The 42862-nt window shown below is 70.6% G+C and carries 38 protein-coding genes; 22 read left to right on the forward strand and 16 right to left on the reverse strand.

The annotated features are described in order from the left end of the window. The first annotated feature begins 179 nt into the window (after positions 1–179). The 7 genes from ACWDR0_RS25350 to ACWDR0_RS25380 all read left to right on the forward strand — a co-directional run bounded on the left by ACWDR0_RS25350 (position 180) and on the right by ACWDR0_RS25380 (position 6292). Complete coding sequence (locus tag ACWDR0_RS25350) at positions 180–830, forward strand: HAD family hydrolase (RefSeq protein WP_456354062.1); 651 nt, start codon at positions 180–182, stop codon at positions 828–830. Between the two features lie 84 nt (positions 831–914). After that, positions 915–2090: an acetoin utilization protein AcuC gene (locus tag ACWDR0_RS25355; protein WP_456354063.1), complete on the forward strand. Its 1176-nt coding sequence runs from the start codon at positions 915–917 to the stop codon at positions 2088–2090. 265 nt (positions 2091–2355) lie between these two features. Beyond that, complete coding sequence (locus ACWDR0_RS25360; RefSeq protein WP_456354097.1) at positions 2356–3168, forward strand: phosphatase; 813 nt, start codon at positions 2356–2358, stop codon at positions 3166–3168. Between the two features lie 128 nt (positions 3169–3296). Further along, positions 3297–3509 (forward strand): helix-turn-helix domain-containing protein, encoded by a 213-nt coding sequence (locus ACWDR0_RS25365; protein WP_014046653.1) that lies wholly within the window; start codon positions 3297–3299, stop codon positions 3507–3509. A 164-nt stretch (positions 3510–3673) separates the two neighbouring features. After that, positions 3674–3772, forward strand: coding sequence for a 30S ribosomal protein bS22 (locus ACWDR0_RS25370; RefSeq protein ID WP_003948845.1), 99 nt, complete (start codon positions 3674–3676; stop codon positions 3770–3772). 244 nt (positions 3773–4016) lie between these two features. Next, positions 4017–5087: an NAD-dependent epimerase/dehydratase family protein gene (locus tag ACWDR0_RS25375; RefSeq protein WP_456354064.1), complete on the forward strand. Its 1071-nt coding sequence runs from the start codon at positions 4017–4019 to the stop codon at positions 5085–5087. A 32-nt stretch (positions 5088–5119) separates the two neighbouring features. Continuing rightward, positions 5120–6292: a lysophospholipid acyltransferase family protein gene (locus ACWDR0_RS25380; RefSeq protein ID WP_456354065.1), complete on the forward strand. Its 1173-nt coding sequence runs from the start codon at positions 5120–5122 to the stop codon at positions 6290–6292. 133 nt (positions 6293–6425) lie between these two features. On the opposite strand, the gene ACWDR0_RS25385 is transcribed toward ACWDR0_RS25380, so the two are convergent. From ACWDR0_RS25385 to ACWDR0_RS25395, 3 genes are all read right to left on the reverse strand, one after another. Further along, positions 6426–7712, reverse strand: coding sequence for a DUF5667 domain-containing protein (locus ACWDR0_RS25385; RefSeq protein WP_456354066.1), 1287 nt, complete (start codon positions 7710–7712; stop codon positions 6426–6428). 310 nt (positions 7713–8022) lie between these two features. Beyond that, positions 8023–8898 (reverse strand): ECF subfamily RNA polymerase sigma factor, BldN family, encoded by an 876-nt coding sequence (locus ACWDR0_RS25390; protein WP_456354067.1) that lies wholly within the window; start codon positions 8896–8898, stop codon positions 8023–8025. Between the two features lie 434 nt (positions 8899–9332). After that, positions 9333–10277 carry an HAD family hydrolase gene (locus ACWDR0_RS25395; RefSeq protein ID WP_456354068.1) on the reverse strand — a complete coding sequence of 315 codons (945 nt, stop codon included), beginning with the start codon at positions 10275–10277 and terminating at the stop codon, positions 9333–9335. Positions 10278–10401: 124 nt separating this feature from the next. Here ACWDR0_RS25395 and ACWDR0_RS25400 point away from each other — a divergent pair, with 124 nt between their 5' ends. From ACWDR0_RS25400 to ACWDR0_RS25420, 5 genes are all read left to right on the forward strand, one after another. Beyond that, positions 10402–10680, forward strand: a complete 279-nt coding sequence (locus tag ACWDR0_RS25400) for a glutaredoxin family protein (RefSeq protein WP_456354069.1) — start codon at positions 10402–10404, stop codon at positions 10678–10680. 470 nt (positions 10681–11150) lie between these two features. After that, positions 11151–11969, forward strand: coding sequence for a redox-sensing transcriptional repressor Rex (locus tag ACWDR0_RS25405; protein ID WP_456354070.1), 819 nt, complete (start codon positions 11151–11153; stop codon positions 11967–11969). Continuing rightward, on the forward strand, positions 11966–13630 hold the full coding sequence (locus ACWDR0_RS25410; RefSeq protein WP_456354071.1) for a glutamyl-tRNA reductase: 1665 nt from the start codon (positions 11966–11968) through the stop codon (positions 13628–13630). Before ACWDR0_RS25405 ends, ACWDR0_RS25410 begins: the two co-directional genes overlap by 4 nt. Further along, entirely contained in the window at positions 13627–14586 is a 960-nt protein-coding gene (hemC, locus tag ACWDR0_RS25415) for a hydroxymethylbilane synthase (protein ID WP_456354072.1), read from the forward strand. Before ACWDR0_RS25410 ends, hemC begins: the two co-directional genes overlap by 4 nt. Next, positions 14583–16247 (forward strand): uroporphyrinogen-III synthase, encoded by a 1665-nt coding sequence (locus tag ACWDR0_RS25420; RefSeq protein ID WP_456354073.1) that lies wholly within the window; start codon positions 14583–14585, stop codon positions 16245–16247. The genes hemC and ACWDR0_RS25420 overlap by 4 nt, the downstream gene beginning before the upstream one ends. Before the next feature lie 127 nt (positions 16248–16374). Here ACWDR0_RS25420 and ACWDR0_RS25425 read toward each other — a convergent pair whose 3' ends face one another. Together ACWDR0_RS25425 and ACWDR0_RS25430 are read right to left on the reverse strand one after the other, a co-directional pair. After that, positions 16375–16611: a hypothetical protein gene (locus ACWDR0_RS25425; RefSeq protein WP_456354074.1), complete on the reverse strand. Its 237-nt coding sequence runs from the start codon at positions 16609–16611 to the stop codon at positions 16375–16377. Positions 16612–16623: 12 nt separating this feature from the next. Then, entirely contained in the window at positions 16624–16857 is a 234-nt protein-coding gene (locus ACWDR0_RS25430) for a hypothetical protein (protein WP_456354075.1), read from the reverse strand. 162 nt (positions 16858–17019) lie between these two features. Between ACWDR0_RS25430 and ACWDR0_RS25435 the strand changes: the two genes are divergently transcribed. The 5 genes from ACWDR0_RS25435 to ACWDR0_RS25455 all read left to right on the forward strand — a co-directional run bounded on the left by ACWDR0_RS25435 (position 17020) and on the right by ACWDR0_RS25455 (position 22602). Then, positions 17020–17607 carry a DinB family protein gene (locus ACWDR0_RS25435; protein WP_456354076.1) on the forward strand — a complete coding sequence of 196 codons (588 nt, stop codon included), beginning with the start codon at positions 17020–17022 and terminating at the stop codon, positions 17605–17607. A 117-nt stretch (positions 17608–17724) separates the two neighbouring features. After that, complete coding sequence (hemB, locus tag ACWDR0_RS25440; protein WP_456354077.1) at positions 17725–18714, forward strand: porphobilinogen synthase; 990 nt, start codon at positions 17725–17727, stop codon at positions 18712–18714. Positions 18715–18954: 240 nt separating this feature from the next. After that, positions 18955–20160, forward strand: coding sequence for a cytochrome P450 (locus tag ACWDR0_RS25445; RefSeq protein WP_456354078.1), 1206 nt, complete (start codon positions 18955–18957; stop codon positions 20158–20160). A 46-nt stretch (positions 20161–20206) separates the two neighbouring features. Further along, a complete protein-coding gene (locus ACWDR0_RS25450; RefSeq protein ID WP_456354079.1) occupies positions 20207–21583 on the forward strand; it encodes a glutamine synthetase family protein in 1377 nt (458 codons plus the stop codon). 149 nt (positions 21584–21732) lie between these two features. Beyond that, positions 21733–22602, forward strand: a complete 870-nt coding sequence (locus tag ACWDR0_RS25455) for an NAD(P)H-binding protein (RefSeq protein ID WP_456354080.1) — start codon at positions 21733–21735, stop codon at positions 22600–22602. A gap of 97 nt (positions 22603–22699) precedes the next feature. On the opposite strand, the gene ACWDR0_RS25460 is transcribed toward ACWDR0_RS25455, so the two are convergent. The 7 genes from ACWDR0_RS25460 to ACWDR0_RS25490 form a co-directional block, all read right to left on the reverse strand. Further along, positions 22700–25102, reverse strand: a complete 2403-nt coding sequence (locus tag ACWDR0_RS25460) for an ATP-binding protein (RefSeq protein WP_456354081.1) — start codon at positions 25100–25102, stop codon at positions 22700–22702. A gap of 19 nt (positions 25103–25121) precedes the next feature. Then, positions 25122–25745 carry a DUF6879 family protein gene (locus ACWDR0_RS25465; protein WP_456354082.1) on the reverse strand — a complete coding sequence of 208 codons (624 nt, stop codon included), beginning with the start codon at positions 25743–25745 and terminating at the stop codon, positions 25122–25124. Beyond that, positions 25738–26007 carry a hypothetical protein gene (locus ACWDR0_RS25470; protein WP_456354083.1) on the reverse strand — a complete coding sequence of 90 codons (270 nt, stop codon included), beginning with the start codon at positions 26005–26007 and terminating at the stop codon, positions 25738–25740. Before ACWDR0_RS25470 ends, ACWDR0_RS25465 begins: the two co-directional genes overlap by 8 nt. Positions 26008–26158: 151 nt before the next feature. Next, positions 26159–26413 (reverse strand): hypothetical protein, encoded by a 255-nt coding sequence (locus ACWDR0_RS25475; RefSeq protein ID WP_456354084.1) that lies wholly within the window; start codon positions 26411–26413, stop codon positions 26159–26161. A gap of 305 nt (positions 26414–26718) precedes the next feature. Then, on the reverse strand, positions 26719–27663 hold the full coding sequence (locus ACWDR0_RS25480) for a chitinase (RefSeq protein ID WP_456354085.1): 945 nt from the start codon (positions 27661–27663) through the stop codon (positions 26719–26721). Positions 27664–27827: 164 nt separating this feature from the next. Then, on the reverse strand, positions 27828–28082 hold the full coding sequence (locus tag ACWDR0_RS25485) for a DUF397 domain-containing protein (RefSeq protein ID WP_456354086.1): 255 nt from the start codon (positions 28080–28082) through the stop codon (positions 27828–27830). After that, positions 28079–28903 carry a helix-turn-helix domain-containing protein gene (locus ACWDR0_RS25490; protein WP_456354087.1) on the reverse strand — a complete coding sequence of 275 codons (825 nt, stop codon included), beginning with the start codon at positions 28901–28903 and terminating at the stop codon, positions 28079–28081. Before ACWDR0_RS25490 ends, ACWDR0_RS25485 begins: the two co-directional genes overlap by 4 nt. Before the next feature lie 113 nt (positions 28904–29016). Here ACWDR0_RS25490 and ACWDR0_RS25495 point away from each other — a divergent pair, with 113 nt between their 5' ends. Further along, positions 29017–29457 (forward strand): ATP-binding protein, encoded by a 441-nt coding sequence (locus ACWDR0_RS25495; protein ID WP_456354088.1) that lies wholly within the window; start codon positions 29017–29019, stop codon positions 29455–29457. On the opposite strand, the gene ACWDR0_RS25500 is transcribed toward ACWDR0_RS25495, so the two are convergent. Next, entirely contained in the window at positions 29441–30316 is an 876-nt protein-coding gene (locus ACWDR0_RS25500) for an NAD(P)-dependent oxidoreductase (protein ID WP_456354089.1), read from the reverse strand. The two genes, ACWDR0_RS25495 and ACWDR0_RS25500, sit on opposite strands and share 17 nt — an antisense overlap. Positions 30317–30470: 154 nt before the next feature. Beyond that, positions 30471–31109: a hypothetical protein gene (locus tag ACWDR0_RS25505; RefSeq protein ID WP_456354090.1), complete on the reverse strand. Its 639-nt coding sequence runs from the start codon at positions 31107–31109 to the stop codon at positions 30471–30473. 88 nt (positions 31110–31197) lie between these two features. On the opposite strand from ACWDR0_RS25505, the gene ACWDR0_RS25510 reads away from it, so the two are divergent. Next, on the forward strand, positions 31198–34059 hold the full coding sequence (locus ACWDR0_RS25510) for a TIR domain-containing protein (RefSeq protein ID WP_456354091.1): 2862 nt from the start codon (positions 31198–31200) through the stop codon (positions 34057–34059). Positions 34060–34136: 77 nt separating this feature from the next. After that, positions 34137–34412, forward strand: coding sequence for a DUF1876 domain-containing protein (locus tag ACWDR0_RS25515; protein WP_456354092.1), 276 nt, complete (start codon positions 34137–34139; stop codon positions 34410–34412). A 147-nt stretch (positions 34413–34559) separates the two neighbouring features. On the opposite strand, the gene argS is transcribed toward ACWDR0_RS25515, so the two are convergent. After that, entirely contained in the window at positions 34560–36335 is a 1776-nt protein-coding gene (argS, locus tag ACWDR0_RS25520) for an arginine--tRNA ligase (protein ID WP_456354093.1), read from the reverse strand. 242 nt (positions 36336–36577) lie between these two features. On the opposite strand from argS, the gene lysS reads away from it, so the two are divergent. Next, positions 36578–38311 (forward strand): lysine--tRNA ligase, encoded by a 1734-nt coding sequence (gene lysS, locus ACWDR0_RS25525; RefSeq protein WP_456354094.1) that lies wholly within the window; start codon positions 36578–36580, stop codon positions 38309–38311. Positions 38312–38407: 96 nt separating this feature from the next. Here the strand turns inward: lysS and ACWDR0_RS25530 are convergent, their stop codons facing one another. Further along, the gene (locus ACWDR0_RS25530) at positions 38408–41629 is read right to left on the reverse strand and encodes a VCBS repeat-containing protein (protein WP_456354095.1); all 3222 of its coding nucleotides are present in this window, start codon (positions 41627–41629) and stop codon (positions 38408–38410) included. Positions 41630–42341: 712 nt separating this feature from the next. Between ACWDR0_RS25530 and ACWDR0_RS25535 the strand changes: the two genes are divergently transcribed. Further along, positions 42342–42862 (forward strand): hypothetical protein (locus ACWDR0_RS25535; protein ID WP_456354096.1); only part of this gene is annotated, 521 nt, incomplete at its 3' end.

Below are 42862 nucleotides of genomic sequence, written 5' to 3' on the forward strand. Positions count from 1 at the left end.
ACTGCAGGGGGGACCCTGTGGGAGAGTAGGACGCCGCCGAACAACTTTTCCGGGAAGGCCCCGCACCTTGGTGCGGGGCCTTTCTGCATTTCCGGACGATTCCGGACAGTACCGGACAGGCGCCGGGGGTTTCCGGGGTGATACGAAGGCACCCGGCCGGCCCGGCCTAGGGTGATCGTATGAGCTACGACCTGGTGATTTTCGACAACGACGGGGTGCTCGTCGACAGCGAGCCCGTCGCCAACGCCATCCTCGCCGAGTACCTCACCGAGCTGGGGCATCCGACCTCGTACGAGGACTCGCTCCGCGACTACATGGGCGCCGCCGTGCACCGGGTGCACGATCTGGTCATGGAGCGCACCGGACAGCGGCTGCCCGAGGACTTCGACGAGACGCTCCACGAGCGGACCTTCGCCGCGTTCGAGCGCGAGCTGGAGACCGTCGAAGGCGTGGTCGACGTCCTGGGCCTGCTGGCGGGCGAGAAGGTTCCGTACTGCGTGGCCTCCTCGGGGACTCACCGGCGGATCCGGGTGGGACACCGGAAGACCGGGCTCGACCGCTGGTTCCCCGACGAGATCGTGTTCAGCGCCCAGGACGTCGGGCGCGGCAAGCCGGCCCCCGATCTCTTCCTCCACGCGGCCGCGCGGATGGGTGTGCCGCCGGAGCGCTGCGTCGTCGTGGAGGACAGCGTCCTCGGCGTACGGGCGGCGGTGGCGGCCGGGATGGACGTCTACGCGTTCACCGCGATGACCCCGGCCGCCGTACTCGAAGGCGCCACCGGGTACTTCGGGTCGATGAAGGAGCTCCCCGGCCTGCTCGGCCGCGGCTGATCCCCCGGCCCGGGGCGCCGGGGCACCGGCCGCCGCACCCGGGCGGCGCGGTGGCCGCGGCCCGGGCCGGATACGGTGGCGGGCATGAGCGGCCGGGCGATGCTGATGTGGGACGAAGCGGTAACCGCGTACGACTTCGGGGACGGCCATCCCATGGACCCCGTACGGCTCGAACTGACCATGGGCCTGGTACGGGCCGTCGGGCTCGACCGGGCCGTGGACGTCGTCGCCGCGCGGCCCGCCGGAGACTCCACCCTCCGGCTCGTCCACCGGGCGGACTACGTGGCCGCGGTACGGGCCGCCTCGGCGGATCCCCGTACGGCCGACCAGGCCTACGGGCTCGGTACGACGGACGACCCCGCTTTCGCCGGGATGCACGAGGCCTCCGCGCTGATCGCCGGCCAGTCGGTGGCGGCCGCCGAGGCCGTCTGGCGGGGCGACACCGCGCACGCCGTGAACTTCGCCGGCGGGCTGCACCACGCCATGCCGGGCTCCGCGGCCGGTTTCTGCATCTACAACGACGCCTCCCTCGCCATCGCCCGGCTGCTGGAGCTGGGCGCCGAGCGGGTGGCGTACGTGGACACCGACGTCCACCACGGGGACGGGGTGCAGGCCGCGTTCTGGGGCGATCCGCGGGTGCTCACAATCTCCCTCCACGAACATCCGAGAACCCTCTTTCCCGGCACCGGCTGGCCCGAGGAGACCGGCGCCGCGGGTGTCGCCGAGGGCGGGGCGGTCAATGTCGCGCTGCCGCCGGGGACGGGCGACGAAGGGTGGCTGCGGGCCTTCCACGCGGTCGTGCCCGAGCTGCTGGCCGGCTTCCGGCCGCAGGTGCTGGTGACCCAGCACGGCGCCGATACCCACTTCGAGGACCCCCTCGCGCATCTGGCGGTCTCCCTCGACGCCCAGCGCCTGGTCCAGGAGGCCTGCCACACGCTGGCGCACGAGCACACCGAAGGCGGCCGGTGGCTGGCCCTCGGCGGCGGCGGGTACGCGGTCGTCGACGTCGTCCCGCGGTCCTGGACGCATCTCGTGGGGATCGCCGCACACGCACCCGTCGACCCGGAGTCGGCGGTGCCGCAGGACTGGCGCGACCGGGTGTACGCGCTGACCCGGCAGTCCGGACCGCGGCGGATGACGGACGGCCGGAAGCCGGGGTGGCGGGAGTGGGACGCCGGATACGACCCGGCCGACCGGCTGGACCAGGCCGTGCTGGCGACCCGGCGGGCGGTCTTCCCGCTGCGCGGCCTCCTGCCGTAGGCCCCGCCTTCCCGCGGCACCTCTCCGCGGGGCCTCCCCCGACAGCAACCCCCCAGCACTCCCTCCGCACCACTCCCTCCGCGGCCTCCCCGGTCCGACGGGCCCGCCGCGGCCAACACGCCTTCCGCACGACCGGACGGGCGCCGCCCGGATGTGGAGAGGCGTGAAAACGGCCTCCGCGGGCCCCTGTTGGGCCGAACGCGGGACCGGGGTGGGAAACCACCGCCCGGCCGCTCGGCGCCGCGGCAGCATCGTTCCTGTGGCGATGAGTCGAAGGGCGCTCCGGGCCCATCTGGTGGCCTCCGGTCTGGCGGGAACCGTCGCGACGACCCGGGAGGCCAGCCTCCGCCGGTACCGGCTGTTCGCGGCCGGTGATCCGCGGGCCCGGCTCGGGCTCCTCCCCGAAAACGACTGGAGCGAGCAGGACGTGCTCGCGCTCGTCGCCGACAGGTGTGGTGTTCCGGCCGATCCGGGACGGGTCTCGGGACCCGAGACCATCGACCCCGAGCGGACGCTGGACGCGCTGGACGCCTTCGCCGGGCGGCTGTCCGCGGTCGCCGCCCGGCGGGGCGCGGTGCTGCTCGGAACCGGCCATCCGCACCGGCTCCTGGGCTTTTACGGCGGAATCGCAGACGCTTTGTCGGCGGCGGGCTGTCTCGTCCTCACACCGGCGCAGGGCAGAACTGTCGACATAACGACCCGGTTCGGCGTACGTCAGGGCACGCTGGCATACGTACGAGGGGTCGCGCTGGTGCGGGAAGGCGGCGCACGGGGCACCGTGGCGGGAACCGGCGCACACACCCACTCGCCGCTGCCCCTGCGGCTGGCCCTGGAGGCCCTGGCGGTGGCCGGGGGGCCGTTGCCCGATCTGGTCGTCGGGGACCACGGCTGGCTCTGCGCGGCTGGTCAACTGGGTTTTTCGGCAATCGGCCCGGCGGACGCCGACGATCCGGCCGTCTTCGTCGGCGAGGCGGAGGGGCGGATCGCCGTCGCCGTACCGCTCGACGACGCCGTACGGTCGGCGCATTACCGGCCGCTCATGCGCTATGTACTCAAACGGGCCTGTCTGTCAGGTTAGGCCGCCGTTGGCTGCTCCTCTTCCCCACTCGTACCACCCGCCCCTAGTCTGGGGAGTGAGCGCACAGCGACGAAGAGTCACCGGAGGGGAAGCCGGTGGGCGTCATGTGCGGAAGGTACAGGTGGGTCATGGCTGCTGGCAGCGAGAGGCCTCTCAACGAGGTCAAGTTCCTTACCGTGGCGGAAGTCGCCTCGGTGATGCGGGTGTCGAAGATGACTGTGTACCGGCTGGTGCACAGCGGGCATCTGCCGGCGATCCGGGTGGGGAGGTCCTTCCGAGTCCCGGAGCAGGCGGTGCACGAGTATCTCCGCGAGTCCTTCGTGGGGGTGGAATCCGCATAGCGGGGTGCCCCGCAGGTGACCTGCGGGTGCCCCGGGGTGCGCACGCCGGGCAGGCGGCGCCCTCGGATTACGGGCTCGGAGCTCGGGCGGGTAGGCTAGGCCGACGTAGGTCGTGTGGGCCCAGACGCCCCGCACCGAGTGAAGAGAAGTGAGCGAGGGTAGTCGTGGGCTCTGTTATCAAGAAGCGGCGCAAGCGGATGGCCAAGAAGAAGCACCGCAAGCTGCTCAAGCGCACCCGCGTTCAGCGTCGTAACAAGAAGTAAGGCGTCAACGACGGCTGTACGTGTCGTACGTATCACCGTGGCCCTCCCGCCCTTGTGGCGGGAGGGCCGCAGTGCGTTCGGGGGACGTACGGCCGGTCCGGCGGGCGAACCGCCGCGGAAAGGGCCGGTGCGGACATCTCCCGGCAACGCCGAACCGCTACCGTGGCGTCTGAACGTGTGAACGTGTTCAGCTGTTGTTCGAGGTTCACCTGTTGATCGAGATGGCCGAGGGAAGGCGCTGATCTTGGGAAAGGTCGTGCTCGTGACCGGGGCCGCCCGGCAGCTCGGCGGCCGTCTGGTGCGCAGCCTGGGGCGGGACGACCGGATCGACCGGGTGATCGCCGTCGACGCGGTGGTGCCCGCGCACGGCCTCGGCGGCGCGGAGTTCGTCCGGGCCGATATCCGGCAGCCCGCGATAGGGCGGGTACTGGCCGAACACGGGGTCGATACGGTCGTCCATCTCGATGTCACCGGCACCCCGCTGGGCGCCGGCGGCCGGACGGCCGTCAAGGAGACCAATGTCATCGGCACCATGCAGCTGCTCGGTGCCTGCCAGAAGTCGCCCACCGTCCGGCGGCTGGTGGTCAAGTCGAGTACGAGTGTCTACGGCTCCGCGCCCCGCGATCCGGCCGTCTTCACCGAGACCACCCCGCCCAAGTCGCTTCCGAGCGGTGGGTTCGCGAAGGACGCCGTGGAGGTCGAGGGCTATGTCCGGGGCTTCGCCCGGCGCCGCCCCGATGTCGCGGTCTGCGTTCTGAGGTTCGCCAATATCCTCGGGCCCGACGCGGACTCCCCGCTGGCCGAGTTCCTCTCGCTGCCGGTACTGCCGACGGTCTTCGGCTACGACCCGCGGCTCCAGTTCGTCCACGAGGACGATGTGATCGACGTACTGCTGCTCGCGCTCCGCGAGCCGCGCCGCGCCGCCCTCAACAGCGGCACCTTCAATATCGCCGGGGACGGGGTGCTGCTGCTGTCGCAGTGCTCGCGGCGGCTGGGACGGCCGACGCTGCCGGTGCCGCTGCCCGCGGTGACCTGGATCGGCTCGGCACTGCGTACGGTGGGGGTCACGGACTTCTCGCCCGAGCAGATCCGGCTGCTGACCCACGGCCGGGTGGTCAGCACCGAGCAGATGCGCCGGACCCTGGGGTTCGTCCCCCGCTACACCACCGCGGAGACCTTCGCCGACTTCGCCCGGGCCCGCGGGGCCGGGCTGGTGCCGCCGCAGGCGCTGGCGCGGGCGGTGGACCGGGTGGGGGAGGCACTGGGCGCCCGGACGGGCGGCCCGGCGGCCCCGACGCAGAGCGACGCCGGATAACGGGCGCCGGATCCGGAAAGGAGCGTACGACGATGGCGGACGCCAAGGTCATTCCCTTCGACGACGACCGGGCCCGCGGCGGTACGCCGCGGACCGGGCGGCGGCGTGCGCCCGGGGCGGCCGGCGGGGACGGGCCGTCCGCCGTACGGGACGTTCCGGTGGCCCGGGACGGCCGGAGCCGGCGCGGTGCCCGGCGGGCGGCGGTGCCGGGACCGGCCGCGGACCCCGCCAACCCTGCCAACCCTGCCAACCCCGCGAACCCCGCGGACTCCGCGGAGCGCCCGGCCGGTCCGGTGCCGGTTCCCGCGGCCGCGCCGGCGCCCGACCCCGGTGCCGGCGCGGACTCCGCCGCCGGGGGGAGCGGCAGCGGCTGGGAGCGCAAGCTGGCGAGCGGGCTGGCCTTCCTGCGGCGCCGGGTCACCGGTGAGTACGAGGTCGACGAGTTCGGCTACGACAAGGAGCTGACCGACCAGGTCCTGATGGAGCTGCTGCGGCCGGTGTACGACAAGTACTTCCGGGTCGAGGTGAAGGGCATCGAGAACATCCCCGCCGAGGGGGGTGCCCTGGTCGTCGCCAACCACTCCGGGACGCTGCCGCTCGACGGGCTGATGCTCCAGGTCGCCGTGCACGACCGGCATCCGGCGGACCGGCATCTGCGGCTGCTCGCGGCGGATCTGGTCTTTATGCTGCCGGTGGTCAACGAGCTGGCGCGGAAGGCCGGGCACACCCTGGCGTGCGCGGAGGACGCGGAACGGCTGCTGGCCCGCGGTGAGGTCGTCGGGGTGATGCCCGAGGGCTTCAAGGGCATCGGGAAGCCGTTCGGGGAGCGGTACAAGCTCCAGCGGTTCGGCCGGGGCGGCTTTGTGTCGACGGCGCTGCGGGCGGGCGCGCCGATCGTGCCCTGCTCGATCGTGGGCGCCGAGGAGATCTATCCGATGATCGGCAACGCGAAGACGCTGGCACGGGTGCTGGGGCTGCCGTACTTCCCGGTCACACCGACATTCCCGCTGCTCGGCCCGTTGGGCGCGGTACCGCTGCCGACGAAGTGGACGATTCAGTTCGGGGAGCCGATTCCGACGGACGGCTATCCGCCGGAGGCGGCTGAGGACCCGATGCTGATGTTCAACCTCACCGACCAGGTGCGGGAGCAGATTCAGCACACGCTCTACAAGCTGCTGGTGCAGCGGCGGTCGGTCTTCTTCTAGCGAGTTGCCGGTGGACGAACGGTGAGGGGCCCGGATCGAGATCCGGGCCCCTCACCGTTCTTCGGCACCGTACTGCCGGACGTCCGGCGGCCGCGGGCCCCCGGGGTGCGTCACCGCGCCCCGGGGCAGTCGCTCAGCGGTCCTCCTCCGCGCTCAGCCCGAGGCCGGGGAGGAGGCCGGGCAGCAGCGGCGGAAGGGTGATGTCCGGCTTCGGCTCCGGGGTGGTCCGGCCGTCGGCCGGGGGTGTGGTGCCCTTGGCCGGCGGGTCGAGCAGATCGCCCGCCCCGCCCAGCAGCCCCTGGTCCTTCGGGGCCGCCGGGCCCGGTCCGGACGCCGAAGGACGCGGCCCGCCGCCGGTGCCGGGCGCGGGTGCGGAATCCGTCGCGGACGGGGTGGTACGGGCGTCCCCGGAGGGCCGCTCGGCGGTCTTCTGCGAGGAGGACGTGCCGGGGCGCTCGGAGCCCCGGCCCTGCTCCGGCGGCGCGGGCAGCAGCGACTGGAGGGGACTGACCTCCTCCTCCATGGCCGTGAAGACGTCGTCGACCTCGTTGCTGACGTCGGTGAGCTGGGCCGGGAGCCGCTCCCGCAGGCCGTTCCACTTCTCGCGGTGGGACTGCGAGAAGGAGTTCAGCTTCTGGATCGGCCCCAGCGAGCCGTTGCGCTCGTACGCGGCGTGGAGCAGCCGGTGCGCCTCGCCGACGTCGTGGCGCATGCCGTTGAGCGCACGGCGGACCTCGCCGATGGACTCGTGGTCCATCGAGCCGGACCGGGCGCGCTCCATCAGCCTGCGGGCCTCGTTCAGCCGGGTGGACGCCTGGTCGAGATAGAGCTCGCCGCGGTCGCTGTCGCCGTCGGCCATGCCGAGACGGATGTCCTCCATCCCGCGCTTCAGCCCGTAGAGCGAATCACCGGGGAGGGCGTCGGAACTCGCCGCCGCCACCCCGCCGAAGGCGCCCGCCGCGACCCCGACCGTGAGGCCGCCGGCCGCGAGGCCCTTGGACCAGCGGGAACGGGGCCGCAGTTTCCGCAGAGGTGAAGCCCGATGGGCGCCGCGGCCCGCCTTGCGCTGCTCGGGCACCGTAGGGCCCGTGGCCTCGCCGGCCGCCGCGCCCGCCGTGCCCTCCCGGAACATGGCTTCCATGGCGGCTACGAGCTGGGCCCGCTGCACCACTTTGACCTCGGGGTCCAGCTCCGGCTTGGGCAGCTCGCCGAGGCCGGTCGCCAGGGCCAGCAGCCGCGGCTGCTCCCGCCGGGCCGCGGTCGCGGTACCGGTGGGAGCGGTGGGCTGCGGATCACCGGGGGCTTCGGGGCCGTCCGGTGCCGGGTCGGCGCCCTCGTCGTACCGCTCCGCGGCCGCCTGATCTTCCAGGGCCTGGGCGAAGGCGTTCGCCCGCCGGTGCGCCGAAACGTTCGCGATCACTGGCGGCACCTCCTCTCGTCATGACGATCGACTCCCCTGGGGGTCTGGAGGGTTGCACGTTCTACGCGCATCCACACGATCGGGTGAGTGGCTGCGGGCAGGGCGTGACCACAGGGAGCCTGCATCCGGCACAACGAGCGGCGCGGCACTTGGGTTACGCGCGAAAGATGATCGGACCAGTGCGTCATCGAGGCGTCACCGAGGGGTGTCTTGGGGTCGGGGGACGGGCGGGGGGAGGGGTACTGCGCGGTGCCGTGGCGGGACGGGACGGCATGGGTGGGGGGACGGGGAGGACTCTGGTGCCCACGGCTCAGCGGGCGTCTTCCGGCAGCAGCCGGGCGAGGGTGCGCACGGCACGGTACTGGAGGGTCTTGATGGCACCCTCGTTCTTGCCCATGACCCGTGCGGTCTCGGCGACCGACAGGCCCTGGAGGAAGCGCAGGGTCACACACTCCTGCTGCTGGGGGTTGAGCTTGCGGACGGCTTCGAGCAGTGCCGCGTTCGACAGTGATTCGAGGACCGAGTCCTCCGGGCTGCGCTCGACCTCGTTGGCGTCGAGCATCTCGCCGGTGGTGACCTCCAGCCGGAAGCGGCTGGACTTGAAGTGGTCGGCGACCAGATTGCGGGCGATCGTCACCAGCCAGGCGCCGAAGTCGCGGCCCTGCCAGGTGAAGGTGGAGATCCGGCGCAGGGCCCGCAGGAACGTCTCACTGGTGAGGTCCTCGGCGGTCGCCTTCCCGCCGACCCGGTAGTAGATATAGCGGTACACGGTGTCGCTGTACTGGTCGTAGAGCCGGCCGAAGGCTTCGGCCTCGCCCGCCTGAGCGCGCTCGACCAGCTCCATCATCCGGGCGCTGTCGCTGTCGGCGGTGGGGCGGCGGACCGCGGCCCCGGCGGCCGGGGCGGAGGAGGCGGCGCCGGAGCCGGTCCGGCCGCTCCTTCTGGCGACCGCGCGGCCGCCGCCGGCCCGCCTGCCCTCCACGAGGGCGCTGCGCGCCGGTCCCTCCTTGTAGCCGTCGGCCAGGGCGTAGCAGGGGGCGGCGGGACCGCCGCCGGCGGTGGTGAGGCGGGGCATGGCGAGGGCGGGGACGGCGTACGCGGTGGGGACGAAGCCGCGCAGATGTTCAAGGACCGTCGCGCGGAGCGTAGCCAGGCCCGAGGCGTCAACCCCGACGTGTGGGTACACGGGACTCCCAGAGGCAGAGCTTCCATCACGTGCAGTGCGGGTCCGTTCACCCGTCGTGGCGACGGCGGGGCCCGTATGCGTCTGAGGAGAATAACGCTTCGTACAGGCAGTGCTACGCCCAGTTGCTCAAATCATCGTTTCCGTTGCTTCTGTTACCCCTGGACGACGCATTGGCTCATCGAATATGAGCACTTGGTGATCGGAAACGTTCGGTATCGGCCGAGTGGGGTGGCATGGACAGGGCGTGGGAACCGGCGCCTTCGCAGCCCTGTTCGTATGCCGGGCCGATGAGGGGCGGGCCTGTGGGACGAGAGGTGTTCTGCGGCCCGTGGTGCGGGTGTTGAAGGGGTGCTGTACCGGTGCGGTACGGACCCGGCGCAGGTACGGCAGGGTGCGGGTCCGCGGGCCGGGCGCGCCGGAAGGGGCCCGGGGGGTCAGCGCCGGCGGCGGTGCAGCGCCACCGCGGCGGCCGTACCGCCCGCGATCGCGCCCACTCCGGCGGCCGCCGGGATGCCCACCTTGGCCGCCTTGCGGCCGGTGCGGTAGTCGCGCAGCCGCCAGTCGCGTTCGCGTGCGTGTTTGCGCAGCTTGGTGTCCGGATTGATCGCGTATGGATGTCCTACGAGCGACAGCATCGGAATGTCGTTGTGCGAATCGCTGTACGCCGCGCAGCGCGCGAGGTCGAGGCCCTCGGCGGCGGCGAGGGCGCGGACGGCCTCGGCCTTCGCCGGGCCGTGCAGCGGTTCGCCGACGAGCCGGCCCGTGTACACGCCGTCCACGGACTCGGCGACGGTGCCGAGGGCGCCGGTCAGTCCGAGGCGGCGGGCGATGATCGTCGCGGTCTCCACGGGGGCGGCGGTCACCAGCCAGACCTTCTGGCCCGCGTCGAGATGGGCCTGGGCCAGGGCGCGGGTGCCGGGCCAGATGCGGTCGGCCATGTACTCGTCGTAGATCTCCTCGCCGATGCTCATCAGCTCGGAGACCCGGTGCCCCTTGACGATGGAGAGCGCGGACTCCCGGACGTCCGCCATATGGTCCGGGTCCTCGACACCGGCCAGCCGGAACCAGGTCTGCTGCCAGGCGAACCGGGCGAGTTCGCTGCGCTGGAAGAACTTCCGCTTGTAGAGGCCACGGCCGAAGTGGAAGATCGCGGCGCCCTGCATGACGGTGTTGTCGAGGTCGAAGAAGGCGGCGGCGCGGGTGTCGCCCGCGACGGGGAAGTCGGGGACGGTGTCCCTCGCCGGGGGCCGCGCGGTACCGGGCGTTTCGCCCAGCTCGCCGGCCGCCTTGCGCGCGGCCTCGGCCGCGGCCTCGCCTGCGAGCACGCTGCGCGCGGTCGCGGAGCGCCGTCGGGGGGTGAGCCATCCACGTGCGGCCATAACGCGAGCATAGCCAGTCTGTTCGGGAGTTCCCGAGCGGCCCGGGCGCGGGCGGGTGAACTCCCGGTGGCGGTCCTGCGAGGGGGGCGGCGCGGGCGGGTGCGGCGGGGCGGAGAATGGGCGTATGAGTCCACTGCTGCGGCGTACGAAGAAGAAGGCGGCCAGTGACCGGGTGGTCACGCTGATCGGCAAGCCCGGGTGTCATCTCTGCGACGACGCGCGGGCGGTCGTCCAGGAGGTGTGCGCGGCGGTGGGGGCCCGCTGGGAGGAGAAGGACATCAGCCGGGACGAGGCGCTGCACCGGGAGTACTGGGAGCAGATTCCGGTGGTGCTGGTGGACGGGGAGCAGCACACCTTCTGGCGGGTCGACGCGGGGCGCCTGCGGGGGGCGCTGGAGGGCTGAAGGGGCGGGGCCCTGCGCCCGGCGGGCGGTGCCGCCCCCGAGAGGTGCGGGGCTTCTGCCCTGCCGGGCGCGCCCGGGGCGGCGGGGACGATTCCGGCTGCGGGCCATGGTCGCGTTTCGCGCGGTTCCCCGCGCCCCCGGGTGTCTGTTCGCGGCGCTCCCGGGGGCTGTTTCCCGGGGCCGGGTGGGCGCAGGGGGGTACCCGGGAGGGGTGGGGGAGGGGCAGAGTAAAGGGGACTCGGGGGCGAGCCGGAGGAGAGTGGGTTGCTTTGCCCCCATCGGGTGGGAAACGGTTCGATGCCGTGTGCGGTTCCATGTTTACGGGATCCTCATGCGTGACCCCGGTCACTTTGACTGGACAAAACGGACACAATCTTTGTGCACGCGTTCACAAAGACATAGCCTGCTGTCGACGGGGCGGTCTTGGGACACACGGCCGCCTAGAGCCTCGCTCATCCCGCAGGAGCACCGTGGCAACTGGCCGAAATCACCGACCGGCGACTCGCAGCCGAGGAATCCCCGAGGCCACCGTCGCCCGGCTTCCGCTGTACCTGCGCGCACTGACCGCGCTCTCCGAGCGGTCCGTACCCACGGTCTCCTCCGAGGAACTGGCCGCGGCCGCGGGGGTCAATTCCGCGAAGCTGCGGAAGGACTTCTCGTACCTCGGCTCCTACGGCACCCGTGGCGTGGGCTACGACGTCGAGTACCTCGTCTACCAGATCTCCCGTGAGCTGGGGCTCACCCAGGACTGGCCCGTGGTGATCGTCGGTATCGGAAATCTCGGCGCCGCGCTCGCCAACTACGGCGGTTTCGCCTCCCGCGGTTTCCGGGTCGCCGCCCTGATCGACGCGGATCCGGCGATGGCCGGCAAGCCCGTCGCGGGGATTCCGGTCCAGCACTCCGACGAGCTCGAAAAGATCATCAGCGACAACGGTGTGTCGATCGGTGTCATCGCGACGCCCGCCGGTGCCGCGCAGCCGGTGTGCGACCGGCTGGTGGCCGCCGGAGTCACCTCCATCCTGAACTTCGCGCCGACCGTGCTCTCCGTGCCGGAGGGCGTCGACGTGCGCAAGGTCGACCTGTCGATCGAACTCCAGATCCTCGCCTTCCACGAGCAGCGGAAGTCCGGGGACGGCGGCGAGGTGTCCCCCGGGACCGCCGCCGTCTCCGACCGGGCGGACGTCCGGGCGGAGGGTCCGGCGGACGCGCCGGCCGCCCCGGCGCCCGGCGCCGGGACCGCCGGGCGGAAGGGACCTGACGGGGACATGCCCGCCGTGATGCCGGCATGAGTCTTCTGGTCGTCGGACTGAGCCACCGCAGTGCGCCGGTGAGCGTGCTGGAGCGGGCCGCGCTCTCCGCGGACGCGCAGGTCAAGCTGGCGCAGGACATCGTCTCCGCCGAGCCCGCCGCGGAGGCGGCGGTACTCGCCACCTGCAACCGCATCGAGCTGTACGCGGACGTCGACAAGTTCCACGCGGGCGTCGCCGAGCTGTCGACGCTCCTCGCCCAGCACAGCGGGGTGGGTCTGGAGGAGCTGACCCCCTATCTCTATGTGCACTACGAGGACCGCGCCGTCCACCACCTCTTCTCGGTGGCCTGCGGGCTGGACTCGATGGTCGTCGGCGAGGGCCAGATCCTCGGCCAGATCAAGGACGCCCTCGCGCGCGGCCAGGAGCTGCACACCGCGGGGCGGCTGATCAACGACCTCTTCCAGCAGGCCCTGCGGGTCGGCAAGCGCGCCCACAGCGAGACCGGGATCGACCGGGCCGGGCAGTCCCTGGTCAGCTTCGGCCTGGAGCAGCTCGCCGCCGGTGCCGATCCGGCGGAGTGGGCGGCCGGCCAGCGCGCCCTGGTGATCGGCGCCGGTTCGATGTCGTCGCTCGCCGCGACCACCCTCGCGCGCCTCGGCGTACGCGAACTCGTCATCGCCAATCGCACGCTCGACCGTGCCGAGAAGCTGGCCGCGTCGCTCGCGGCGCTCGGCGCCGGAACCGTACGGGCCGTGCCGATGAGCGCGGTGCCGGACGAACTGACACGTGCATCCGCGGTGGTGTCCTGTACCGGCGCGACCGGGCTCGTACTCACCGCCGACGCGGTCGCCGACGCGCTCGCCGTGCCCGAGGGCGCCTCCGTCGTCCTGGCGGGCGCGGTCCTCCCGGCCGCCGCGGGCGGTGCCCTGCGGGCACCCGACGGCAGCCTGGTGGCGCGGCTCGCGGAGACCGCCAGCCGCGACGGCCGGGTCCGGATCAGGGACCTCGGCGGCGCGCCCGCCGAGGCCGGTGACACGGGCTGCCCCGTCGGCCTCGACGACGGCCATTCCCACGCTCCCGCCTCCGCGGGCGACCCGGCCCAGCACGGCCTCTGGATGGAGAACGCCGGCGCCGCCGTGGTCGTTCCGCCCCGCCAGGCCGTGCGCCGGCCGGGCGGCTCCGTCCGCATGGCCCTGCTCGACCTCGCCATGCCCCGCGATATCGATCACGCCGTCCACCGCATCCCCGGTGTCCGGTTCGTCGATATCGAGTCGCTCGCCGAGGCCTCGGCCGACGCGCCCATGGCGGCCGATGTCGACCAGGTCCGTGACATCGTCGCCGCCGAGGTGGCGGCCTTCGGGGCGGCCCAGCGCGCCGCCCGGATCACGCCCACCGTCGTCGCCCTGCGCGCGATGGCCGCCGATGTCGTCGCCGGTGAACTGGCCCGGCTCGACGGCCGTCTCAGCGGCCTCGACGAGAAGCAGCGCGGCGAGATCCAGCAGACCGTACGGCGGGTGGTGGACAAGCTCCTCCACGCGCCGACGGTCCGGGTGAAGCAGCTGGCGGGTGAGCCCGGCGGTGCCGGGTACGCCGACGCCCTGCGCACCCTCTTCGACCTCGACCCGGAGACCGTGGCGTCCGTCAGCCGGGCCGATGTGAACGACCGCGAGACCGACGCCGAGAACCGAGGGCGATCATGACCGAGAGGGCACTGAGGCTCGGGACCAGGCGGAGCAAGCTCGCCATGGCCCAGTCCGGGCAGGTGGCGCGGGCGGTGGAGGCGCTGACCGGCCGTACCGTCGAGCTGGTCGAGATCACGACGTACGGCGACACCTCCCGCGAGCACCTGGCACAGATCGGCGGCACCGGCGTGTTCGTGGCCGCGCTGCGCGAGGCGCTGGCCGCGGGCGAGGTGGACTTCGCGGTTCACTCGCTGAAGGACCTTCCGACGGCACAGCCCGCCGAACTGGTGCTGGCGGCGATCCCGAAGCGCGAGGACCCGCGGGACGTGCTGATCGCCCGCGACGGGCTGGCCTTCGGCGAACTGCCGGAGGGCGCCCGGGTCGGGACCGGCTCGCCGCGGCGCGCCGCGCAGCTCAACGCGTACGCGCGGGCCCACCACACCCGTATAGAGACCGTCCCGATCCGGGGGAACGTCGACACCCGGATCGGATATGTACGCAGCGGTGAACTGGACGCGGTGGTACTCGCCGCGGCCGGTCTGAACCGTATGGGCAGAAGTGACGAGGTGACCGATTTCCTGTCGGTCGACTTTGTGCTGCCCGCCCCCGGCCAGGGGGCCCTGGCGATCGAGTGCCCCGCGCACGACACGGAGCTGATCGCCGTTCTCGCCGAGCTCGACGACCCGGTCACCCGGGTCGCCGTGACCGCCGAGCGTTCCCTGCTCGCCGCCCTGGAGGCCGGCTGCAGCGCACCCGTGGGGGCGCTCGCCGACCTGTTGGGCGACGGCCAGGCTGTCACTGAAATGCGCCTGCGGGGTGTCGTCGGTACCACCGACGGCGCGACGCTGGTGCAGCTATCCGTCACCGGTCCCGTACCCACGTCGCACGGCGACGCCATCGCGCTCGGTCGCGAACTCGCGTCCGAGATGCTCGCCAAGGGTGCGGCCGGTCTTATGGGGGAGCGAGCGTCTTGAGCCCCACCACCCACCTGTCCACGGCGTACGACTCGGCACACGGGCACGTCACTTTCCTCGGTGCCGGTCCCGGCGATCCGGGACTGCTGACCCTGCGGGCCGTCGAGGCCCTCGCGGGAGCCGACGTCCTGATCGCCGAGCCCGATGTGCTCGACGTGGTGCGCGGCCATGCGCGGGCGAGCGTCAGCACGCCTGAGCTGACGGTCATTGACGATGCGTCAACAGCCGCCGGAATCCCCGTACTCAGGGATGCGGTCAATCTTGTCATGGAGGCCGCGCGCACCGGCAGGCGGGTCGTGCGTGCGGTGAGCGGCGATCCGGGTCTCGACGCGGACGCGGGCCACGAGATGCTGGCCTGCGCCGCGGAGGGCATTCCCTTCGAGGTGGTGCCGGGTATCGCGGCCGCCGTCGGCGTACCCGCCTATGCGGGTGTGCCGCTGCGGGACGCGCAGGGCACGGACGTCCGGTTCGTCGACGCCCGCACCGCGAGCGAGCGGTGCTGGGCCGAGGTGGGCGCGAGCGACGGCACGGTCGTGGTCTCCACCACCCTGGACGCGGTCGCGGCCGCGGCGGGCGAGCTGGTCGCGGCCGGCCGCAAGCCGGACACCCCGCTGACCGTCACCGTCGCCGGGACCACCACCCGGCAGCGCACCTGGAGCGCGACGCTCGGGACCATCGCGCAGGTCTTCAAGCAGGGCAAGGTGCTGCCCTCCCCGGAGGGCCACCGGCCGGTGATAGCGGTGGTCGGTGAGCGCAGCGCGCCCGCGCAGCGCGATCAGCTCGCGTGGTTCGAGTCGAAGCCGCTGTTCGGCTGGAAGGTGCTCGTCCCGCGGACGAAGGAGCAGGCGGCGTCGCTGTCGGACCAGCTGCGTTCGTACGGTGCCGTCCCGCACGAGGTGCCGACGATCGCGGTGGAGCCGCCGCGTACCCCGCAGCAGATGGAGCGGGCGGTCAAGGGCCTGGTCACCGGCCGGTACGAGTGGATCGCCTTCACCTCGGTGAACGCGGTCAAGGCGGTCCGGGAGAAGTTCGAGGAGTACGGGCTCGACGCCCGCGCCTTCGCCGGGATCAAGGTCGCGGCGGTCGGCGAGCAGACCGCGAAGTCGCTGATCGAATTCGGTGTGAAGCCCGATCTGGTGCCGAGCGGCGAGCAGTCGGCGGCCGGGCTGCTGGAGGACTGGCCGCCGTACGACCCGGTCTTCGACCCGATCGACCGGGTGTTCCTGCCGCGTGCCGATATCGCCACCGAGACCCTGGTGGCCGGTCTGATCGAGCTGGGCTGGGAGGTCGACGACGTCACGGCCTACCGCACCGTGCGGGCCTCGCCGCCGCCGGCCGAGACCCGCGAGGCGATCAAGGGCGGTGGCTTCGACGCGGTGCTGTTCACCTCGTCCTCGACCGTACGGAACCTGGTCGGGATCGCGGGGAAGCCGCACAACGTGACGGTGATCGCGTGCATCGGCCCGGCGACGGCGAAGACGGCGGAGGAGCACGGGCTGCGGGTGGACGTGCTGTCCCCGGAGCCGTCGGTGCACCGGCTCGCCGAGGCGCTGGCCGAGTTCGGCGCGGGGCGCCGGGCGGCGGCGGTCGAGGCGGGCGAGCACGTCACCCGGCCGAGCGAGCGGCGGCCGGGCGGGCGGAGACGGCGTACGACGACCTGAGCGGCGCGTACGGCGTACGGCGATCTGAGCGTTTCGTCTGCGAAGTACGGCGACCTGAGGGTTCGGTGGGCCCGGTGGGGGTGGTGAGCCCCCACCGGGCTTTTCCGTACCGTGGGGCGGCGCGGGCTTACGGGTTGAGCGGCTCGGGCACCGGGGAGCCCTTGACGACGAGCCGGGGGTACCCCTGGGCCTGGATCACCGCGCTGATGGCGTTGGCGATATCGACGGGGGAGACCCGGTTCGCCGGGTTGTCCTCGTTGGAGAGGCTGAAGGACACCGTGACCGCGCCCTGGTTGCCGCCGGGGTAGGTACTGGTGCCGGTGAACGTCGTTCCATTGCCGAAGACGGCCATGTTCGCCTCCATAGGGGCAGAGGGTTACGGGTTGAGGGTCGCCTGCGCCTGGGGCCCGGTGAAGAAGAGCTTCTGGTAGCCCTTGCCCTGGACCAGGGCGTTGAGCGCGTTGGCCACCTCCAGCGCGGTGACCGCGGGCACGCCCGGGAGCTGGAGGTTGTTGCTGACGGAGAAGGTGACGCCTACCCAGCCCGGGTCGACGCCCGTGCCGTACTCGGCGGTCGCCCTGAACGTCGTTCCGTCGTCGAAAACGGCCATGCGGGCCTCCGGTGAGCGGAAGTCGAGCGGTGACGGGTGCGCCCGGTGCGGAGCCGACCGTCCGTCGGCGGGGCCGGGGCGCTCGGCAAGAGAAGCACGGCCCCGCGCCGGGCACCATCAAATCCATTGCCGGAGGCAAGGATCCGGTGGGAGTCTCCGGCCATGACGACCGACGATCCCGCCCCCGATCCCGCACCCGGTACCGCGCCCGCTGCCGCCCGCTCCGCCCGCGGCACCCTGCTCGCCGGGCAGCTCGACATGGTCTGGGCCCTCTTCGAGTACCACCTCCAGGGCCTGGACTTCGAGGACCATCTCTGGGAGCCCGCGCCCGGGGCGTGGACCGTACGGCCCGACGGCGCGGGCCGCTGGGTGCCCGACTGGCAGGTGCCGGAGCCCGACCCCGTACCGACCACGTCCATCGGCTGGCTCTCCTGGCATATCGGCTACTGGTGGACGGTCACCCACCGGCACTGCTTCGGGGACGGCGCCCCGGCGCGCGAGGAGATCTTCTGGCCCGGGGGCGCCACGGCCGCCGCCGACTGGCTGCGCGGTCTGAAGGACGAGTGGCGCGCCGAGCTGGTGCGGCTCACGGACGAGGACCTGGACTCCACCGGACGGACCGCCGGGCTGCCGCTCTTCGGCGGCACGGAGTTCACGCTGGCCGAGGTGGCCGCGTGGGTGAACTTCGAGCTGGCGAAGAACGTGTCCGAGATCGGGCTGACCGTGCGGCTGCGGCGGGCGGTGGCGTAGGGCCGTGGCGTAAGGCGGGCGTTCCGGGGCCGGGGGCCGGTGTGCTCCCGGGCCGGTGGGCCGAGGGCGGGGGCACTGGCTTCGGCCGCGCCCCGGCCGGGGCGTAGCGTGGGTGTTATGAGTACGTACGGTTCCTTTCCCGGTTCCCGGCCGAGGCGGCTGCGGACCACCCCCGCCCTGCGCCGTATGGTCGCCGAGACCCGGCTGCACCCCTCGGATCTGATCCTTCCGGCCTTTGTCCGCGAGGGCATCTCCGAGCCCGTGCCGATTTCCGCGATGCCCGGCGTCGTCCAGCACACCCGGGACACGCTGCGGAAGGCCGCGGTGGAGGCGCGCGCGGCCGGGGTCGCCGGGATCATGCTCTTCGGGGTGCCGGAGGACGCGAAGAAGGACAACGCCGGGACGGCCGGGACCGACCCGGACGGCATCCTCCAGGTCGCCATCCGGGATGTGAAGGCCGAGGTCGGCGACGAGCTGGTGATCATGTCGGACCTCTGTCTCGACGAGTACACCGACCACGGCCACTGCGGTGTGCTGGACGCCGACGGCCGGGTCGACAACGACGCCACGCTGGAGCGGTACGCCGAGATGGCGCAGGTCCAGGCGGACGCGGGCGTCCATGTCGTGGGCCCCAGCGGAATGATGGACGGCCAGGTCGGTGTCGTCCGGGACGCGCTCGACACGATCGGCAAGGAGGACGTGTCGATCCTCGCGTACACCGCGAAGTACTCCTCCGCCTTCTACGGCCCGTTCCGGGAGGCCGTCGGCTCCTCGCTGCGCGGTGACCGCAAGACGTACCAGCAGGACCCGGCGAACGTCCGGGAGTCGCTGCGCGAGCTCGCCCTCGACCTGGAGGAGGGCGCGGACATGGTGATGGTGAAGCCGGCCGGTCCGTACCTCGATGTGCTGGCGAAGGTCGCGGAGTCGGTGTCGGTGCCGGTGGCCGCGTACCAGATCAGCGGCGAGTACGCGATGGTCGAGGCGGCGGCGGAGAAGGGGTGGATCGACCGGGAGAAGGCGATCCTGGAGACCCTGACGGGGATCCGCCGGGCCGGGGCGCAGATGATCCTCACCTACTGGGCGACGGAGGTCGCGCGAGGGCTCTGACGGTCCGGGCGGCCGCCGGGCGAGGATCCGGTCCGGGTGCCTCCGGGGGCGGCGGACCGGTCGGCCGGACCCCGCCCCGGGCCGCCCGGACCGGGGGCGGCCCGGCCGGCCGGTTCCGGCCGACCGCCGGATCGCGGCGTGTACACCTTCAGGGCGTATTTCCCCGCCTCTACTTGACGCCTTCCGCCGCCACCCGGAGTCTGTGCCTCGCCCCAACCGTGCCCAGAGCCGGAGGTTCCCATGGCGGGTACCGCTCCGACGGACGGCGTGCCCTGGTTCGACGTGACGGATCCGGACTTCTCGATCACCTCCGCCGCGGTCCACGCGGCGCGCGAGAAGTCCTGGTACGCCCGCACCGTCCACGGCCCGGCGGTCCTCCGCCACGCGGAGACGGAAGAGCTGCTCAAGCACCCCCTGCTCCGGCAGGGGAGCGTGTCCTGGCTGGCCCGCAACGGGGTGACCGAGGGGCCGCTCGCCGACTGGTGGGCGAGCTGGATACTCCACCGGGAGGGCGAGGAGCACCGCAGGCTGCGGCGGCTGATGAACCCGGCCTTCTCCGCCCGGCGGACCGCGGCCCTGCTGCCCCGCTTCCGGGCCCTCGCCACCGAGCTGACGGACGCGTTCGCGGACCGCGGCCACTGCGAGTTCGTCTCGGAGTTCGCCGAACCCTACGCGGCCCGGGTGATCGCCGTGCTCCTCGGCCTGCCGGAGCCGGAGTGGCCGTTCATCGCCCGTGAGTCCGCCGCGCTGGGTCTCGCCATGGGGGTGAACGTCCGCCGGGACGTCGACCGTATCGAGCGGGCCCTCGCCGCGCTGTACGCCTACGCCGACGAGCTGATCGCGGACCGGCGGGGCCGGGAGCGCGACGACTTCGTCTCCCGGCTGGTCCGGGCCACCCGGGAGGGCGACCGGCTCAGCGGTGCCGAACTCCGTGACGGGCTGGTGCTGCTGATCTTCGGTGGCTTCGACACGACCAGCCATCAACTCGGTCTGGCCCTGCGGACCTTTGCCCGCCATCCCGCCCAGTGGCGGCTCCTCGGCGAGCGGCCGGAGCTGGGCGCTCCCGCGGCCGAGGAGGTGATGCGGGTCGATCCCACCGTGCGCTGGATCACCCGGGAGGCGGTGGCGGACTTCAGCTTCCGGGGGCTGGACATCCCGGCCGGAACGACCGTCCAGCTGTGGAGCGAGTCCGCCGGTACCGACCCGCGGGTCCACGGTGCGTACTCCTTCGACATCACCGCCGAACGGGAACCCCACTTCGGTTTCGGCGGCGGAGTCCACCACTGCCTCGGCCACTTCGTCGCCCGCGCCGATATGGCGGAGGCACTGCCGGTGCTCGCCCGGCGGATGCGGGACCTGCGGACCGGCGAGGGCGCCGTCCACCTCCCCGACTCCGGCAACACCGGCCCCGTACGCCTCCCGCTCCTCTTCACCCCCGCTCCCTGACCGGAGTGGGTCCCCTTCCCCGCCGTGCTAACCCTGTGAGGTCTCTTTGAGCACCACCGCGCTCGACCGCCACCGCGAACAGAACACCGACCGGGAGGCCGTGGACGCCTTACGGAAGCGCATCGCCGAGGCCGGGGTGGAGTACATCTACTACCAGACGGTCACCCTCGGCGCCCGGGTGGTGGGCAAGGTCGTTCCCGCGGTCCATCTGGTCCGCAATCTGGAGAAGGGCGTCCAGCTCCACCGGTCCGTCGCGGCCGATATCCAGGCCGACCGGCACGGCACCCTGCTGGGCGGCGGCACCCGGGCCGCCGAGTTCACCGCCCTGCCCGACCTCGACACCTTCGCCGTACTGCCCTGGGACACCGGTGTCGCCCGGTTCTTCTGCCGCACCTACGAGCCGGCGCACCGGCCGGAGTGCGGTGGTGAGCCGTTCGCGGCCGATGTGCGCGGCCATCTGATCCGGCGGCACCGGGAGTTCACCGAGCGGACCGGGCTCGTCCTCCGCTCCGGCTGCGAGCCCGAGGTGACCTGGACCGGGCCCGGTCTGGAGGTGTTCAACCGCCCGGGTGGCTGTCCGGCGTACCAGGTCGAGCAGCTGGAACGCTGCAGGCCCATCTACCGGAAGGTGATCGGCTACGGCCGGGCGATGGGGCTCGACATGATCGAAGGCGACTACGAGGACCCCGGGCAGCTCGAACTGAACTGGATGTACGACCGGGCCGAGCTGACCGCCGACCGGCTGATGACCTTCCGCCAGATCTGCCGTCAGGTCTCCCGCGAACTCGGTCTCACGGTCAGCTTCATGCCCAAGCGCGCCACCGGGGTCATGGGCAACGGCTGCCACCACAACCTCAGCCTCTGGCGCGGCGACGAGAACGTCCTGGCCGAACCCGGCCGCCGGGAACTCCATCTCTCCGAGACCGGACGGCATGTCCTCGGGGGCATCCTGGCCCATGCCGCGGGCGCCATGGCGGTGATGGGATCCACGGTGAACTCGTACAAGAGGTACTGGGACGCCGGACTGTTCGCCCCCGGGGCGATCGACTGGGGGATGGACGACAAGACCTGCACCGTACGGCTGTCCGCCGTCGGCCGTCTTGAGCTGAAGCTCCCGGACGCCATGGTCAACCCGTATCTCTCCCATGCCGTCCTGCTCGCCGCCGTCGCCGACGGCCTGAAGAACCGGATCGACCCCGGGCCGCCGCAGGAGGCCGGGGGCGCGGGCGGGGTCCGGTTCCCCGCGCTGCCCGCGACCCTGGGCGAGGCGCTGACGGCCTTCGCCGGGGACGCCGTGGTCAGGGGCGGGCTGACCGAGGAGACCGCCGAGCTGTATCTCGCGCTGAAGGGCGACGAATGGGCCCGGTTCTGCGCGGCCGTCACCGACTGGGAGCACATGATGTACGCCGACGGCACGCCCTGACCGCGTACAGCGGAGGAGTGCTGCCTTTCGCAACCGCCACTGCCACCGCAACCGCCACCGCGTGATAACTGCGTACGCTGTACCTTTGCTTATCCGAATACTGCGTACGGTGTACCGCACGGTACGCGGCCGAGGCGGCGGAGGTACGGATGACGATCCTGGTGACCGGTGCGACCGGCAATGTCGGACGCCTGGTGGTGAACGAACTGGCCGGGCGCGGGCTGCCGTTGCGGGCCCTGACCCGCGACCCTGCCAAGGCCGCGGCCTTCCCCGCGGGCGCCGAACCCGCCGTCGGCGACCTGGCCCGGCCGGAGAGCCTGGCGGCGGCGCTGGCGGGCGTCGACCGGCTGGTGCTCTTCCCGTACCCCGACACCGCGGAGGAGACCGTCGCCCTGGCGAAGGCGGCCGGGGTGCGGCGGATCGTGGTGCTCTCGTCGGCGGCGGTGACCGGCGGCTACGACACCACGTTCCACCTCCCGGTGGAGCGGGCGGTGGAGGCGTCGGGCCTGGAGTGGACGTTCGTCAGGCCCGGCGAGTTCGCCGCCAACAAGCGTGAGCTGTGGGGCCCTTCGGTCCGGGCGGAGCGTACGGTCTACGACACCGCGCCCGACTGGGCGGCCTCCCCGCTCCACGAGGCGGACGTCGCCGACGCGATCGTCACCGCCCTGCTGGCGGACGGCCACGCCGGGCGGGCGTACACCTTTAACGGCCCGGAGTTCCTCACCGTACGGGAGCAGGCGGCCGTCCTCTCCCGCGAACTGGGTGAGGAGATCCGCGTCGCCGAGGTCACCCCGGAGGAGCTGCGGGAACGCTATCTGGCCCAGGGCGGCTTCGCCGCTGAGGCGGCGGACTTCCTGCTGGGCTTCGAAACGTACGACGGCGAGGACGCGGCCGCCGGCGACACCCCGGAGCCGGAGCTCTCGGACGCCCTGGTGGAGGCCTCGTCGGAGATCGTCACGGGCCGCCCGGCGCGGACCTTCGCGGAGTGGGTGCGGGAGAACGCGGCCGTGTTCCGGTAGAGGGTGGGGCGGGGGCCGCGGTGGAGCGACCCCCGCCCGTATGGCCCCTTCCCTGCTACCGGCTGACCTGGATCAGGGCGTTCGTGCCGCTGCTGCGTCAACCGGCGGCTCGGGTCAGCAGCGCCTCTATACGGGAGCGGACGGACGCGGCCCGGGGGTCGGTATAGAGGGTCAGATGGGTCAGGGCCTCGATCCAGTGGCCACGGGCGGTCTCGGGGTCCTCCGGGTGAACGGCCGCGGCCAGGTGGTCGAGTTCCAGGGCGAGTTGCCAGGTGTCCCCCAGATCACGGTGAACGGCCGCGGCCCGGCGGTGGAAGAGGGTGGCCTCGCCGTGGCGGTCCATCGCCGCATACGTCCGGCCCGTGCCGCGCCAGGCCAGGGCTTCGCGGCTGCGGTCGCCGAGGCGTCGGTAGAGCATGGCGGAGCGCTGGTAGGCGGCCAGGGCGTCGCCGTGCTGGGCGACGGTGCGCTGGATATCGCCGAGGGTGAGGAGCCAGAAGCCTTCCCGGGCGCGGTCTCGGAGGGCGAGCGCGATGTCGAGAGCCTCGTCGATGGAACGCCGGGCGGCATCCGCGTCGCCCTCTTCGAGCCGCAGGGCGGCCGCGATCCGAAGGACGTTGCCTTCACCGCCGCGATTGGCTAGGGACCGGTGCGCGGCAAGCGCCTCCTCGATGACCGAGGCGGCCTCGGGCAGCCGGCCGGCGCTCAGGCGCGTGCTGGCGATGTTGGAGAGCGCGGTGGCGGTTCGTACACCATCTCCCAGGTCTCGGAAAACGGACATGGCCTGCCCGAAATACGTGTCCGCCTGGTCGAGTTCGCGCAGTCGTAGATGGATCAGGCCCATGAGATTGAGCGCCTGGGCCTCGTCGAACCGGCTCTGCGAGCTGCGAGCCAACGTGACGGCTCGCTCCAGAGCGACCAAGCCCTCGGAGAAACCGTTCAGAGCCCTGTGCGCGATGCCCGTGTGGAGGAGCAGCCGTGTCTGCGCTCTCCGGTCCTCTCGTCTTGTCGCTGCCTCCAACCCGATTCGGCTCATTTCCAGCCAGTCCCGTTCCGACGAGGACGTGGGACGTGCGAACCACAGGACGGTGGCCAGCTGCCAAGCCGTCTCGTCCATTCCGTTTCGGGCGGCGTCGCGCACGACGGCGAGGAAGTTGCCCTGTTCCCGTTCGGACCAGTCGATGGCGGCGTTGTAGTCGGTGAAGACGAGGGGTGTGACTTCCGGCAGGGGTTCAGGCAGTGGCAGATGATCCTCTACCGGATAGAGCCACGCCTGGGCGGCGTCAGCGGTGTGGAGGTACCAGCTCAGGACGCGTCGTCGCGCAGCTTGCCTCTGGCCGGACGACTCCTCCGCCTGCGCAAGGTCGATGGCGTACGCGCGTAAGAGGTCGTGGAACTGGAATCGGTCCGGAGCGGTCTGCTCCAGCAGATGGGCCCCGACCAGATCGTCGAGTAGCCGGCGTGTTCGACCGGGTGCGACGTCGCCGAGAGCGGCGGCAGCGGGAAGGCTGAACGCCGCTCCAGGGTGCAGGCCGAGGAGGCGGAAGAGACGGGCCGAGTCCGTGGACAGAGCGCGGTAGGACCAGGTGAAGACCGAACGGATGGCTTCGGCCTCGTCATCGATGCCGGTACTGAGGGCGTCCCAGAGGGCGGATTCGTCCCGCAGATCGCTGATGAGTTCGTCGAGCCGCATGTGCGGGTGGCTGGCGGCCCGTTCGGCGGCGATCCGCAGGGCAAGCGGCAGACGGGCGCACAGGTGCGCCAGTTCTGCGAGTCTGTCGCCGTCGTCCTCGGGTCGATAGCCCCTCGTGACCGCGCGCAGCAGAGCGACTGCCTCGGGCTCCGGAAGCGTGCCGAGGGTGATCCTCCGGGCGCCGTCACGCACTGAGAGGCCCGCCAGGCGGCTGCGGCTGGTGACCACGACGAGGCTGTCTCCTCCGCCGGGGAGCAGCGGCCGGACTTGGCTGACCGTGGCCGCGTTGTCCAGGAGGATCAGGACCCGGCGGTCGGCGATCAGTGAGCGGTACATCGCTGCCGCGTCGTCGACGTCTTGGGGCACGTCGGCCGGGGCCACGCCCAGGGCCCGCAGGAAGCGCTGAAGCGCCTGCGCGGCCGTGACCGGTTCTCCGGGGTCGTACCCGCGGAGGTTGACGAAGAGCTGGCCGTCGGGGAACTGGTCCTTGACCTGGTGCGCCCAGTGCAGGACCAGCGAGGTTTTGCCCGCGCCCGCCGTGCCGGCCACCACGTGAACGGAGACGACGACGCGTCCGCCGTTTTGGTCGGCGAGCACCGCGTTCAGCTGTCCCAGCTCGTGGGAGCGGTTGACGAAGGTGTTCACGTCGGCCGGGAGCTGGCGTGGGACGGGCCCTGACGGCCCCCGGGCGGCGGCCTGGTGGAAGTGGATGTCACCGGTGACGCTCCCGGCCTGCACGACATCGCGAGACGATCCGGAAAGGTCGTTCTGCGAGTCTCCGGGGCGTCTGCTGTCCTCTGTGGGCACGTCGACCGATGTGCCTTCGTCAGGCCGCGGGCGGCGGAGGCAGTTCGGCCACGGCACGCTCGAAGTACGCCTGGACGTCCTCCGCAGCCGCGTACAGTTCCCGCAGGTACTCCGCCCAGGTCCGCACGGTGCCGGGATCGGTGAAGCGGATCGCCCCGTCCGGTCGACCAGCAGCCGTGTACCGCACCCGGTAGAGAGCCCGACCGTCCAGAAGGTTCAACTCCGGCAGCACCGCATCGCTCTCCGCTGCGGCCACCAAGGGAGCAGGCAGGACGCGAACGGAATGCTCGCATTCCGCGCTCAGCCGTAGCCAGTGCAGCTCCCACTGCACATACGGCGTCAGCGGCTCCTCAACTACGCGAATACGGTGAAAGACCGCCCCGCGCGATGCTTCGTCCCTGGCCTTTCGGACCAAGGCGTCACGCTCGGCCTCGAACAGCCGCAACACTGCCGGCCAGTCCCCCTGACGCAGCGCCTCCCGGCTGTCGTCGTTCGTCTCCTCGAAGTGCTGCAACCGCTCCAGTTTCCAGGACTCCCCGTCGCGGATGACCGCGCGCCGCTCCCGGAAGTCATGCTTGTAGTCCTCACGTGTGAGCCGCTCACCCAGCTCGTCCGGGAGTTCAGGAGCGAGGAGATCAAGCATCGGGAATGTCCACCTTCGCCGCACTCAGCATGTTGCCGGGGATGACGACCAGCCGCTCGTCCGGCCCAAGGTTCACCTCGCCCGGCAGGCACGACCGGTAGTGCGCGGTGAGATCGCGGCCGATCACGGCAATGTCACCGTTGCTCAGCTGCCAGATGTCCGGGCACTCGTCGTCGTCCTTGGAGTTGCCCAGCTCCGTCGCCGACTTACCGAGGCGCTTGACGAATAACGCAGACGGATCGGCTTCCCATGCGCGGGCCACGGCTGCCTCCGGTATCCACGGCATTACTGACAGTGGCCTCAAGGGTACCGGGCATACCCTGAATGGGGACATCAGGGGACCCGGCCTCCTGCGTCGACGGCATCCGAACCTTGGGCCGCCCGGGACGGCCCAAGGGCCAACCGAAGCGCCTTCAACTCTCACGCGAGGGAGGAACTCCCGGACGGTTGAAGGTGATGCCGGAGAAGTCCCGGCCCTGGATCACCGGACCATGCTGGGTACCGCCGCTGACCGTGTTGGTCACCGAGCCTTCAACCAACGCTGGAACCCGGCCGCGCCATGAGTCCAGCGCGGCAGCGAACTCCGGGTCAACGGCAGCCCGCGCGGCGAGGGCACCACTCAACGCTTCTGCCCGTGCCTGTTCGCCCGGCGTCTCGCTCAGCGCCATCAACTCGGCCTCCCCGGGTGCCGGGGTTCCCACCTGCCTGCTGAACGGTCTCCGCACCAACTCGCACAGCGACGCCCATGCCTGCCGCCCCAGCTCGCCCCCGGCCCCGCCTGCCAGCGCCGTCAACACTCCCACCGATACCGGATCCAAGACGTCTCCTCGACTGCGCGTTTCCGGTTTCACTTCTACTGACCCACGGTAGAGGCGCAACACTCCTCACCACAGCCCGAATGCTGGGACAGCGCAGAACGCGGGGGCCGTGATGTGCGGCCCCCGCGTCTACTGGTCGGTGTGTGTCAGTGGCGTCAGCAGTACAGGTTGGCTCCGGTCGGGACGCCCAGCAGCTGGGTGAAGCGGGTGTAGTTGTTCACCCGGCTCTGCACCTGGGCCGGGTTGCCGCCGTTGCACTCCAGCGATCCGTTGATCGACCAGATCGTCTGGCCGAATCCGGCCCCGTTCACCATCGCGGCGTGACCGGTCATCGTGCCCGGGCCGGACTGGGTGTTCCAGTACCAGAGGGCGGTCTTCCAGGCGACGGCCGCGTCGGTCTGGACGAGCGACGGGTTCTGGAGCAGGTTGATGCCGAGGGCGTCACCGGCGGCCTTGTAGTTGAAGTTCCAGCTCAGCTGGATGGGGCCGCGGCCGTAGTAGGCGGCCTGGCCGGCCGGGCAGCCGTAGGGCTGGTTGCGGTCGCAGTAGTGCGGGTAGTTCGCCGTGTTCTGCTCGACGATGTAGTACAGCCCGCCGGTCTCGTGACTGATGTTCGCGAGGAAGGCCGCGGCCTCCTGCTTCTTGAGCGTCTCGCTGCCGGTGTTGGCGAACCCCGGGTAGGCGCTGAGCGCGGCCGTCAGCCCGGCGTAGGTGTAGAAGGGGTTCCGGTTCGGGAACATCTGGTTGAACTGCGCCTCGGTGACCACGAAGGGTCCGGGCTCGCCCGGGTTCTCGTTGCCGGGGCTACAGGTGTACGGGTTCCAGAACCAGGTGCTGACGGTGGGGTCGTAGCCCGGGTTCGCGTGCTCCGCGATGTAGTAGTTCCCGTCCCGGTACTTCACGATCGCGCCGACGTTGTAATAGGTGCCCTGCTGCCAGTTGGGGGCCGTGGTGCACGCGTCGGCGGCGGCCGCGGTCTTGGCCTTGGGGGTGGCGGCGGCCGCGCTGTTCGGGACGAGCCCGATGGTGACCAGACCTGCCGTGGCGGTGACGGCGACGACAAGCGCCTTGAGGCGGTCGCGGGTGCGCTGAGTAAGCACGAGTAGTCCTCCTCCGTGCTTCAACAGCCGTGTGCGGAACGGAGCGTGGGGGCTCGTGGGGGTTCCGGACCGGCTGTGGTGTGGGGGTTGTTGTGCCCTCACACTGAGCGCTCGGGCGCGGCCGAGTCAAGGTATAGACCAATCGAATGTTCCGTGATGGAACGTTAATTGGCCACGGCGGGAGGGGCGGCCGCGAAGGCCTGCCAGGCGGCGGGGGAGACGGCGAAGGTGGGGCCGTCGGGGACCTTGGAGTCGCGGACGTGGACGGCGGAGGGGTGGGTGGCGACCTCGATGCAGTTGGTGCCGGGCTCGCCAGTGCTGTAGCTGGACTTGCGCCAGTCATGAGCGACTTCGACGCAGTTGCTGCCGGGCTCATCGCTGCTGTAGCTGGACTTGAACCACTCCAGTGCGGTGCTCATTGGTCTCCTAGCAACCGGTCCAGGAAGCCCCTTGTGTCATGTGGAGTGAGGGCTTGGGACCGCAGCATCCCATACTTCTGCTCCAGGATGCCGACCTCGCCGGGTTCGCCGATCAGTTGACTGCCGCGTTGGGTTTCGGTGTACGCGAGGTGCTGGTGGTCCGGGGTCACCAACAGGACGAACGGGCCTGCGAGACCGGCGTGGCCGGACGTACCGAGCGGCATGATCTGAAGAGTGACCCCCGGTAGATCCGTGCATGCCCGGAGATGCTGCAAGGTCGCCTTGTGGGTCGCGCGTCCACCGATGCGATCTGTCAGCACCGATTCCGAGAAGATGAAGCTGACCGGGGTCGGAATCCTGCGGTGCAGGACCATCTGGCGCTCCACCCGGGCGGAGACTTCATTCTCAATCTGATCCTCGGGCATCAAGGGCACTCGGCAGCGGAAGAGGGCGCGTGCGTACTCCGGAGTCTGGAGGAGACCTGGCAGGATCTGCGCCTCGTAGAAGGAGAGCGCAATCGCGTCCCGCTCCACGTCCATGTACTGGTCCGCCCACGCCGGAATCATGTCGATCTCAGGCATGTTCTGTACCGCCACCGTCAATGCACCCTTGGTCTCCAGCAGCACATCCAGTCTCTCCGCGATGTCGAGTTTCAGGGGTCGGCGCCCCTGCTCAATCGACGCCAAGGTCTCCAGGCTGATGTCGAGTCGTTCCGCAAGCCGCTCCTGGGTAAGCCCCGCGCACCTGCGGAAGAGAGCTACCTGCTGGCCGACTAGCCTGAGTGCGGACGCATTCCTCCGCTGCTGTTTCCTGGTGTACATACCTCATCAACTCCCCTACCTATGAGGGGAGTCACGCCCTGCGTACCCGTACAAATGAAATGTACGGGTGGACCCACTGCATTCCAGGGTTCACCGCCCGCCACGATCCCGCCATGAACGTGCTCTCCCCACCCCCCTCCTTCCCCGTCCTCCGCGAGCGCTTCTACCCCCGCGCCCGCCAGACTGTCCCGGCCGCACGGGAGTTCGTCCGGAGCGTGGTCCGGGACTGGGTGCCGGCCGCGCGGCTGGACGATGTGCTGGTCTGTGTCAGTGAGCTGTCCACCAATGCCGTACGGCACGGCGTACCGCCCGGCCGGGGCTACCGGATCCGGGTCTGCCGCTTCCCGGACGGTCTGCTGCGGATCGAGGTCCACGACAGCGGTGACGCATTTCTTCTGCCCTCCCTCCCGGAGCCCGTCACCGAGACCGAGGAGGAGTCGGGGCGGGGGCTGCTGATCGTGGATGCCCTGGCCGACAAGTGGGGCGTCGGGGAGCGGCTGCCGGGGAAGGTCGTGTGGTGCGAGTTCGCCGGGGAAGTCAGCGGCGCGGGGTGATCAGATCGGGCAGGCGGGTGAGGCCGTCGGCGCCGTAGCCCTCCTCGACCGCGCGGTCGATCAGACGCTCCAGGGGCTGGAAGAACTCCGTGGTGACGCCCTCGTCGGAGAGGGTGTTCATGAGGTTCGGCAGGGCGGCCTGGTTGACCGCGAGGCTGGAGACGTCGGTGAGATGGTCGCCGGAGTCCAGGGCCTCCGCCTCCTCCGTGATGGACTGCGCCATGGCGTTGAGCCAGTCCCGCAACGGCTCCGCGATCTCCTTCGCCGGGATACCGGCCGCCCTGGCCAGGGCGAAGGCGTGCATGGTGCCGATGCCCTGGCCGTACATGGCGATGAGCAGCGCGAAGTCGTGCAGGGCTGCCCGCCCGGCGTCCTCGCCGACGTACCGTGCGCCGCCCAGGGCGCGGAAGGTGTCCTCGTACTCCTCGAACACCTTGCGGTCGCCGCTGTAGAAGACGTACGCGTGCGGTCCGGCGATCATCTGTGGGATCGCCATGATCCCGCCGTCGAGATAGCGGGCGCCGTGCTCCGCGGCCCAGGCGGCCAGCTCGCGGCCCTGGGCGGGGGTGCCGTTGGTGAGGTTGGCGACCGTACGGCCGCGGAGGTCGCCCTTGACGGTTTCCAGCAGGTCCCGGACGTTGTCGTTGGTGGTCAGCACGAAGACGAGCAGCTCGCTCGCGGCGACCGCCCCGGCCGCGTCCGCGGCGGCCTCCGCGCCCTGCGCGACCAGCGGACCGGTCTTCGCGGCGGTGCGGTTCCAGACGGTGACCTGGTGCCCGGCCTTCAGGAAGGCGGTGGCGAGGGCCGATCCCATCATGCCGAGACCCAGGACGGAGACGGCGGGTTTGGTGGCAGACATGAGGGTTCTCCCTGGGAAAGTGAGGTGGAGGGGCTTCCTGATCGGATAACCCCATCCTCGATTCCCGAAATCCCCCTCACAAGTACCGACTTATTAGTGGGCTACTTACCGAAAGGTGAGTAACATGCCTGGGAATTACGGCGGGAGGAGCCTGTCAGCCCTGGGCTTCCTCCCTCCGGTCCGGTCCCGGTGCCACCGTCTCCGTGGACTCGTCGGCATCGGCCGACTGCACCGGGAGACGTACGGCGATCAGATCGCCGACACCTGCGACCTCGTTCAACGCGTCGGCCAGCGCCAGCATCACCCGGCGTACCCCTTCGAGCTCCTCGCGCAGCTCGGCGGAGCGTGCCCAGCGGCGCTCGTGCGCCACGGGGTCGACAAGGTCCGAACGGAGACTCTCATGAGCGGTGAGAAGGGGATGCCACTTGCTGAGCAGCGGCCGGACGCAGAGATTGAGCACGGTCACCGCCAGTGCCCCGAACGTCACCTGGCCGGCCGGGACCCGCGGAGCGACCGCCGGGCCGTAGCGGCGCAGGATGTCCCGTGTCGTACCGAAGACGGTGTAGAGGGACGACAGAGCTTCCCGCAACAACCCTTCGTTCTCGTCGAGTTCCACCACCGAGATGCGGGTGGCCAGCTCGACGTACAGCTCCCAGGCCGCGTCCCGTTCGGCCTCGTCCGGTTCCCAGACCCCGGATATCTCGCCCACCAGCGGGATCGCCAGCTTCACACTGACCTGGCGGGGGATGAAGGCGCTGCTCCGGCCCCCGGTCCGCCTCTGCCTCTGACGCATATCCACAACCTTCCCTGCGGCCGAACCTGGCATGTCACTCTATGAGTTGGTGCGACTCGCACAAGTGCTGTCCATGCCGGGGGGATGGATGAAGAGGGACGGCTTCATTTCGTACAGCCACAAACGGGACATCGAGCTGGCCCAGGCTTTGCAGCGGGGGTTGCAGCAGTTGGCCCGGCCGTGGACGAGACGGTCTGTCATCAGTGTCTTCCGGGACACGACGAGCCTCTCCGCCAATCACGACCTGTGGTCGTCGATCCTCAAGGAGCTGGAACAGACCCGGTACTTCATCTATCTGGCCTCGCCGGAGGCGGCGCAGTCGCGCTGGGTCCGCAAAGAGATCCAGTTCTGGCTGGAGCACCGTCCCCTGGACCGTTTCCTGATCGCGGTCAGTTCGGGGGACGTGGTGTGGGACCAGGAAGCCGGGGACTTCGACTGGGGGCGGACGGACGCCCTGCCCGAGCTGCTGCGGGGCAAGTTCACCACCGAACCGCTGTGGGTGGACCTCACCCGGATCCGGGAGGGCGCGAAGTACTCGCTGCGCCAGGCGGAGTTCCGGGACGCGGTCGGGACCCTGGCGGCGCCGCTGCACGGAGTCGGCAAGGACGAACTCGACAGCGAGGACATCCGGCAGCACCGTCTCTCGGCCCGGCTGCGGCGCGGTGCGATCTCGGGCCTGGTGGTGCTGCTGGTGACCGCCCTGGCAGCGGGCGGGATTGCCTTACAGCAGCGGAACGAGGCGCTGGACCGGGCGCGCACCTCGGCCTCGCAGGCGCTGGCGGCCCGGGCGCTGGAGACGCTGGACGCCGATCCGCGGAAGGCGGCGCAGTTCGCGCTGTACGCGGAGAAGGTCAAGCCCACGGCGGACTCGGCGCAGGCACTGGCGGCGACCGTGGCGGCGAACAGCAATGTGGTGGGACACCTGAAAGCCGGTTCCGACGCGGTGAGCCTGGAACTCGGCTCCCGGTCCCGGCCACCGGCCCAGGTGGCGATCAGCCGCGACGGCGGAATGCTCGCCTACTACGCGGCCTTCGGTTCCGGCGCATTGCATCTGTACGACCTGAAGGCTCAGCGGCCTCTGAAGACCATTCCGGCAGAGATCAACGAGTTGGTCGGAGGGGAACTCGAACTGAGTTCAGACGGTGATGTTGTCGCCGTGGAGGGGCTCAAGCACCAGGTCGAGATATGGGATGTGCGCAGGGGGCGGCTGCTGCGCACCGCGACCATGGGAGATCCCGAGGAACTCAGCAATGCTCAGAAGGGCCTGAGGGCGATGGCCCTCTCCGCCGACGGTCGTCGGCTTGCCACGGCACAGGCCACGTCCGGCACTGATCAGCTCCTCATCAGCATCCTGGACATCGCCACGGGGAAGCTGATCCACGAGGCGCCCACGGGATCCGATTCGGTGCATGTAGGGCTCGGCTTCGTGAACGGGAGCCACCGACTGCTCGCGGTGGATGCCAAGGTGGGTTCGACCCGCATTCATGACCCGGCGCATGGGACCTGGAGTGTGCCCAGAGAGCTGCGCGGGTACCCGGCAAGCCCCGGAGAGGTGGATGTGGACCTTTCCTCCGGGGCCGGACAGGCCGCGATCCGGGCGGAGAACGGCTGGGTGCAGATCTGGGACCTCGTCAGTGGAAGACGGGTCGCCTCCTCAGCGGCGGACGTCCCCGACCGGATCGTTCTTCCGCGGCCCGGTGTGCGTTTTCTCGTCGGGGCCCAGGGCGGGACAGTGACGCTGTACGACCGGAAGCTGGCGCGGGAACGGGTACTCGGTGCCTTCAGTTTCTCAGTGCAGAACCTCGCGGTCTCCGGAGACGGGAAGTGGGTGGCTGCCGGGTCCGACGACGGAGCGATCTCCCTTTTCTCGACGGACTCGCGCCGGGACGGGGTGATGCTCCCGAACGGCGGCGGACTGACGGCGGGGGAGCTGTCCTCGGACGGCAGGGTCGCTTTCCGTGCCGTGCGGGGCAAGCCGTTGGATGTCTGGGTTGTTGGCAAGGGCAGGACCGGGCTCACCAAGGTGGGGCGGATACCGAAGGCTGTGAGCCGGCTGGGTTCGATCGCCGTGGCCGTCACGTCCGACGGGTCGCGCGCGGCGCTGCTCCACGACGGCGAGCTGACGGTATGGAATCTCCGAACCGGCAGCCGGATCGGGAGACCAGTGTCCTTCGGCTCGTTTGCCACGGGCTTCGGCTCGGAGCTCTCCTTCCTGGCGGATGACGTGCATCTGGCGGGTGTCTGGGAGCAAGGTGTACTGATCGTCGACTCGCGGACCGGAGAGATCCGGCAGAAGGTGTCCGACGACACGAACTTCACCCAGCTTGCGGTCAGTGGCGATCGCAGGCGCGTGCTGCTGCTGTACATGACGGCGGGCGAGGTCTCGGTCTGGCGACTGACCGACGACGGACGCCTGGAGAAGATCCGCACGGTGAATTACGACCTCGACCGCGCCAGTGCCTCGCTGAGCCACGGGGGCGAGAAGGTGGCGGTGATGGCCGGAGACAACGTGATTCGTTTCATCGACGTCGGCTCGGGTCGGATCACCGAGGGCGCCGTGCTGTCGCAGGTCGGGTACGGGCCACTGGTGTTCAGCCGCGATACCCGGATAGCGGCTCGGGCGTTCAGCACCCGTGACGGTGCCGGGGTGCGGTTCTGGGACACGGGCAGCGGTGACGTGCTCGGGACCTGGCCCATGAAGCTCCGCGCCCCCGGTGCCGGGGCGGCGCCCCGGGCGGACAGGCTCACCGGCGAGGTCGATTTGCAACTCGCTCCGGCTCCGGAGGGCGGGTTTCTTGCCCTGGGCATCGACGGCTCCCTGGTCCGGCGAAGCCTGGATCCGGACGACTGGCGCCGGGAGCTGTGCGCCCTGGCGCCGGATCCACTGGCGAAGGCCGAGTACGAACGGTATCTCGGTGATCTCTCGGTGGGCCGCCCCTGCCCGGCCTGAGGCTCTCCCGCACCGGCTGGCGAGGGCGGGCGGCCCGGCGCACTCTGGGAGGTGGACAAGGGTGGAGGTGGTCCGTCATGCACGCGCAGACGCTCGTCGGGTGGCATGTCGAGATGGAGTTCCGTGAGGACGGCGACCGGACCAGGGCCGCCGCGATGGTCCGGCTGTCGGACGGGACCGAGATCAGAGGGCACGGGAACGCGCAGCGGCATCCTTCGGACGCGGAGCAGTTGCGGGTCGGGGAGGAGATCGCCGGGGCGCGGGCCCTGATGGAGATCGCCTCGCAGTTGTTGCAGAAGGCGCATTACGAGATCGACGAGGCGTCCGGGCGGACCTCGCATCCGCTGACCTGACCTGACCTGACCTGACCTGACCCGACCCCGGCCTGACCGATGGCCGAACGGCGGGGGTTCGTCACCCTCGGTGCATCAGGAGATACGACAGGGCCGGGGCGGCACCGCGCGATGCGGTGCCGCCCCGGCCCTGTGCTGCGGTAGCCGTCAGAGGCGCTCGGGGGTACGGATCCCCAGCAGCGCCATGCCCTGCTTCAGGGTGCGGCCGGTCAGGTCCACCAGGAAGAGGCGGTTCTCGACCAGCTCCGGCGCGTTGTCCGCGCTGAGGACCTGGCACTTGTCGTAGAAGGTCGTCAGGTGGGAGGCGAGCTGGTAGAGGTACGCGGCCAGCTTGTGCGGCTCGTAGGAGGCGGCGACCTCCGTGAGCACCTCGCCGAACTGGTCGACGTGGAGCGCGAGGGCCCGCTCGGCCGGGTGCAGCTCCAGCTCCGGGTGGGCGGCCGGCTTCGCGTCGCCCGCCTTGCGGAGGATGGACCGGATCCGGGCGTACGCGTACTGGAGGTAGACGGACGTGTCGCCGTTGAGTGACACCATCTGGTCCAGGTCGAACTTGTAGTCCCGGACGGCGGACGTCGACAGGTCGGCGTACTTGATGGCGCCGATGCCGACGTACCGGCCGTTCTCGACGATCTCGTCCTCGCCGAGCCCGACCTTCTCCGCCTTCTCCCGCACCACGGCCGTGGCCCGGTCGACGGCCTCGTCGAGCAGCTCCTCCAGCTTGACCGTCTTGCCCTCACGGGTCTTGAACGGCTTGCCGTCGGCGCCCAGGACCGTACCGAAGGCGAGCTGGAAGGCATGGACGTCGTCCGTCAGCCAGCCGGCCCGGCGCGCGGTCTCGAAGACCATCTTGAAGTGCATCGACTGCCGGACGTCGACCACATAGACCAGCTTGTCGGCCTTCAGCTCGCCGACCCGGTTGCGGATGGCCGACAGGTCGGTGGCCGCATAGCCGAAACCGCCGTTCGACTTCTGGACGATCAGCGGAGTCGGCTCGCCGTCCGGGCCCTTGATGGAGTCGAAGAAGACGCAGAGCGCACCGTCGGAGCGGACCGCGACCCCGGACTCCTCCAGGATCCGGCAGGTCTCCGCGAGCATGTCGTTGTACCCGGACTCGCCGACGATGTCCTCGTCGGCGATCTCCATGTCGAGCTTCTCGAAGACGGAGTGGAAGTAGATCTTCGACTCGTCGACGAAGCGCTGCCACATGGCGAGCGTCGCCGGATCGCCGGACTGGAGGGCGACCACCCGGTCCCGGGAGCGGGCCTTGAACTCCTCGTCGGCGTCGAAGTGCGCCCGGGCCGCCTTGTAGAGGCGGTCGAGGGAGGACATGGCCTGCTCGCCGGAGATCTCCTCGCCCGCCTGGTGGTCCAGCTCGTGCGGGTGCTCGTCGAGGTACTGGATGAGCATGCCGAACTGGGTTCCCCAGTCGCCGATGTGGTGGCGGCTGATCACCTTCTCGCCGGTGAATTCCAGGATCTTCACCATCGCCGCGCCGATCACGGCGGAGCGGAGGTGGCCGACGTGCATCTCCTTGGCCACATTGGGCTGGGCCCAGTCGACGACGGTCGTCCCGGGGGCGTCGGCGTACGCCACCCCGAGCCGGTCGTCGGCGGCGCGGGCGGCCAGCGTCTCGATGATCGCCGCGTCGGTGAGCGTGATGTTGAGGAAGCCGGGGCCGGAGACCTCGACCTCCCGCAGCACCTGGTCACTCTCCGTACCCAGGGCGTCGACGACCTTGACCGCCAGCTCCCGGGGGTTGCCCTTGAGCTGCTTGGCGAGCGCCAGGATGCCGTTGGCCTGGAAGTCGGCCCGGTCGCTTCGTCGCAGCAGCGGGTCGGCGGAACCGGCCTCCGGCAGGGCTGCCGAGAGGGCGTTCGACAGACGCTGCTGCACGTTCGACGCGAGGGAAGGGACCGAGGCCATGAGCTTCCGTTTCTGAGACTGGGGTGGGTGTGCGCGCCGTCCGCGCGCCGCCGGGGCCGCGTCCGGGGACGGGGTCCGGCAGGCCCAGTGTCCCACGCGGCGAAGATCGTCTCCGCCGGTATTCGGGTGGGCGCGGGCAACGCCGGGCCGGTACGTTCCGTCTGGGAGAATGAGGGCACCCGGCGTGGGAGCCGAGGCAGGCGCCGCCGGGGAAAGCCGACGTGGAAGAAGGACGTAAGGACGTGCCGACCGTGGCTCAGAGCACCACCGAGACCGACTGGGTCTCCCGTTTCGCAGACGAGGTCATCGCGGATTCGGAGCGGCGTGCCCCGGGCAAACGAATCGTCGTCGCGTCCGGGATCTCCCCCTCCGGGCCGATCCACCTGGGCAACCTCCGCGAGGTCATGACCCCGCACCTGGTCGCCGACGAGATCCGCCGCCGCGGCCACGAGGTCCGGCATCTGATCTCCTGGGACGACTACGACCGTTTTCGGAAGGTCCCGCTCGGCATCGAGGGCGTCGACGACTCCTGGCACGAGCACATCGGCCGCCCGCTGACCTCGGTGCCCGCGCCCAAGGGCTCCGCCCACCCGAACTGGGCCGAGCACTTCAAGGCCGTGCTGATCACGTCCCTCGCCGAGCTGGGCGTGGTCTACGAGGGCATCAGCCAGACCGAGAAGTACACCTCGGGCGCGTACCGCGAGCAGATCCTGCTGGCCATGCGGCACCGCGGGGACATCGACGAGATCCTGGGCCGCTACCGCACCAAGAAGGGCGCGGGCGGCGCGAAGAAGTCGCAGAAGCCGGTCGACGAGGCCGAGCTGGAGGCCGCCGAGGGCTCCGGCGCGGCGAACGAGGACGACGGTACGGGTTCGGCCGGCTACTTCCCGTACAAGCCGTACTGCGGTGGCTGCAACCGCGACCTGACCGTCGTCACCGCCTACGACGACGACACCACCGAGCTGACGTACAACTGCACCTCCTGCGGTTTCAGCGAGACCGTCCGGCTGGCCGAGTTCGACCGCGGCAAGCTGGTGTGGAAGGTCGACTGGCCGATGCGCTGGGCGTACGAGGGCGTGGTCTTCGAGCCGTCCGGCGTCGACCACTCCTCGCCGGGCTCCTCCTTCCAGGTGGGCGAGTTCATCTGCCCGCTGTTCGGCTGGGAGCGGCCGATCGGCCCGATGTACGCGTTCGTCGGCATCAGCGGCATGGCGAAGATGTCCTCCTCCAAGGGCGGGGTCCCGACCCCGGCGGACGCCTTGAAGATCATGGAGGCGCCGCTGCTGCGCTGGCTGTACGCGCGCCGCCGCCCCAACCAGTCGTTCAAGATCGCCTTCGACCAGGAGATCCAGCGGCTGTACGACGAGTGGGACCGGCTCGCGGCCAAGGTCGCCGACGGCTCCGTGCTGCCGGCCGACGCGGCGGCGTACAGCCGGGCCGTACGCACCGCGGAGGGCGAGCTTCCGGCCACGCCGCGGCCGATGCCGTACCGCACCCTGGCCTCCGTCGTCGACATCACCGCCGGACACGACGAGCAGACCATCCGCATCCTCAGCGAGCTGGACCCGGCGAACCCGGTCGGCTCCCTGGACGAGGTCCGGCCGCGGCTGGACCGCGCGGAGAACTGGATCACCACGCAGGTCCCGGCGGACGCCCGTACGGTCGTCCGCTCCGCCCCCGACGCGGAACTCCTCGCCTCCCTGGACGCCGACGCCCGCCGCTCCCTGGAGCTGCTGGTCGAGGGCCTGGACTCGCACTGGTCCCTGGAGGGCCTGACGACCCTGGTCTACGGCGTTCCGAAGGTGATGGCGGGCCTGGACCCGGAGGCCAAGCCGACCCCGGAGCTGAAGGTCGCGCAGCGGGAGTTCTTCGCCCTGCTGTACCGGCTGCTGGTGACCCGCGAGACGGGGCCGCGCCTGCCGACGCTGCTGCTGGCGGTGGGGGCGGAGCGGGTCCGGAAGCTGGTCGCGGCGTAGGCGTCCGGGCCGGAGAGATACGGGCGGAGGGCCCGGGAGCAGATGCTTCCGGGCCCTCCGGCGTGTGCGGGCTCTCGATGACGTACGGGGCCGGGGTTACCCAAGTCGTTTCATCCGCTGCCAGCCGGCGCCGATGACGGTGGCCGGGCCACCGCCGGTCGGGGTGCTCGCATAGAAGCGGAGGCTGCCGTCGGAGGTGGTGGCCCAGATGTCCGGGACCTTGTTGTCGTTGACGTCCGGGGTGCCCAGCATCATCGGGATGGCGGCGGTGGTCCAGGCGATGCCATAGAGCGCGTCCGACCCGTTCAGCGAGGCCGCGGCGGTGGACAGCGAGGCGAGGTCGGTGCCGCCGCCGGAGGCGGGTTTGCCGTGCCGGAGCATCAGGTTGCCGTTGCTGCTCGCGGCGAAGGACCGGTACACCAGATCGGCGGTGCCGTCGTTGTTGAAGTCGCCGACATTGACGATGTCGCGCTCGGTCCAGTTCTCGGCGAAGCGGAACGCGCTGGTGAACGCGGAGCCGGTATAGCCGCCGAAGACCCACAGGGCGTCGCCCGCGGTGACGAACAGTTCGGGGCGCCGGTCGCCGCTGATATCGCCGACGGCGAGGATCTGAGTGAAGGCCGACGGCGCGGGCACGGCGGCGTCCACGGTCATATGGGCCTCGACGCGCTTGGAGACGTCGACGCTGCCGTAGCCGTCACCGCGGTAGATGTAGAGCTTCCCGTCGGGCATCCGGGCCACCAGGTCCTGGATGCCGTCGCCGCCGGTGAAGTCGCCGTTGTGGGTGATCAGCGCCGCGTTGTTCCCGGTCGTGTCGGTCCAGTGGTAGCCGTAGTCGGGCTTGCCGTCCTCGTCCTCGTCCGTGTCGATCGGCCGGCCGTCGTCATGGGCGGCCGCCATGGACGCGTCCATCTCTCCGCTCAGCTCCGACGGGAAGAGCCGCAGATCGCCGTTGCCGTCGATGGCGTACAGATCGGGGATCTTGTCGCCGGTGACATCGCCCGGGGAGTCCGCCTTCTCGCCCGGTGTGACGTAGTGGAGGTACTTGGTCGCGGTCAGGGACATGTTTCCCGCGGTGTCGGCGGCCTTCACATAGAGGACGTTCGGCCCGGCGTTGGGCGGCTTGAGGGTGACGCCCGCCGCGCCCTGGGCGAGAGTGGCGCTGCGTTCGGCGACGTAGGCCTCACGGTTGAAGGACCAGTAGAACTTGTCCGTTCCGGCACCGCCGGTGGCGCCGGGCTTGAGGACGAACTTCCCTCCGGTGTTGAACCGTACGGTGCTCCACTTGCCGCCCGTTCCGTCGTCCTCGGGGAAGTCCGTGGATTCGACGTCGGGGGAGCTGGGCGCGGTGTCGTCGTAGACGAAGCCGCAGGTGACGGTTCCGGGTGGGGCATAGGTGGAGGAGACGCCCGCGGCGTCGACGGCCTTCACATGCCAGAAGTAGGTTCTGCCGTTGGCGAATCTGGACTTGTCGACGGGGATGTCGGCACGGCCCAGTGAGGTGACCGTCCGGGCGGTGTCGACGATCTTGTTGGCGCTGTTGCCGGACAGCCAGAGCTGGAAGTGGAGGGACTGGAGGTCGCCGTCCGGGTCGGAACTGGCCGCGGCGAAGGTCAGATTGCCCTTGCCGTAGGTGGTGTACGGGCTGGTGGTGTCGCAGGCCTTGCCGTTGACGGTGAGGCTGGTGGGCTCCCTGGGCGGCCGGGTGTACTCCATGGTGAGCTGCGGGGCGGAGGCGCCTTCGGCGGCGAACTTCTTCCAGGAACTGGCCGAGCCCTCGTTGCCCGCGCGCATGCCGATGACCAGCTTGGTCTCACCGGCATTGGCCGCGACGCTCTGGGCGATGGCCCGGCCGTCGTAGGTGACATAGGCGTCGGGGCAGGAGGAGTTCCAGCCGTGGGCGAAGCTCTTGGAGCCGATCAGCGAACGGGTGCCGGGCTGGTTGTTCCAGGTGGTGGCGGGTGAGATGTCGTTGGTATGGAGCAGTTCCATCTCGGTCGGGGTGCACGACCAGGAGTACGTCTCGCGGAAGCGGAAGGAGGCGCTGGAGATCCGGGCGCCCTTGATGCTGCTCTTCCAAGTGAGGCGGTAGAAGGTTCGGGACAGGCCGCGGGTGGTCGACTCCCAGCCGACCCGGCCTTCGGTGGTGCCGGAGTTGAAGTTGGCGCCGTCCCAGAAGCTGGTGGACGGATAGGTCTCGTAGGCGGTGGTCCAGGCCGCGGACTTCCCGTACAGCGGCGGGTCGATGAAAACCGGGTAGACGGTGTCCTTGCCGGTCAGCAACTTCCGGTCGGGTATGACGGAGAGGACTGCGGCGCCGGTGCCGCCGCCGGTCAGCGAGGCATCGGCGGGCGCCCGCTGCCCGCCGGACTGCGGGCCGGCCAGCCCGGACAGGGCCGGTGTTCCCTTCGCCCCGGGGTCCGGCGGAGCCTCGCCCTGGGTGATGTCCTGTTTGCCACCGGAGTCCCACATAAAGGGGGTGGGCGAGCCGCCGACCTCGGTGCCGCGGGGGTCCTTCACGGACAGGACGTCATTGCGGTCGTCGAGGGAGAAGGTGAGCTCGGGCGAGGTGAGCCGGTACGAGATCTTCGCCAGCGCCGGGTCGGCCGCGGCCTTCGCGTTGTGGACCACCAGAACATGGGTGAAGCCGGTGTCCCGGGCGGTGAGCATCAGATCCACGCCATCCAGGACGCCGCGGTAGAGCGCACTGGCACCGTTGACCTCGGGCTCCGGCAGCGGGCCCGGCCAGCCGACGGTCAGGTCGCGGCCCTCGGCGGTGAAGGTGACGAGGTCCGTGTAGCCGGTGGTCGAGGCGGTCGACGCCGGGTTGAGGGGAGCGCGGACGCGGGCGCGGCTGCTTCGTTCCCCCTTCGCTTTCTTGGTCTTGTTCTTGCCGCCATGGAAGGTGACCGGGTTGACCGTGGACTTCGGGTGCCAGCCGTCGCCGGTCTTCTTCAGTGTGGTGTCGATGGGCAGCCACTCGCCGTCGACCTTCGCCCGGACCGGCGCGGCCTGGGTGGTGAGGCGGAACTTCCCGTTCGGCAGGGCGTGAACGGTCGAGGTGGTGTCCCGCAGGGCGAGGACTTCGACCGGTTTCCCGGTGCGCAGGGCCTTCCTCCGTGCTGCCTTCTCGTCCAGCGGCCGGCCGCCTGCGCGGGCCTTGTCGGCCTTGTCCGTCTTCGAGGGTGGACGTTCGGTGGGTGCCCCCGGTTCGCCGTCGGGTATCAGCAGCGTGACGCCGAGCGCCGCGGCCAGTGCGGCCGCCACCCCCGCCGTCGTACGCCGGGGCAGTCTCCGGATGAGTCGTGACCGTTCCACGGTGCTGGAATCCCTCCCCTGGACGGCAGTCGGCCGGCCCGGACGCGGCCGTCCGGGCGGCGAATGCCGTGACGATCCCTCGGAATCACCCCACCCGGGCAGGGACGGCGCAGAACGCGCAATACGGCCCCAGCCGGGGAAGAACGCCAGCCAGCATGACCCATGGGCTACCCGTTGTGTACACCCGGTAATTATCACGCGGTAATTCGCTAAACCGATCTTCATGTGCTGCGGGGAATCTTCGAGCGCTTTCGGAAGTTTTCCCTCCGGAACGTCGCGCTTTCCGGAATGCGGAGGAAAGCATCTTCGGCAGGCTTTTCGGTGAGATTTTATTGCGGTTGCTGATGGTACGTCTGTTGCGTCTGAGGCTCGCGGCTTTAATCCTGCCGTTTCGCTTTCGTGCGATTTCGCCTGTGTTCCCCTTCTGGTTTTACGGCACACCTCGATTCTTGTGAGTGTTGTCACGTGTTGTGCGCCTCGGGTGATTGACGTGTGACGAATTGCTGGTCGAGGATGCGCCGGATGCCGACATGTCAGGGACGGGTCAGCTCTCTTCGTGCTGCCCGGAACCTGATTCCGGACCGTATGGGGGAGGGCGGCGGACACCGTGGGGAAATCGCTGTCGTGGAGTGGCCGGGGGAGACTCCCGGACACCAGAGCTGAGAGAAACCGCCGCCTGCGCCTGAGAGTGGGCGTGGTCACGGTGGTCTCCATGGCCCTCACCATGGGCCTGGTACCGGGTGCAAGTGCGCTGCCGCCACCGGTCGACCGGTCCGGGGTGGTCCTGCCCGATATCCCGAAGCCGCCGCCGGTGCCGGGGGTGGACGGAGGGAATCTGGAACGGCTGACCACCGCCGAGATTCCGACGGATCCGGAGTTCGAGCCGAAGAAGACGGCGGCTCCGGCCGCGGTGGCGCCGGCTGCCCGGACACTGTCCGCGCTGACGCCGGGTCAGACGGTGCAGATCGGCACCACCCCGCTGGAGGTCGGCGCTCCGCAGAGCGCGACACCCGCCGAGACGGCCGCGCTGGAGGGCAGCTGGCAGGTCGCGCTGGCGGATCCGGCGCAGACAGAGGCCCGGAACATCGAGGGCTTCGCCTTTACCGTGACTCCGCCGTCGACCGCCACGGGCAATGCGGTGGTGGCGCTGGACTACACGGACTTCGCCGAGCTGTACGGGGCGAACTGGGCGGACCGGCTGAACATCCTCCAGTTCCCCGGGTGCTTCCTGAC

Source organism: Streptomyces sp. NPDC003691 (genome assembly GCF_053981115.1).

Bases quoted from the DNA above. Each gene is read 5' to 3' on its own strand.
- ACWDR0_RS25350 (WP_456354062.1), top strand. From the start codon at position 180: ATGAGCTACGACCTGGTGATTTTCGACAACGACGGGGTGCTCGTCGAC.
- ACWDR0_RS25355 (WP_456354063.1), top strand. From the start codon at position 915: ATGAGCGGCCGGGCGATGCTGATGTGGGACGAAGCGGTAACCGCGTAC.
- ACWDR0_RS25360 (WP_456354097.1), top strand. From the start codon at position 2,356: ATGAGTCGAAGGGCGCTCCGGGCCCATCTGGTGGCCTCCGGTCTGGCG.
- ACWDR0_RS25365 (WP_014046653.1), top strand. From the start codon at position 3,297: ATGGCTGCTGGCAGCGAGAGGCCTCTCAACGAGGTCAAGTTCCTTACC.
- ACWDR0_RS25380 (WP_456354065.1), top strand. From the start codon at position 5,120: ATGGCGGACGCCAAGGTCATTCCCTTCGACGACGACCGGGCCCGCGGC.
- ACWDR0_RS25395 (WP_456354068.1), bottom strand. From the start codon at position 10,277: ATGGCCGCACGTGGATGGCTCACCCCCCGACGGCGCTCCGCGACCGCG.
- ACWDR0_RS25400 (WP_456354069.1), top strand. From the start codon at position 10,402: ATGAGTCCACTGCTGCGGCGTACGAAGAAGAAGGCGGCCAGTGACCGG.
- ACWDR0_RS25410 (WP_456354071.1), top strand. From the start codon at position 11,966: ATGAGTCTTCTGGTCGTCGGACTGAGCCACCGCAGTGCGCCGGTGAGC.
- hemC (WP_456354072.1), top strand. From the start codon at position 13,627: ATGACCGAGAGGGCACTGAGGCTCGGGACCAGGCGGAGCAAGCTCGCC.
- ACWDR0_RS25425 (WP_456354074.1), bottom strand. From the start codon at position 16,611: ATGGAGGCGAACATGGCCGTCTTCGGCAATGGAACGACGTTCACCGGC.
- ACWDR0_RS25430 (WP_456354075.1), bottom strand. From the start codon at position 16,857: ATGGCCGTTTTCGACGACGGAACGACGTTCAGGGCGACCGCCGAGTAC.
- ACWDR0_RS25435 (WP_456354076.1), top strand. From the start codon at position 17,020: ATGACGACCGACGATCCCGCCCCCGATCCCGCACCCGGTACCGCGCCC.
- hemB (WP_456354077.1), top strand. From the start codon at position 17,725: ATGAGTACGTACGGTTCCTTTCCCGGTTCCCGGCCGAGGCGGCTGCGG.
- ACWDR0_RS25445 (WP_456354078.1), top strand. From the start codon at position 18,955: ATGGCGGGTACCGCTCCGACGGACGGCGTGCCCTGGTTCGACGTGACG.
- ACWDR0_RS25455 (WP_456354080.1), top strand. From the start codon at position 21,733: ATGACGATCCTGGTGACCGGTGCGACCGGCAATGTCGGACGCCTGGTG.
- ACWDR0_RS25465 (WP_456354082.1), bottom strand. From the start codon at position 25,745: ATGCTTGATCTCCTCGCTCCTGAACTCCCGGACGAGCTGGGTGAGCGG.
- ACWDR0_RS25475 (WP_456354084.1), bottom strand. From the start codon at position 26,413: ATGGCGCTGAGCGAGACGCCGGGCGAACAGGCACGGGCAGAAGCGTTG.
- ACWDR0_RS25485 (WP_456354086.1), bottom strand. From the start codon at position 28,082: ATGAGCACCGCACTGGAGTGGTTCAAGTCCAGCTACAGCAGCGATGAG.
- ACWDR0_RS25490 (WP_456354087.1), bottom strand. From the start codon at position 28,903: ATGTACACCAGGAAACAGCAGCGGAGGAATGCGTCCGCACTCAGGCTA.
- ACWDR0_RS25495 (WP_456354088.1), top strand. From the start codon at position 29,017: ATGAACGTGCTCTCCCCACCCCCCTCCTTCCCCGTCCTCCGCGAGCGC.
- ACWDR0_RS25500 (WP_456354089.1), bottom strand. From the start codon at position 30,316: ATGTCTGCCACCAAACCCGCCGTCTCCGTCCTGGGTCTCGGCATGATG.
- ACWDR0_RS25505 (WP_456354090.1), bottom strand. From the start codon at position 31,109: ATGCGTCAGAGGCAGAGGCGGACCGGGGGCCGGAGCAGCGCCTTCATC.
- ACWDR0_RS25510 (WP_456354091.1), top strand. From the start codon at position 31,198: ATGAAGAGGGACGGCTTCATTTCGTACAGCCACAAACGGGACATCGAG.
- ACWDR0_RS25515 (WP_456354092.1), top strand. From the start codon at position 34,137: ATGCACGCGCAGACGCTCGTCGGGTGGCATGTCGAGATGGAGTTCCGT.
- argS (WP_456354093.1), bottom strand. From the start codon at position 36,335: ATGGCCTCGGTCCCTTCCCTCGCGTCGAACGTGCAGCAGCGTCTGTCG.